The 42,491-nt window shown below is 72.5% G+C and carries 34 protein-coding genes and 1 pseudogene; 12 read left to right on the top strand and 23 right to left on the bottom strand.

Features of this window, described 5'->3' with window-relative positions; genetic code table 11:
• Nucleotides 1-4: 4 nt before the first annotated feature.
• The 7 genes from GUY61_RS03375 to GUY61_RS03345 form a co-directional block, all read right to left on the bottom strand.
• A complete protein-coding gene (locus GUY61_RS03375) occupies nt 5-2,188 on the bottom strand; it encodes a 3-hydroxyacyl-CoA dehydrogenase NAD-binding domain-containing protein (protein WP_166628516.1) in 2,184 nt (727 codons plus the stop codon).
• A 134-nt stretch (nt 2,189-2,322) separates the two neighbouring features.
• Nucleotides 2,323-3,537, bottom strand: coding sequence for an acetyl-CoA C-acetyltransferase (locus tag GUY61_RS03370; protein WP_166628515.1), 1,215 nt, complete (start codon nt 3,535-3,537; stop codon nt 2,323-2,325).
• A gap of 100 nt (nt 3,538-3,637) precedes the next feature.
• Complete coding sequence (locus tag GUY61_RS03365) at nt 3,638-4,780, bottom strand: acyl-CoA dehydrogenase family protein (protein WP_166628514.1); 1,143 nt, start codon at nt 4,778-4,780, stop codon at nt 3,638-3,640.
• Between the two features lie 49 nt (nt 4,781-4,829).
• Nucleotides 4,830-5,855, bottom strand: coding sequence for an LLM class F420-dependent oxidoreductase (locus GUY61_RS03360; RefSeq protein WP_166628513.1), 1,026 nt, complete (start codon nt 5,853-5,855; stop codon nt 4,830-4,832).
• Nucleotides 5,855-7,093, bottom strand: a complete 1,239-nt coding sequence (locus tag GUY61_RS03355; RefSeq protein WP_166628522.1) for a CaiB/BaiF CoA-transferase family protein — start codon at nt 7,091-7,093, stop codon at nt 5,855-5,857. Before GUY61_RS03355 ends, GUY61_RS03360 begins: the two co-directional genes overlap by 1 nt.
• A gap of 179 nt (nt 7,094-7,272) precedes the next feature.
• On the bottom strand, nt 7,273-8,385 hold the full coding sequence (locus GUY61_RS03350) for a phosphotransferase family protein (RefSeq protein WP_166628512.1): 1,113 nt from the start codon (nt 8,383-8,385) through the stop codon (nt 7,273-7,275).
• A complete protein-coding gene (locus GUY61_RS03345; RefSeq protein ID WP_166628511.1) occupies nt 8,382-9,647 on the bottom strand; it encodes an acyl-CoA dehydrogenase family protein in 1,266 nt (421 codons plus the stop codon). Before GUY61_RS03345 ends, GUY61_RS03350 begins: the two co-directional genes overlap by 4 nt.
• 297 nt (nt 9,648-9,944) lie before the next feature.
• Here GUY61_RS03345 and GUY61_RS03340 point away from each other — a divergent pair, with 297 nt between their 5' ends.
• A complete protein-coding gene (locus tag GUY61_RS03340; RefSeq protein WP_166628510.1) occupies nt 9,945-10,637 on the top strand; it encodes a TetR/AcrR family transcriptional regulator in 693 nt (230 codons plus the stop codon).
• A gap of 91 nt (nt 10,638-10,728) precedes the next feature.
• On the opposite strand, the gene GUY61_RS03335 is transcribed toward GUY61_RS03340, so the two are convergent.
• Together GUY61_RS03335 and GUY61_RS03330 are read right to left on the bottom strand one after the other, a co-directional pair.
• Complete coding sequence (locus GUY61_RS03335) at nt 10,729-11,076, bottom strand: MerR family transcriptional regulator (protein ID WP_166628509.1); 348 nt, start codon at nt 11,074-11,076, stop codon at nt 10,729-10,731.
• A 210-nt stretch (nt 11,077-11,286) separates the two neighbouring features.
• Nucleotides 11,287-11,466: a hypothetical protein gene (locus tag GUY61_RS03330; protein WP_166628508.1), complete on the bottom strand. Its 180-nt coding sequence runs from the start codon at nt 11,464-11,466 to the stop codon at nt 11,287-11,289.
• 213 nt (nt 11,467-11,679) lie between these two features.
• Between GUY61_RS03330 and GUY61_RS03325 the strand changes: the two genes are divergently transcribed.
• From GUY61_RS03325 to GUY61_RS03305, 5 genes and pseudogenes are all read left to right on the top strand, one after another.
• Complete coding sequence (locus tag GUY61_RS03325; RefSeq protein ID WP_166628507.1) at nt 11,680-12,057, top strand: hypothetical protein; 378 nt, start codon at nt 11,680-11,682, stop codon at nt 12,055-12,057.
• Between the two features lie 389 nt (nt 12,058-12,446).
• Complete coding sequence (locus GUY61_RS03320; RefSeq protein WP_166628506.1) at nt 12,447-14,351, top strand: glycoside hydrolase family 15 protein; 1,905 nt, start codon at nt 12,447-12,449, stop codon at nt 14,349-14,351.
• 172 nt (nt 14,352-14,523) lie between these two features.
• Complete coding sequence (locus GUY61_RS03315) at nt 14,524-15,048, top strand: hypothetical protein (protein WP_166628505.1); 525 nt, start codon at nt 14,524-14,526, stop codon at nt 15,046-15,048.
• A gap of 537 nt (nt 15,049-15,585) precedes the next feature.
• Nucleotides 15,586-16,191, top strand: a complete 606-nt coding sequence (locus GUY61_RS39050; RefSeq protein ID WP_208105507.1) for a DUF6300 family protein — start codon at nt 15,586-15,588, stop codon at nt 16,189-16,191.
• A gap of 93 nt (nt 16,192-16,284) precedes the next feature.
• A pseudogene (locus GUY61_RS03305) lies at nt 16,285-16,999 on the top strand (alpha/beta fold hydrolase).
• Nucleotides 17,000-17,152: 153 nt separating this feature from the next.
• On the opposite strand, the gene GUY61_RS03300 reads toward GUY61_RS03305, so the two are convergent.
• The 7 genes from GUY61_RS03300 to GUY61_RS03270 all read right to left on the bottom strand — a co-directional run bounded on the left by GUY61_RS03300 (nt 17,153) and on the right by GUY61_RS03270 (nt 28,078).
• Nucleotides 17,153-17,758: a hypothetical protein gene (locus GUY61_RS03300; protein WP_166628504.1), complete on the bottom strand. Its 606-nt coding sequence runs from the start codon at nt 17,756-17,758 to the stop codon at nt 17,153-17,155.
• A gap of 787 nt (nt 17,759-18,545) precedes the next feature.
• Nucleotides 18,546-19,394 (bottom strand): carbonic anhydrase, encoded by an 849-nt coding sequence (locus GUY61_RS03295; protein WP_313896486.1) that lies wholly within the window; start codon nt 19,392-19,394, stop codon nt 18,546-18,548.
• 364 nt (nt 19,395-19,758) lie between these two features.
• Complete coding sequence (locus tag GUY61_RS03290; protein WP_166628503.1) at nt 19,759-21,405, bottom strand: cation acetate symporter; 1,647 nt, start codon at nt 21,403-21,405, stop codon at nt 19,759-19,761.
• Nucleotides 21,402-21,590 carry a hypothetical protein gene (locus GUY61_RS03285; RefSeq protein WP_166628502.1) on the bottom strand — a complete coding sequence of 63 codons (189 nt, stop codon included), beginning with the start codon at nt 21,588-21,590 and terminating at the stop codon, nt 21,402-21,404. The genes GUY61_RS03290 and GUY61_RS03285 overlap by 4 nt, the downstream gene beginning before the upstream one ends.
• A gap of 292 nt (nt 21,591-21,882) precedes the next feature.
• Nucleotides 21,883-23,151, bottom strand: a complete 1,269-nt coding sequence (locus GUY61_RS03280) for a CdaR family transcriptional regulator (RefSeq protein ID WP_166628501.1) — start codon at nt 23,149-23,151, stop codon at nt 21,883-21,885.
• Nucleotides 23,152-23,266: 115 nt separating this feature from the next.
• Nucleotides 23,267-26,956 (bottom strand): LuxR C-terminal-related transcriptional regulator, encoded by a 3,690-nt coding sequence (locus GUY61_RS03275; protein ID WP_398954057.1) that lies wholly within the window; start codon nt 26,954-26,956, stop codon nt 23,267-23,269.
• Between the two features lie 264 nt (nt 26,957-27,220).
• Nucleotides 27,221-28,078 (bottom strand): dienelactone hydrolase family protein, encoded by an 858-nt coding sequence (locus GUY61_RS03270; protein ID WP_166628519.1) that lies wholly within the window; start codon nt 28,076-28,078, stop codon nt 27,221-27,223.
• A 624-nt stretch (nt 28,079-28,702) separates the two neighbouring features.
• Between GUY61_RS03270 and GUY61_RS03265 the strand changes: the two genes are divergently transcribed.
• Nucleotides 28,703-29,266, top strand: coding sequence for a YciI family protein (locus GUY61_RS03265; RefSeq protein ID WP_166628500.1), 564 nt, complete (start codon nt 28,703-28,705; stop codon nt 29,264-29,266).
• A 329-nt stretch (nt 29,267-29,595) separates the two neighbouring features.
• On the opposite strand, the gene GUY61_RS03260 is transcribed toward GUY61_RS03265, so the two are convergent.
• From GUY61_RS03260 to katG, 4 genes are all read right to left on the bottom strand, one after another.
• Complete coding sequence (locus GUY61_RS03260) at nt 29,596-30,777, bottom strand: YihY/virulence factor BrkB family protein (RefSeq protein ID WP_243766146.1); 1,182 nt, start codon at nt 30,775-30,777, stop codon at nt 29,596-29,598.
• 155 nt (nt 30,778-30,932) lie between these two features.
• Nucleotides 30,933-32,039, bottom strand: coding sequence for a multiple monosaccharide ABC transporter substrate-binding protein (gene chvE, locus GUY61_RS03255; RefSeq protein ID WP_166628499.1), 1,107 nt, complete (start codon nt 32,037-32,039; stop codon nt 30,933-30,935).
• A 930-nt stretch (nt 32,040-32,969) separates the two neighbouring features.
• The gene (locus tag GUY61_RS03250) at nt 32,970-33,413 is read right to left on the bottom strand and encodes a hypothetical protein (RefSeq protein ID WP_166628498.1); all 444 of its coding nucleotides are present in this window, start codon (nt 33,411-33,413) and stop codon (nt 32,970-32,972) included.
• A 353-nt stretch (nt 33,414-33,766) separates the two neighbouring features.
• Nucleotides 33,767-35,998 carry a catalase/peroxidase HPI gene (gene katG / locus GUY61_RS03245; protein ID WP_166628497.1) on the bottom strand — a complete coding sequence of 744 codons (2,232 nt, stop codon included), beginning with the start codon at nt 35,996-35,998 and terminating at the stop codon, nt 33,767-33,769.
• Nucleotides 35,999-36,538: 540 nt separating this feature from the next.
• Between katG and GUY61_RS03235 the strand changes: the two genes are divergently transcribed.
• Entirely contained in the window at nt 36,539-36,949 is a 411-nt protein-coding gene (locus tag GUY61_RS03235) for a Fur family transcriptional regulator (RefSeq protein ID WP_166628496.1), read from the top strand.
• Between the two features lie 184 nt (nt 36,950-37,133).
• The gene (locus tag GUY61_RS03230) at nt 37,134-37,778 is read left to right on the top strand and encodes a pentapeptide repeat-containing protein (RefSeq protein WP_166628495.1); all 645 of its coding nucleotides are present in this window, start codon (nt 37,134-37,136) and stop codon (nt 37,776-37,778) included.
• A 366-nt stretch (nt 37,779-38,144) separates the two neighbouring features.
• On the opposite strand, the gene GUY61_RS03225 is transcribed toward GUY61_RS03230, so the two are convergent.
• Nucleotides 38,145-38,897: a hypothetical protein gene (locus GUY61_RS03225; protein WP_166628494.1), complete on the bottom strand. Its 753-nt coding sequence runs from the start codon at nt 38,895-38,897 to the stop codon at nt 38,145-38,147.
• Between the two features lie 312 nt (nt 38,898-39,209).
• Between GUY61_RS03225 and GUY61_RS03220 the strand changes: the two genes are divergently transcribed.
• The 3 genes from GUY61_RS03220 to GUY61_RS03210 all read left to right on the top strand — a co-directional run bounded on the left by GUY61_RS03220 (nt 39,210) and on the right by GUY61_RS03210 (nt 41,600).
• Nucleotides 39,210-39,476, top strand: coding sequence for a hypothetical protein (locus GUY61_RS03220; protein ID WP_166628493.1), 267 nt, complete (start codon nt 39,210-39,212; stop codon nt 39,474-39,476).
• A 559-nt stretch (nt 39,477-40,035) separates the two neighbouring features.
• On the top strand, nt 40,036-40,569 hold the full coding sequence (locus tag GUY61_RS03215) for a sugar O-acetyltransferase (protein WP_166628517.1): 534 nt from the start codon (nt 40,036-40,038) through the stop codon (nt 40,567-40,569).
• Between the two features lie 149 nt (nt 40,570-40,718).
• Nucleotides 40,719-41,600, top strand: a complete 882-nt coding sequence (locus GUY61_RS03210) for a glycoside hydrolase family 19 protein (RefSeq protein ID WP_166628492.1) — start codon at nt 40,719-40,721, stop codon at nt 41,598-41,600.
• An 87-nt stretch (nt 41,601-41,687) separates the two neighbouring features.
• On the opposite strand, the gene GUY61_RS03205 is transcribed toward GUY61_RS03210, so the two are convergent.
• The gene (locus GUY61_RS03205; protein WP_166628491.1) at nt 41,688-41,849 is read right to left on the bottom strand and encodes a DUF5670 family protein; all 162 of its coding nucleotides are present in this window, start codon (nt 41,847-41,849) and stop codon (nt 41,688-41,690) included.
• A 333-nt stretch (nt 41,850-42,182) separates the two neighbouring features.
• Nucleotides 42,183-42,407: a hypothetical protein gene (locus GUY61_RS03200; protein WP_166628490.1), complete on the bottom strand. Its 225-nt coding sequence runs from the start codon at nt 42,405-42,407 to the stop codon at nt 42,183-42,185.
• Nucleotides 42,408-42,491: the final 84 nt, after the last annotated feature.

Here is a 42,491-nt window from a genome sequence, read left to right as displayed (position 1 = left end):
GGGCTCAGTCGTCGGTGAAGGTCTCGCCCAGCTCCGCCTTGCGCACCAGCAGTCCGGGCGGTGTGAAGCGTTCGCCGTGCAGGTCGCGCAGTTCGCGGGCCCGTGTCACGAACCCGGGCAGCCCGCCCTCGTACCCGTTGATGTACTGCAGGACGCCGCCCGTCCAGGCGGGGAAGCCGATGCCGAGCAGCGAGCCGATGTTGGCGTCCGCGACGGAGGTGAGCACGCCCTCCTCAAGGCAGCGCACCGCGTCCAGGGCCTCGACGAAGAGCATCCGCTCCTTGAGTTCCCCGAGATCGGTCATGCGCAGGGCGGGGTCGGTGAAGTGCTCGCGCAGCCCCGGCCAGAGCCCGGCCCGCCGCCCGTCCGCGTACTCGTAGAAGCCGGCGCCGCCGCTGCGTCCCGGACGGCCGAACTCGTCGATCATGCGGTCGACGACCGCGTCGGCCGGGTGGGGGCGCCAGTCGCCGCCCGCCGCCTCGGTCGCGCGCCGGGTCTCCTCGCGGATCCTGCGCGGCAGGGTGAGGGTGAGCTCGTCCATCAGGGACAGCACCTTCGCCGGGTAGCCAGCCTGGGCCGCCGCCTGCTCGACGGTCGAGGGGTCGATGCCCTCGCCGACCATGGCGACGCCCTCGTTGATGAAGTGGCCGATGACCCGGGAGGTGAAGAACCCGCGGCTGTCGTTGACGACGATCGGGGTCTTGCCGATCTGGCGTACCAGGTCGAAGGCCCGGGCCAGCGCCTCGTCGCCGGTCTCCCTGCCCTTGACGATCTCGACCAGCCGCATCTTGTCGACGGGCGAGAAGAAGTGCAGTCCGATGAAGTCCTTGGGCCGCTCCACGCCTTCGGCCAGCAGGGTGATGGGCAGGGTGGAGGTGTTGGAGCACAGCAGGGCGTCCGGGGCCACGGTCTTCTCGGCCTCCCGGAACACGCGGTGCTTGAGCCCGGGGTCCTCGAAGACGGCCTCGATCACCGCGTCGCAGCCGGCCAGGTCCTCGACTGCGGCGGTGGGTGTGATGCGGGCGAGGAACGCGTCACGTTCCGCCCCGGTCGTACGGCCCCGGGCGACGGCACGCTCCAGCAGGGCTTCCGAGTAGGCCTTTCCACGGGCGGCCGCTTCCACGGAGACGTCCTTGAGGGCGACCTCGATGCCCGCCTTCGCGCAGGCGTGGGCGATGCCCCCGCCCATCATGCCGCCGCCCAGGACGGCGACCTTGGCCACGGTGCGGGAGGGCATGCCCTGCGGGCGGTTGGCACCGGAGTCGACCGCCTGGAGATCGAAGAAGAACGCCTGGATCATGTTCTTCGCGGTCTGGCCGGTGACGAGGTCCGTCAGGTAGCGGGCCTCGACCACGAAGGCGGTGTCGATGTCCACCTGTGTGCTCTCCACGGCGGCGGCCAGGATGTTGCACGGCGCCGGATACGGTGCGCCGCCCAGCTTCTTGCGGAGGTTCGCGGGGAAAGCGGGCAGGTTCGCGGCGAACGCCGGGGTGCTCGGGGTGCCGCCGGGGATGCGGTAGCCCTTGGCGTCCCAGAGCTGGTGGCACTGCGGGTGCGCGTCGATGAACGCGCGTGCCCTGCCGAGCAGTTCCTGCGGGTCGGTGGCGATCTCGTCGACGAGACCCGCCTCGAGCGCGTCGGCCGGTGTGTACTGCCTGCCGTCGAGCAGCACCTTCCGCAGGGCGTCGGCGACACCGAACATCCGTACCGTGCGGACCACTCCGCCGCCACCGGGCAGCAGGCCGAGGGTGGCCTCCGGCAGACCGACCCGGGCGGCCGGGCGGTCCAGGACGACTCGGTGGTGGCAGGCGAGCGCGATCTCGTAACCGCCGCCCAGCGCGGCGCCGTTGATCGCCGCGACGACCGGCTTGCCCAGCGTCTCCAGCCTGCGCAGGGCCCGTTTGACGCGCATGCCGGCCTCGAAGGAGCGGTCGGCGGTCCCGGGTGTGACGGCGATCAGGTCGCGCAGGTCGCCGCCGGCGAAGAACGTCTTCTTGGCCGAGGTGAGGATGACGCCCTTGATGCCGTCGCGTCCGGCTTCCAGGCGGTCCACGGTGGCGTCCAGCGAATCGATGAATGCCGCGTTCATGGTGTTGGCGGACTGGTCGGGGTCGTCGAGGACGAGGGTGATGACGTTGTCGGTGTCCTCTTCCCAGCGGATGGTGCGGCTTTGGGCGGTGGTGGCCATGGGATGCGGTCTCCAGGGTTCGGGAGCGGCGCGGTGACGGCGCGGGCGACGGAGCGACGACAGCGCGGGCGATGGCACGGCGAATGGGAGGTGGCGGGGCTGAGGTGCTTCAGGGCGGCGCGGCGGGACGCGGGTCAGAGGCGTTCGACGACGGTGGCGATGCCCATGCCGCCGCCGACGCACAGGGTGGCGAGCCCGTACCGCAGGTCGCGGCGTTCCAGTTCGTCCACGAGGGTGCCGAGGATCATCGCGCCGGTCGCGCCCAGCGGATGGCCCATGGCGATGGCGCCTCCGTTGACGTTCACCTTGTCGAGTGGCAAGCCCATGTCCTTCACGAACCGCAGGACCACGGCCGCGAACGCCTCGTTGATCTCGACCAGGTCGAGGTCCCCGGCCGTCAGCCCCGCCTTGGCGAGGGCCTTGCGTGAGGCCGGCGCCGGCCCGGTCAGCATGATCGTCGGATCCGCTCCGGAAACCGCGGCGGAGACAATCCTGGCCCGCGGCCGCAGACCGTACCGCTTCCCCGCGGCGCCGGAACCGATGACGGTCAGGGCGGCGCCGTCCACGATGCCGGAGGAGTTGCCCGCATGGTGGACGTGCTCGATCCGCTCGACCCAGTGGTACTTCTGGAGCGCCACCGCGTCGAATCCGCCCGCCTCGCCGGCCAGGGCGAAGGACGGCTTCAGCCCGGCCAGGCTCTCGGCGGTGGTACCGGGCCTGAGGTGTTCGTCGCGGTCCAGGACCACCAGTCCGTTGCGGTCACGTACCGGTACGACGGAGCGGTCGAACCGGCCGTCCTTCCACGCCTCGGTGGCACGCGCCTGGGACTCGGCCGCATAGGAGTCGACATCGTGCCGGGTGAAGCCCTCGATGGTGGCGATCAGATCGGCGCCGATGCCCTGCGGGACGAAACCGGTCGTGTAGTTGGTCACCGGGTCCATCGCCCAGGCGCCGCCGTCGCTGCCCATCGGCGTACGGGACATGGACTCGACGCCGCCTGCGAGGACCAGGTCCTCCCAGCCGGAGCGGACCTTGGCGGCAGCCAGGTTGACGGCCTCGAGGCCCGAGGCGCAGAAGCGGTTCTCCTGGACCCCGGCCACGGTGTCGGGCAGGCCCGCGGCCATCGCCGCGGTCCTGGCGATGTCGGCTCCCTGGTCACCGACCGGGCTGACGACCCCGAGCACGATGTCGTCGATGCCGGCCGGGTCGAGGTCGGGGTACCGGCGGCGTACTTCACCGATCAGGCCGACGACGAGATCGACGGGCTTGGTGCCGTGCAGGGCGCCGTTTGCCCTGCCGCGTCCGCGCGGGGTGCGGATCGCGTCGTACACATACGCTTCGCTGGTCAACGTGGGTACCTTCCGGTCGTGCCGAGGCGGTCGGCAGTCGGGGGCGAGGGGTTCCGTGAGCGCGTGCGGCGCCGGGCTCCGAGGGGACGGGAGTGCGCGCTCAACCCAGCAGGGAGCGCCCGATGATCTCCTTCATGATCTCTGTGGTGCCGCCGTAGATCGTCTGGATGCGTCCGTCGACGAAGGCCTTGGCGACGCGGTACTCCGTCATGTAGCCGTAGCCGCCGTGTAGTTGGAGGCAGCGGTCGGCGACCCGCTTCTCCAGTTCGGTGGCCCACCACTTGGCCATCGAGGCATGCACGGCGTCGAGTCGTCCCTCGCTGTGCTCGGCGATGCAGCGGTCCATGAAGGTGCGTGTGACGGCCGCCTCGGTGGCCATCTCGGCGATCTCGAAGCGGATGTGCTGGAGGCGGGCGAGCGGGCGGCCGAACGCCTCGCGCTCCTTCACGTACTCCATGGTGACGTCCAGGATGTACTCGGCCGCGGCGGCAGCGGCGACCGCGATGGCCAGCCGTTCCTGGGCGAGGTTCGCCATGAGACAGGAGAACGCCTGGTTCTCCTCCCCCAGCAGGTTCGCCTTGGGCACCCGTACGTCGTTGAAGAAGAGTTCGGCGGTGTCCTGCGCCTTCTGGCCGATCTTGTCGAGGTTGCGGCCGCGCTCGAAGCCCTCCATGCCCCTCTCGACGACGAGCAGGCTCTGCCCGGCGCTGCCGCCCTCGGGGGTGGTGCGGGCCACCACGATGACCAGGTCGGCCAGGATGCCGTTGGAGATGAATGTCTTGGCGCCGTTGAGGAGGTAGTGGTCGCCCTGGTCGGTGGCGGTGGTGCGGATGCCCTGGAGGTCGGAGCCGGCGCCCGGTTCGGTCATGGCGATGGCCGTGATGGTCTCGCCGGAGGTGTATCCGGGCAGCCAGCGCTGCTTCTGCTCCTCGGTGGCCAGCCGGGTCAGGTACGGCCCGACGATGTCGTTGTGCAGGCTGAGCGCCACACCGGAGGCGCCGGCGCGGGCGAACTCCTCGATGAGCACGGCGCTGTAGCGGTAGTCGTCGGTGCCTCCGCCGCCGTACTCCTCGGGCACGGCGAGGCCCAGCAGGCCCCGGCGGCCGGCCGAGGTCCACACCTCTCGGTCCACGACGCCTTCCCGCTCCCAGCGTTCGTGGTGCGGGAGCACCTCCTTGGCGAGGAAGGTGCGCACGGTCTCGCGGAACGCCTCGTGTTCCGGGGTGAAGAGGTCTCGCTGCATGTCGTCGTCTCCGCGTCGGTGGATGGGTGTCGGCCGGCCGGTCTGCCGCTCAGAGCCAGCCCTTGACCTTCTCGATGAGCCGGGCGGGATCCGGCCCGGCGGGCGTGACGTTGAGCATCGTCACGCCGGCCTCGCGGAAGACCTCGATCCGGTCCCTCACGTAGCCCTCGGGGCCCGCGAGGCTGACGAGTTCGCACAGTTCGGCGGGGACGGCGGCCTCCGCCTCCTTCTTCCGCCCGGCGAGGTAGTGCTGCTGGACGACGGCCGCCTCCGCCTCGTAGCCGTAGGAACACACGAGGTCGTAGTAGAAGTTGCGGCCGGGGGCGCCCATGCCTCCGACGTACAGCGCGATCGTGGGCCGCATCAGGTCGCGTACCGCCTCGGCGCCGTCGCCGATCGCGAGCAGGCCGCCGGCGACGACCGACAGCGGCGGGAGAGCGGCGTCGCGCAGCGCGGCGCCCTCCGCGAGCGGACCGCCCCAGACCTTGCCGGCGTGCTCCGGGACGTAGAGGAACGGCAGCCAGCCGTCGGCGAGTTCGGCGGTCATACGGACGTTGGCGGGGCCGAGCGCGGCCACGTACACGGGGATCGCGGCCCTCACCGGGCGGGTGAGCAGCTTGAGCGGTTTGCCGAGGGTACCTCCCTTCTCCGGAGGCAGCGGCATGTCGGTGATGCCGTGGTGCTCGATCACCTCGCGTCGCCAGATGCGCCTGGCCAGACCGATGGTCTCGCGGGTGCGGCCGAGCGGCTTGTCGTAGCGGCGGCCGTGCCAGCCCTCGACGACCTGGGGTCCTGACGCGCCGATGCCGAGCATCGCCCGGCCGCCGGTCAGGGCGTCGAGTCCGGCCGCGGTCTGGGCGATGAGCGCGGAGGTGCGGGAATAGACGTTGAGGATCGCGGAACCGATCCTGACACGTTCCGTGCGGGCGGCGAGGTATCCCATGATCGTCGGGGAGTCGAAGCCGTACGCCTCGGCCACCCAGATGGCGTCGAGTCCGGCGGACTCGAGCGCGGCGGCCTCGTCGGCGGCGGTGCGCGGGTCTCCCGCGTACTGGAGAGGAGTGGAGAGTTCCATCAGCGCTCGGCCTCCTGGGCGGCTGGCGGCTCGTCGGGCGATTCGTCGGGCGGCGCGGCCGGGGACGTGGCGGGCGGCGCGGCCGGGGACGTGGACGTTTCCGGACGCGCGCCGAGCCGGGCCACGCCCCAGTCGCGTGCCACCTCGGGGGTGTGTGCGCCGGGGACGGCCGGCGGCAGCCGCAGGCCGCCGGGGGTGGCGGAGAAGCGGGGGGCCACGCCCGGCTGGACGAGGCCATGGGCCTCGGTGAAGGTGCCGCGGTCCGCCAGATGCGGATGGCGGGCGGCCTCGCGCAGCGAGAGCACCGGGGCGACGCAGGCGTCGGTGCCCTCGAAGACGGCGGCCCACTCGTCGCGGGCCGCGGTCTTGAACCGTGCGGCGAACCGGTCCCTGAGCTCGGGCCAGCGGCGCGGATCGTTGCGGTCCGGCAGGTCGTCGGCGGCGAGTCCGAGGAGACGTACGAACTCCCGGTAGAACTGGGGCTCCAAGGCGCCGACGGCCATCCAGCCGCCGTCGCCCGTCTCGTACACGGCGTAATAGGGGCAGCCGCCGTCGAGCAGGTTGCGGCCCCGGCCGTCCTGCCAGGTACCCGAGGCGAGCATGCCCCAGACGATCGAGGTGAGGTGCGCCGTGCCGTCCACGATGGCGGCGTCCACCACCTGGCCCTCGCCGGTGGCACGGGCGTTCAGCAGTGCGGCGAGCACACCGGTCACGAGGTAGAGGGAGCCGCCCGCGTAGTCGCCGAGCAGGTTGGCGGGGATCGCCGGCGGGCCAACGGGCGTGCCGATCATGCCGAGGGCGCCGGCGGTGGCGATGTAGCCGATGTCGTGTCCCGCCCGGGGCGCCAGTGGTCCTACCTGGCCCCATCCGGTCATCCGGCCGTACACCAGCGCCGGGTTGGCGGCCAGGCACTCCCCGGGGCCGACACCGAGGCGCTCGGCGACTCCCGGGCGGTAGCCCTCGATCAGGATGTCGGCGCGTTCCGCGAGCGCCATGACGGTGGCCGGCCCGTCGGCCGACTTGAGGTCGACGAGGACGGAACGCTTGTTGCGGTTGGTCAGGTCGTGTGCGGGGCTGATGCCGAGGGGTGACGGTTCCGGCCGGTCGACGCGTACGACGTCGGCGCCCATGTCGGCGAGGAGCATCGCGGCGAAGGGGCCGGGACCGATCCCGGCCAGTTCGACCACGCGGACACCGGTCAGCGGTCCGGCGCCGCGCGGTGCCGCGGCGTCCGCCATGTGTGTCCTGGTGGAGGGCGCGGCGTTCCCCGCGGAGGGCGTGGCGTTCGCCGCGGAGGGCGTGGCGTGGGCCGTGGTGTCACTCATCGGGACCCTTCTCCGTGTCGTGCCGGGCTCTTGGTCGCGGGTACGCCCGGTGGATTCGCTCTGCGCACCGTTGAGGGGGCGCGGTGCGCCGGTCACGTCGTGCTCACACCGAGGCCGAGCGTTTCCATCCCGGCACGTACGAGTTCGGGGACCGCGGAGGCCGCTCCGCCGGGCCGGCAGCCGGGCGGCGGCCCCTGACCGGCCTCGCGGACGGCGACACCCTGTGCGATGACCGCGATCTTGAAGTGGGCCAGGGCCAGGTGGAAGGACAGGTGTGTCAGGTCGCGGCCGCTGAGGAGGGCGTACTGCTCGGCCAGTTCCAGCGGGGCCGGGAACTTCGGGTCGGTCGCGGCCGGGTCGCCGAGCAGGGCGTCCACGACCGGTGAACGGTAGGCGAGGAACATCCCCAGATCCGCCAGCGGGTCGCCGAGCGTGGACAGTTCCCAGTCCACGACGGCCCGGACACGGCCCACGTCGTGCCGGTCGAGGATCGTGTTGTCGATCCTAAAGTCGCCGTGCACGAGGCTTGCTTCGTCGCTCTCCGGCGGTGCCGACTCCTCCAGCGCCTGGTGCAGGCGGTCCAGATCCGGCAGCGGACGGGTGGCGACCAGATCCCACTGGGAGCGCCACCTCCGGAGCTGGCGCAGCACATATCCGCGCGGCCGGCCGAGGTCGCCGAGACCGACGGACTCCGGTGGGACGGCGTGCAGCCGCGCCAGTTCCGCGACGAGTGCGTCCGCACACCGGCAGAGCTGGTGCGGCGTCATGCCCTCGGTGTCGGAGCGGTGGCGCAGGACGCGGCCCTCGACGTACGAAACCACCGTGAACGGGGCGCCGATCACCCGGTCGTCCTGGCACACGGCCACGGTCTGCGGGACGGCCACGCCGCTGTTCCACAGGGCACGCATCACCCGGTACTCGCGCATGACGTCGTGGGCCGAAGGTGTCAGGCCGCCCAGCGGTGGCCGTCGGACGATCCAGTCGTAGCGGCCGTCGGACACGCGGTAGGTCAGGTTGGAGCGCCCGCCCTGTACGAGTACGGCGGTCAGAGGGCCCGTGCAGTCCGGCACATGCTCCGTGAACCACGCGTCGAGGGCTCCCGGTTCGAGGCCCCGAAGTGCGGGCGCGAGTGCGGGCGCCCGGGTGCTCCGACCCCCGGCGCCGTCCACGCCCGAGGCCGCCGGGGACTCGTGGGCGGCACTCATGCCCGGCCTCCGGACGAGACCTGCCCGGCCCCGTCGGTGTCGGTCGTCGGGGCGGACTCCGCCGGGCGGCCGTCCGGCGCGCCGTGGCGGCGCACCGCTCGCCGGGCTATGGAGCGGCGGTGCACTTCGGACGGACCGTCGTAGACGCGGAAGGCCCTTACCTCGCGCAGGTAGGCGGCGAGGGGAAGCTCACCGGAGAGGCCCGACGCGCCGCACATCTGGACGGCCCGGTCGACCACTCTGCCGACCGCCTCCGCGACGAACGTCTTGGCGACCGAGGTCTCCTGCCGGCCCGGCAGACCGCTGTCGAGTACCTGGGCCGCCTCCCTGACCAGGGCCCGTCCTGCGGCGAGGTCGATCTCGTTGTCGGCGATCTGCTGCTGCACCATGCCGAGGTCGCCGAGGCGGCTGCCGAACGCGGTACGGCCGCAGGTGTAGCGCACCGCCGTCTCGTGGGCGCGTGCCGCGAGCCCGAGCCAGCGCATGCTGTGCGTCAACCGTGCGGGCTCCAGGCGGAGTTGTGCCTGGGCGAAGCCCTGGCCCACGGCGTGTCCCAGTACGGCGTCGTCCCCGACCGCGCAGTTCGTGAGTGCGATCTCGCAGTGGCCGCCGGTGAACCCCGAGTCCAGGGTCGGTATGTGCCGCACCACCTCGAAGCCGGGTGTGCCGGTCGGCACCAGGAAGACGGTCGCTTCCGGTTCGCCGCCGCCCCGGTCGGTACGCGCCATGACGAGGGCGAACGCGGCTCCGTCCGCGCCGGTGACAAACCACTTGCGGCCGTCGATCACCCAGCCGCCGCGGGCTCGGCGTGCCCTGGTGGCCAGTTGTGAGGGGTCGGAGCCCGCGCCGGGCGCCGGTTCGGTCATGGCGAAGCAGGAGCGGACGGCGCCCTCGACGAGCGGCTCTAGGTAGCGGCGGCGCTGGTCGGGGGTCGCCGTCCTCGCCAGGAGGTGCATGTTGCCCTCGTCGGGGGCGGCGCAGTTGAGGGCGAGTGGTCCGAGAAGGCTGCGTCCGGCGGTCTCGAGTACGACCGACTGCCCGCACAGGTCCAGGCCGAGACCGCCGAGGGCCCTGGGTGCGGTGGGGGCGAAGATTCCCGCCGCCCGCGCGCGCTGCTGCAGAGCTCGGCGCAACCGGTCGTCCGGCGCGCCGGTGCCGGACAGCATCGCCGCCTCGGCGGGCTCGGCCACATCGCGGACGAAGTCGGCGGTGCGGGCGCGTAGTTCTTGGATCACCGGCTCGGGTCCGGATCCGTTCGCCATGGGTTTCCTCTCAACCCGCCGGACAAGGAGGTTACTTAGCGCTCGCTAAGACAGTACGAGTGAGGGTGGAGGCGGTCAACTCCCCTGCCGCAACCGGCTTTGGGTGCTCCACATCGCGCTCCGCATCGCATTCCCGCCGAAAGTCACCCGGAGAGAGGGCAGAGACGCGCTGGATTTCCGGCCCATCCTGGATGCCGGACACGGAAACCACTGAGCGGGTGATAAGTGAACTGTGGGCCTCTCAACGGCCCGGCGGACGTACGATGTCCCCGTCGTCGACCCACCCGAGGAGCCCCGTTGAGCACCGAACCGAGCCAGGTCGCCCCTCCCCCGCAGCACTGGCGCACGTACGGGCCGCTCGAACTGCACCCGATCCTGCTGCACGCCATGGAGGCGTTCAACGAGCACGGCTACCACGGCACTTCGGTGCGGGACATCGCGGGCCGCGTGGGAGTCACCGTCCCTGCGCTCTACTACCACTACGAGAACAAGCAGGCCCTGCTCGCCACGCTGCTGGAGACATCGATGAAGGATGTCCTGGACCGCTGCCGGGCCGCGGCCGCCGAGGCCGGCGACGACCCGCTTCCCCGGTTCTGCGTCATGGTCGAGTCGATCGTGCTCTACATGGCCAACCGGAAGGGCCTCGCCTTCCTCGACACCGAGATCCGGAGCCTCGAGCCGCAGAACCGCGCCCGGTACGTGGCACTGCGCGACTATCTGGAGCACATGCTGCTCGACACCGTGAAGGCGGGCATCGCCCAGGGCAGCTTCACCACCCCGATACCCGTCGACGCGGTCCGTGCGGTCCTGATCATGTGCCAGGGAGTCGCCAACTGGTACCGGGCGGAGGGCACGCTCAGCGCCGAGGAGGTCGCGGAACGGCATGTGCTCCTGAGCCTCGGCACGGTGGGGCACCCGGGAGCGGTCTCCGGCGGCGGCTCGCTTCTCCTTCCGCACCGGGTGACGCACAAGCCCCGCGCCGTACGGTAGCGGCGGTCGGCTCCGGGGCCGTCGGCCCGGCCATGGCGATGGCGATGGCGGCCGGGGCTCGCACCCCGGCCCGTACGCCCGGCACTTGGTCTCAGGACGCGGCGCTCTCCTCCGTGACGCCGCCGGAGCGGCGCAGTTGCTCGTTGATGCGCAGGGCGTCTTCGAGCTGGTCCTCGAGAATGATGATGCGGCAGGCGGCCTCGATCGGCGTGCCCTGGTCGACGAGTTCGCGGGCGCGGGCGGCGATGCGCAGTTGGTAGCGGGAGTAGCGGCGGTGGCCGCCCTCGGAGCGCAGCGGGGTGATCAGGCGTGCTTCGCCGAGCGCCCGCAGGAAGCCGGGCGAGGCGCCGATCATCTCGGCGGCGCGGCCCATGGTGTAGGCCGGGTAGTCGTCATCGTCCAATCGGTCGGTGGTGGGCGGCCGGGTCTCTGGGGGCATTTGCACCTCTTTCGGAACGCGTCGAGGGGCCCCGATGCCGTTACGGCACCAGGGCCCCGAGGGGTTTCAACACCATCTCCCGGCGCTGTACGCCGGTTTCCTGTTTCCGCATGTCCGCTCACGAGGCCGGAGATGCGGGGATCGCGAATGCGTGACCGGGGACCACCTTCCAATCCGGGGTCTGCGGCACCCGAACGGCCTGCACGCCGCTCAGGCGATCCTGATGGCGTCCACTCCTCTCTTACTGATCTTCCTGCTGTTCTCTTGCGGGTACTGCTCGTGTCCGTACTGCTCGGCGGCCCTGCGGCCGCCCGGCCCGGCGATCAGTCCTGGGACCTTCGAACAACTCCTCGGCCCGAGGACTCCACCGCCGTGCCGCTCACTGTTCACGGCAGTTCGTCTCTGCCGTGCTGTGCTGACTTCGTCGGCTACAAAAAGAAGTCTAAGCAGAGCGAACGCAAATGTCTATCGTGGCGAGGATAGATTTTCCGGAGGCTCTGGAGGAGGTATGCGGAGCGCCGATCGCCGGGCGGATATCCGCCCGGCGGCCCCGCCGTTCCCTCCGCCACCGGGCGGGCCGACCGGCTAGTAGACTCGGCGGTCATGTCGAACCCTGATGGTCTGCTCGCCGACATCGCCGCCATGGTGGAGTCGGAGCAAAGCAATCAGATGTCCCTCACCGTGGTCGTATCCGGTGCCATCATCACCGGACGACTGGCCCCCGAGGCCATGTGGAGGCAGCGCGTCGCAGAAGTGCTGAAGGACTCCGATCGGCTGGGCTCCTTTTCCACCGTCTTCATGAACCCCGACGCGCACGTTCCCTCGCGGCAGCCCGGTGCATCGCCCACCCACCTGCACTTCCACCTCGCGCGCATCCTCCAGGGCACCCTCGGGATCCCCGAGACCGGCGGCATGTACCGCGTCGCCCTCCGTGACGTGAGCGCCTGGACAGTGGGGGACATCAGCTACTCCGAACACTGAGCAGCCCCACCCCGCCCACATCCCCTCACGGCTGCGCCGGCTCCTCCGGGAGCCCGCGCAGCCGTTCTCCTGCGTGGCGACGATGTGGGGCGCGGGGCTCCGCGGCCCCGGCGGCGCCCCCGGCGGTCGGGCCAGATCCGGGGCGGCCCGTCGTCCCCGTCGCTCCCGTCGTCCCCGTATCCCTGTCGCTCCCGGGCCGGCCCTCCGCCGGCACACAGCGACGGACCCGCTACGCACCGCGGGTGCGGGGCCGCCGGCTGGACTGGCCGGGGCCTCGGGCGTCGAATGGGACCGGTAACAGGCCGCGTCCCGGCACCGTGGCGGGCGCCGGGACGGCGTCCACGAGGCCCCGCCGTGCCGGGGACGCCGCCGCCGGAGGGAGTACGGCGATGAGTGATCGGCCCATTTCCGACTACGCACTGCTGGCCGACTGCCAGACCGCCGCACTGGCCGGCCGGGACGGCTCGGTGGACTGGCTGTGCCTGCCGCACTTCGACTCCCGTGCGGTCCTCGGCCGTCTGCTGGACAAGGACGCCGGTCACTGGTCGCTCCGCCCCTCCGCCCCCTTCACGGTGCGCCGCGCCTACCTCGCGGACACCATGGTGCTCCGCACCGAGTTCCGTACCGCCACCGGCACCGTCGCCCTCACCGAGGCGCTCGCCGCCGGCCCCAACGAACGCGGCCACGAACTGGGCACGCACGCCCCGCACGTCCTGCTGCGCGCCCTGGACTGCACGGACGGACGAGTCGAGATCGAGGCGGAGTTCGCACCACGGCCGGAGTACGGCCTGATCAGGCCGCTGCTCATCCCCGAGGACGGGCATGTGCGCTGCCACGGCGGCCCTGACACGCTGGATCTGTCCACCCCCGTCCCCTTCTCAGTCGCGGGCGGAGACATGGCGCGCGCACGGTTCCCCCTGTGCGCGGGGCAACGGGCCGCGTTCGCCCTCCAGCACGCGCCCGCGGGCCGGTCACCCTCGGCGTGGACGCAGGCCGAGATCATGGAGCAGCTGCACGGCACCATCGACAGCTGGCGGTCGTGGTCCGCGCTGCACCAGTCGTACGAGGGGCCGTGGCGCGAACTCGTCCATCTCAGCGGCCGTGTGCTGCAGGGGCTGACGTTCCAGCCCACCGGCGCCGTCGTGGCCGCGCCGACCACCTCGCTGCCCGAGGAGCCCGGCGGCGTCCGCAACTGGGACTACCGCTATGCCTGGGTGCGTGACGCCTCCTTCACTCTGGACGCGCTGTGGGTGGCCGCCTGCCCGGACGAGGCCGAGGCGTTCTTCCGCTGGATGGCGCACGCCGCCGCACAGGCACCGGACCGCCGGCTCGACCTGCAGATCATGTTCGGCATCCGCGGCGAGCGCGACCTCAGCGAACGCAGGCTCGCCCATCTGTCCGGCTGGCGGGGCAGCAGTCCCGTCAGGATCGGCAACGCCGCCTGGAGCCAGCGCCAGCTGGACGTCTACGGGGAACTGCTGTCGGCGGCGCACCGGCTGTGCGACTACCTCGGCGGACTGGACGGACCGGCCCGGGCGTTCCTGGCGGGACTGGCCGACGCGGCCGCCGAGCGCTGGCGCGAGCCCGACCAGGGGATCTGGGAGGTCCGCAGCGCGCCCCAGCACTTCGTATACAGCAAACTCATGTGCTGGGTCGCGCTGGACCGGGCCGTCGCCCTCGCCGGGGAACTCGACGCGGCCCACCGGGTACCGGACTGGGAACGGACCCGGGAGGAGATCCGCGCTGCCATCGAGGAACACGGCTGGAGCGAGGCCGCCGGCTCGTACACGCAGGCGTTCGGCTCGGACGTACTGGATGCCTCCGTCCTGATGATGCCGATCGTCGGCTTCACCGACGCCAACGCGCCCCGGATGACCGCCACCATCCGCGCGATACGGGAGCGGCTCATGGATCCGGCCGGACTCGTGCACCGCTACCAGGACGCCGAGGACGGACTGCCCGGCGGCGAGGGGGCGTTCCTGCTGTGCACCTTCTGGCTGGCACACGCGCTGGCGATGGCCGGTGAGCTCGCCCGGGCGCGCGAGGTCTTCGACCGGGCCGTCGGCTGCGCCAACGATGTGGGACTGCTCGCGGAGGAGTTCGACACGGCCGCCGGCGAGCCGATGGGCAACTTCCCCCAGGCGTTCAGCCACATCGGGCTGGTCAACGCCGCATGGGCCATCAGCCGGGCGGAGCAGGGCGACACGAGGACCTTCGCCGCCGGGCAGGCCCGGCCCCAGCCGGGCGGCTGCTTCCGCTTCGGCGAGGCGGCGGCTGTGCCGCGGAACCGCTGACGGCGGTGCCGCCCGGGGCCCGGGGTCGTGCCGGGTACAGGCCGGAAGAGGCGACGGCGTCCGGGGGGCCGAGCCGGGCCCCGGGGACATTGGCGGGCAGGGCGCCCGACGCCCGTCCTATCGTGTACCGCTGCCGTCCGCGCCGGGACGACCCGACGGGAGAGGCGGCGGAGTGCCGGACGCGTACAGGGTCGTGCTGGACGCCGAGTTGAGCAAGGCGTTCGACGTGTGGTCCGGCTGTCTGGACGCTCGGACGGGTGAAGACCCGCAGGCCCGCGCCCGACTGTGCTCCATGCTGGAGTCGGCCCGCGCATCCGCCGCCGAGGGTGATGCCGCCACCGCACGCGCGTGGGTGGCGGACATGTACGAGGACGCCAGGGAAGCCGGACTTCCCTGGGCTCCCTCGCCGCCGCGGCCCTGCGAGGCGGACCGGCAGGCGCGCGACTACGCCAAGGACGCCCTGCCGCAGGTGCTCCCCCTGGGACTGCGGGACCGTCTCGACCACATCGCGCTCTCCCTGCGCGTCACGGGCCGCCGCCTCCAGACCGCCCCCGGCCTCGACGAGGCCACCCGCCAGGACGTCCACTACATCACCGGCCGGGCTTGGATGGCCCTCGACCTCGCCCACCCGACCGCGGCACGACACGAACTGGAACGCCTCGAGGCGATCGCACGCCGCTGCGGCGCAGCGCCCTGACGCGGCCACAGCTGATCACCGTCCGGCGCCCCCCATCAGGGCCGTTTCGCGCATCACATCCGTCCCGAGTGACGTCCGGGCCGCCTGCTCCCGTCCGGTGGGCGTCGGCAAGCGAGCCGAGGAGCGCGAAACGATGAGCGCACGGAGCAGGGGACCGGCACTGCGACCGCGCACCGCGTGGTGATCACGGGGGCGGGATACGGGCATGGCCCCGGCCGTCCGGCTCGCGGCCCGGGTGAAGCGGCGCGAGCGAGTGCGGGTGACTGTGCTGGACGCGCGGGAGCGGTCCACCGAGAGCATGCGGCCCGGCGAGCCCGGCATACGGCTCAACCGTGTCACCGGCCACACGGTCGGTGACCGTGTCGCGGGATGCGCGGCCCTCGCATCAGGACATGTCCCGGGACCGGGACCCCGAGGGCTGCGGGGAGCGCTCCCGGGGGCCTCGGGGCGGTGGCGCGGGCGGCGTCCCGGAAACCCGGACGGCTGACTTTGGCGGGGATCGACTTTGAGGACCGCGCTCGGGGGCAGGAGCGATCCATGGTTCATGTCGAAGAAGCCGACCGGCTGCCTCCCTGTTCGAGGTGTGGAGGAGGCCTGCTCACCAGCGCCGTCATGCCGCAGGAGGACGAGTCCGGCAGACCGATCCACCTCGAGCTGTGTCCTGAGTGCGATGTCGGGGAGAGCGCCGCGGGCGCACTGCTCGAGTTCTTCGAGAGCGGTGCGGGACACGACATCGATCGTGCCGCCGAGGGTGCCGCCCTGCTCACGGCCTGGGCGCACGAGGGGATGGCCACGCACGGCTGGTTGTACGTGCCCAACGAAACCGACCTCAGGCGGCTCCAGCAGCAGCGTGATCTTCTCCGGGAACGCATCGGCGTCGCACCGCCGGGTGAACGCCGGCGGCTGCAGCGCGAGATGCGCGAGCTCTCCCGCACCCTGGCCGCGTCCACCGAGGCACTCGATGCGGAGGCGGCGATACTGCGCGACGAGGTGTGCGAGGGAGCGGAGGGCTCGGCGTATCCGGACGACCCCGACACGGCGCCGGACGACTTCGGGGATGACGGCGGGGGTGACGAAGGTGATCCCGGACGTCCGGGCCACGGGCCCGACACCCCCGGCGCCGGCCCCGGACCGGACCGCTGAGACGGGACGTTCCGGACGTCCCACCGCACGCGGCACCCGCTCCGTGCACACCACCGGCGGCCGGTGGTCGGACCGCCGCGCTACGTTGCCCGCGTGGCGGAGTTCGTACTGGTGGCAGGGGCATGGCTCGGAGCCTGGGCATGGGACGAGGTGGTGCCTGCCCTGCGCGAGGCCGGCCACGGCGTCCACCCCGTTGACGCTGTCGGGCCTCGCTGACAAGCGTGACGTGCCGGCAGGGCGGCAGACCCACGTCCGGTACATCGTCGATGAGGTGGAGCGGCACAACCTCCGTGAGGTCGTTCTGGTGGGTCACAGCTACTCCGGCATCCCGGTCGGTCAGGCCGCGGAGCGGATCGGGGACCGCCTGGCCCGGGTGGTCTTCGTCGACTCCGAGGTTCCGGTCGACGGCGAGTCGTTCGTCTCCGGCTGGTGGGCGGGTCCGGCGGCGCTGGAGACGGCGATCGCCGGGAACGACGGTTTCCGGGCCCCGCTGACGGCTGCCGAATTCGAGGGCCAGGGGCTCACCGACGAGCAGGTCACGCGGATCACGGGCGGTTCGACGCCGCATCCGGGCGCCACGCTCACCGAGCCTGCCGTACTGACACGTCCGCTCGGCGAGCTGCCGGCGACCTACATCAAGTGTCTGCTCGACGGCCCGGAGCCGAACGACGACGTGGCCCGCCTGCTGGCCGGAGAGCGCTGGCGGCTGGTCGAGACGGACACCGGCCACTGGCCGATGTTCTCCCGGCCGGAGGAGCCGGCCCGCGTCCTGCACCGGTCGGTCCCGGAGTCCGCCGGGGATTCCTGAGCCCCCTGGCCCGGTCGGGCCTCTCGGAGCGCCGCAGGCGGCCTTCCGAGAGGCCGCCGCACGCCGCCCCCGCTGGGCTCACGGGCCCCAGCGGCGCCCGGCCGGTCATGCCCGGCCGCGAGTGCCCCTCGCGGCCGGGGCGTCACCGGCGGCTCAGGAGCGTGGTGTGACACCGAACAGTGAGGCCGCGGCGATGGCGAGCTCCTCGGCGGCCCAGTCCGCCGTCTCCACTGGTACGGCCATGCGGCGCATCGCCGCGGACGTGATGTCCTGGATCAGCGTCAGCCGCATGACCAGCGCGCCCGGACCGCTCGCGCCTCCCCGCGCCGGCCCCATCAGGCTCGTCAGCACCTCCTGGGAGGTGTTCTGGAGCTCCTTGAGGGTTTCCCAGCTGCTCGGCGGGCGGCGCCGCGGAGGCGCCTGCCTGTTCCCGGGCTGCGGGACATCCAGGGCTTCCGCCAGCCGGTCCGGAAGAGTGGCGTACCACTGCGCCATCGCCCCGTTCATCTCGGCCTGGAGCCCTTCGAGCAGGATCACCAGCACCAGGGAACCGGTGGCGACACCCACCGCGGCGGGGCGGGCCGCGTACGCGTTCGCGTCGGCGGAGCGGGAGGAAACACCGAGGTAGGAGCGGAGGACGACGGGTATGTCTTCCTGTGACGCAGCGTTCGACTGCGCGGGAGCGATCGCGGCTCGCACGTGGGTCAGTGCCTGGGCCGCCCGCTCGGAAGCCGCCTGGCAGGCGTAATCAGTGGGCACGGGACGCACCGCTCCTCTCCGCCGGCCGATCGTGCTGTCGACAGCGGCATTCCTGTTGTGTGTGGTGTTGCACGGTAACGGAGGGCCAGCGGTTCAAAGCACCGCGTGAAGACCACCGAGGGCTGAGAGTGGCACCAGGTGTGGCGCGCCGTCCAGTGTTCCGGCTGTTCTTCGGGCAGCTCGGAGCCGGTTTCCTCGCCTCGGCCTTCCCGTTTGCCCCACTCTGGGGGCTCTGTCCGCCGGAGTCGCCCCCTATCCAGCCCGGACCTGGGGGGTCCTGCCTGACGTCGCCCGTTTTCACGGGTGAGCGTCGTACCGGCCCCGGAAGCGACACCCCTGGCAGGCAGCCGTACGGCGGGTCGCCGTGCAGCAGGTTGCCGTACAGCAGGTTGCCGTGCAGGATGCCCGTGCCCGGCACCATGCGTCCGGTCCGCATGCCCGGCACATGTTCCGGGGTCAGGCCCGGCCCGTGTCCGGCGGTCACCGGCGGGCCCCGCGCCCGGACACGGCGGCGAACGCCTGCGGCGGCAGCGCGACCGGGGTACGCCATGCGATCCGGCACACACCGTCGGGATCGGCGGCGCCGATGTGCCTCACATTTCCGACAACCTGTCACAGCACGTCTCCGGGCCTGCCGCCTGCCCGGATGCCGCACCCCATGCCTGTGGACCCAACGGCGCGCTGTGCGACGGCAGTTGAGCTTGAACGGAACATGTCGCGAACCGATCCCGGATCCGCCGGGGCGGACATCATCCCATGCGGCACCGGGCCGCGGCGGCCGTTCGCGTCAGCGGATCCGGCGGACTTGCTGGTTGCTCAGTTCGTAACGGGCGCCGACGACGGCCAGTTGTCCCGTACCGATCCTCGCGGCGAGGTCCGGTTCGGCGGCGAGCCGTGAACGGACGAGCCGGACGTTCCCGGTGATCGCCGCGTCGATGCGCGCCTCTCCGTCAAGACGGTGGTCTATGGCCGGCCGTATCTGTTCTGCGAGGTACTGGATGTGCGTCGGCAGTTGCTCACCGGTCTCGTCCGCGTGGACGGCGGCGGACACGGCGCCGCACGACTGGTGGCCGAGCACCATGATCAGCGGGATACCCAGTTCGAGAACGCCGTATGCGATGCTGCCGAGGACGGCCTCGTCCAGGACCTCCCCCGCGGAGCGCACCGTGAGCAGATCCCCCAGCCCTTGGTCGAAGACGAGTTCCGGGGGAACCCGCGAGTCGACACAGCCGAGGACGACGGCGAATGGATGCTGACCGGCGATCAGTTCCCTTCGTACGGCGTGGGTTTCGTGGGGGTGCCGCTCGTGGAAGGTGCGCCAGCGCCGGTTGCCCGCCTCGAGTTCCCGCAGAGCGGCTTCGGGTGTGGTGGGGCGGGGACGCGTGGTCCCGCCCGGTCCCGTCAGAGCGGCGGAACCGGGTGCCGTGGCTGAGACAGGGCCGGATGGACCCGACGCGGAACCGGAGGACACGAGGGCGGACGGGGCGGACGACGCCGACGAGGCACCGAGGGCCAGTCCGGTGCCGAGGGCGGCACCGCCCGTCAGGGCGGCCCGGAGAAGGGTCCGCCGACCGGGAGCCGGGGCGGCCGGGGCCGCGCCTTCGAGTTCCGTGGAGGATTCGGAGTTGGGGGTCACCGTGGCAACGTACGTTCACCCAGGCACACCACCGGTTCACGTTGGTGCATGCTTAGCCCGTAGTTGAAGGTCTCTTGGCGGACACGTTGCCGGATTCCGGCGGGAACCGAGAAGCCACACCGCTCGGTGCCGCTCGGCGCGACGCACGGCGTACCGACATGCTCAGTGACTCCGCGAGGGTGCGGCGGGTCCTCCCCGCAGAAGCGCGCCCTCTGCCCGCCGGCGCGACGCCGGCCGGGCACGCCGGAGGGGCCCGCCCGGCCGTCCCCTTCGCAGGACGGCCGGGCAGGCTTCCGCGTCGTGTCCGGCAGAGCCGGCCTGTCCCTGCCGGACGACGGCGGATCAGGGTCGCTCGCCGGCCGGATCAGCCGTGGCGGTGAGCCGCGCGGTCCGGACCGGGTCCGTTCCCGTGAGCGGGCCCGTGGACGTCTGCCGAGCCGGTCCCGACGGGCACCGGCACGGCGGCCTCCTGCGTGCCGGGGTCGGGGCGCAGCACCGAGCCCAGCCAGCACAGGGCGAATCCGGCGGGAATGGTGAGCAGCCCGGGGGCCTCCAGGGGGAACACATGGAAGTCCCGGTCGGGGAAGAGGGCGACGGGGGTGCCCGAGGCGGCCGGTGAGATCGCCACGAGGGCCGCGACGAGCAGGGGTGTGCCGCACAGCGTCAGAAGCACCCCGGTGGCGCTCGTCCTCCTCCAGAACAGGGTGCACAGCAGGACCGGTGCCAGCGTGGACGCGGCAGCCGTGAAGGTGAAGGAGAACAGGATCTGCGGGTTGCGGTGCTGGACCAGGACGGACAGCACCACGGCGACGGCTCCGACGGCCACCACGGCCTGCCGGGCCCTGGTGACCTCGCGGGCGGTGGCGTGCCGCCCGTGCCGGTCCGGCCGGAGGGCGAGGTCATGGGCGACGGACGCGGCGGCGGCGACGGCGATGCCGGCCACGGCAGCCAGCGTGGTGGCGAAGACGGCGCAGGCGACAAAGGCGAACAGGAAGCTGTGCCCGCTCGCGGCCCCCTCGTCGAGGGCTCCGGTCACCATGAGCAGCGCGGTGCCGCCCGCGGGGTCGGCGGCGCGGAGCCCTTCGGCGCCGACAAGGGCCGCGGCCCCCAGGCCGACGACCACGACCCCCGCGCAGACCAGCGCGACCGCGCCGACGGCCCAGGCCATGGTCGTCCGCACGTCCCGTGCGCGGCGCAGCGGGTGCAGCCGCATGGTCACGTGCGGCATGCAGGCGGCGCCGAGGGCAAGGGTGAGCTGGAACCCGAACAGGTTGAGCCTGCCGACCGCCGAGTCCCCGAATTGCAGGCCGGGGGTGCCGTAGCGAGCGCTGCGGCCGCTGCCCACCGCGGCCGCGTCGAAGAGCCGGGCGGGGTTCCAGCCGAAGCGCTGCAGTACGAGGCCCGCGAGCAGCAGGATCGCGGCGAGGACCACCACCGTCTTGAGGATCTGAATGTATCCGGTACCGCGCATCCCGCCGAAGGCGGAGTAGCAGACCATCAGCGCGCCCGTGGCGACGGTGCAGCCGGTGAGCGCGCCTTCGGGCAGCCGCAGCATCACGGTCATGATCTTGCCGGCGGCGGTGAGCTGGACGACGAGCAGCGGCATCAGGATCACCAGCGCGGCGATGCCCATGGCGATCCGCACGGACCGTCTCCTCAGCCGCTCGGCCAGTACGTCTCCGAGTGTGAACCGGCCCTTGCCGCGCAGCGGCTGGGCCAGCACGAGGGTCAGCAGGACCAGTGAGAGCACGGTGGCGAGGGCGAAGAGGATGCCGTCGTAGCCGACGAGGGCGACGGATCCGGTGGTGCTCAGCAGGGTGGCCACGGAGATGTAGTCGCCCGCGACCGCCAGACCGTTCTGTGCCGGTCCTGTGGACGCACTTCCCGTGTAGAACTGCTCGGGCTCGTCGGAGTCGGCGGCCGCCAGCCCGCACAGCAGCAGGGAGACGGTCACGAACGCGACGAAGAGCATCAGCGCGACGGCCCGCCCGTCGAGACTTCCGCCGCTCATCCGTCGTCCCCGGCCCGGTCGGCGGCGTGCGGGGCAGCGGCCCACAGGATCAGTGCGCAGTCGGCGAGGGTCAGTACGAGCAGCAGGGGGCCGAGCAGGCCGTGGGCCAGGGAGCCGGCCAGCACGACGGCCAGGTGGACGGCGAGCACCCGGACCGCGCGCCGTTGGGGGTAGGAAATGGACATGGCGGTCACGTCACCATGCGCCGCCCGCCCCGTACAGTCGCTCCGGCCGCTGTGGTGCGCTCGCACCGCCGGCCGTGGCGGACCTTGTGCGGACGCACAACTCCCCTGCCCAGCAGGGGACATGCGTGGGAGAGGCCGCACGGACCGAGCCGTACGGACCGACGGGTCGGGATGGGTCGGCCGCTCGGTCGGAACGGATCAGGCGGACGCGACGGCCCGGCCGGACGGAACGGATCAGGCGGACGCGACGGCCCGGCCGGACGGAACCGGTCGGGCCGGCGGACTGAGCGGGTCAGGCGGGCAGCAGCCGCCGTGCGGTCAGCGCGAGGCTGAACTCGACGACGTCCGCGGGACGGGTCAGAGATCTCCCGGTGAGCTGCTCGCAGCGGCGCAGCCGGTTGAGCACGGTGTTGCGGTGGCAGTACAGACGGGCGCTCGCCCGCTGTGCCGAGCCGTCGCAGTCCAGCCAGACGGAGAGCGTGTCGAGCAGCAGGTCCCGGTCGGAGGGGTCGAGGCGGAGCAGGGGCCCGAGCACGCGGTCGGCGAGCGCGGAGCCGAGGGCGGGGGCCGAGACGACCAGCGCGGTCGGCAGGTGCTCCTCCAGGAGTACGGTCCCGCCGCTGCGCGGGCAGGCGCGCAGAGCGGTCTCCGCCAGTCTGCGGGCGTCGCCGACGGCGGCAAGTCCTTCGACGACGGAGCTGACGCCGATCCTGGCGCCGGGTGGTCCCGTCATGGTCGCGGCCAGTTCGCCGAGGCTGCCCTCGCCGATCAGGACGATGCCGTACTCCATGTCCTCGCCGGCGTGCCACAGCACCCGTCCGCCGGTCCGGCCGCAGGCCGGGCGGGGGCCGGTGCGCGGGGCGCCACGGCCGCCGTCGACCGCGACGACGGCGTAGCGACCCTGTTCGGGCAGGTCCAGCGCGGCCGACACCTCGGGCAGATCGGCGATGCGCGAGGTGCCGTCCAGGAGCGCGGCCGCCATCACCCGCAGCCGGTTCTCGCGGCGCCAGGTGAGCCGGCGCTCCACCTGGCGGTAGGACTCGGCGACGAGGGAGCAGTGTTCGTCGACGAAGCTCCAGACGTCGGCGGCGACGTGTACGAGGAGGCGTACGTCCTCGGGGCGGGACTCGGCCGTCACCTCGACGAGGTTCTTCCAGACCATGCCGCCGCCGAGCCTGAAGGCGTGCAGCAGCGCGTCCAGTGGCATCCCCTGCTCGGCCCGGTCCGCGCCGATCTGCCGGGAGCAGTTCCGGGCGGCGTCCCTGGTCCGCCTCGGATCGATCAGCGAACCGACGCTGAAGCGCAGGGAGCGGTGGGCCTCCTGCCACACGTCGGCGGGATCGGACTCGATCGCCGCCCGGTACGCCGGTTCGTGTTCCCTCAGTGCCGCGACCAGCTGATCGGTCAGTTGCGGCAGGTCGTCGAGGAGCACGCGTGCCGAGCGGTGGAGCACGGCCAGCGCCTCCGTGTCGACGAGAGAGGGAACCCGCGCCCGGCCGTGCGTCGTGGTGGACGGGACTCCGGGCAGTGCCCGGATTCGGGTACGTACGGCGTTTTGCATCGCGGCCCTCCGCCGGGGTCGGCTACTTCCGGTGCGGTGTGCGCGCGGCCCGCCCGCGGGCTCACCGCACCGGATGTTCTCGAGTCCGAAGGATGGCATACCGTCCGGTCGGTCCCTAGGGGTTCGAAGGACTCTTTTCGGCGTCAACCACGAGTCGGGACAGTTGCACGCGAGAGCGCACCCCCAGGAGGGAGAAGACATTCCGCAGGTGGTGGTCGACCGTTCGAGGGCTGACGGAGAGCTGTTGAGCCACCTCACGGTTGGTCGCGCCCTCCGCCACGAGCCGGGCGATGCGCAGCTGCTGCGGCGTGAGACACGCCAGCGGACCTGAGGGCTCGCGCGCCGTCGCCCCGCCCGTCGCCCGCAGCTCGGCGCGGGTCTGCTCGGCCCACAGCCGGGCGTCGGAGCGCTCGAAGGCCACGAGCGCGTCCCTGAGCCGGCCCCGGGCCTCGCGCAGCCGCCGCCTGCGGCGCAGCCACTTCCCGTACAGCAGCAGGGTGCGGCCGCGCTCGAAGTCGCCGCCCGCCAGCTCGTGCCGGGTCAGCGCGTGGGCGTACAGCGCCTCGGTCTCCTCCTCGGGGGCGAGCAGGGCACGGCAGCGTGCGAGCAGGGCGGGTGCCTGCGGGTCCGCGTCCTGGGCCGCCCAGAGGGCGAACTCCTCGACGGCGGTGCCGGTGTCCGCCCGGTTCCCCGCCCCGGCGAGCACGGCGGCCTCGACGAAGCAGGGCATGGCCATCATCCGCACGGCGAAGTGCCCGCGGCGGTGGCCCGGCCGCACCAGGGGTCCCAGCCGCGCGGCGGCCTCGAAGGCCAGCCCCCGGCCCAGGTCGGCCCGACCGCGGGCCCACTCGGCCAGGGTCGCTGCCTGGGTGAGCCCGTGCGGGCCGGCGATCGCGAGGGCGGCGTCCGCGTGGGCGGCTACGGCCTCGGTGTCGCCCTCCACGGAGGCGGTGAGCGCGAGGACCGCGTGGTGGTGGGCGACCGTGTTGCGCTGTCCGGCGCGGTGCGCTGCCCGCAGGCCCTCCTCCGCGTGGGCCCTGGCCCGGGCGTGCCGTCCGGCCCGCAGTTCGGCGTAGGCGAGGTGCTCGAGTGCCTGCGGGACGAGCGCGGCCGAGTTCGCGGCCCGGGCCGCCGCCAGAGCCCGCGCGTTGAAGTGGCAGGCGGCGGCGATGTTGCCGAGGACGAGTGCGGCGGCTCCGGCGCGCAGCAGCCGTGCCGCGTCGTCGTCGGCCGCGGCCCGTTCCAGCACGCGCCGCAGCGGCTCGCGCGCCTCGTCGAGGCGGGCCCCGAGGGCGGCCGACATCCCGGTCCGGTAGTCGTGGAACAGCGCGGGGTCCCGGCTCGCCGCCGCGGCGGACAGCGGGGCGGACCGCGGAGGCGGGAACCCGGCGGCGCCGGTGCCGTGGCCACTGGGGCCGGGAGAGGCGGCACCGACCGGGAACGGCGCGGCCGTGAGCGCGGCGCCCCCCGGGTCCCCCGCCGTTCCCCGGGGCCTCGCGGCCCCGGACACCCCTCCCGGCGACGGGGCGGCGGGCAGGGGCCCCGCCGTACGTACGCCGGGGATTCCGTCCGCCGACGGTGACGGCGGCAGCCGGGACCCGGAGCCCTCGGGGAGTACGAGTCCTTCCGCGCGTGCCCCCGGCGATCCGTCCTCGTACAGGGACGACGCGGACAGTGCCGACAACGTGGGCACCGCGTCCCCCACCACCCGCACCGGACCACCGGGCGACACGTTCGCCGGTCCCCCGGCCGACGCCGAGGCACCGGGCACCGGCCCCGCGGTCCATGCACCCCGCGAACCGTCCCCGGACGAGGACACCGGAAATGGAGGCCCGGCGGCCTCGGCGGACCCGGCGGCCTCGGCGGACCCGGAGGACCCGGCGCCTGTCGGGCGCACGCCCGGCGAGCCGTCCCCGGAACCGGACGGCTCACGGCCACCCGCGGACGCACGCGAGGGCGCCCAGTCCGCGGGGTGGGCCGGTGCCCGCACGGCGCCGGGGACACGGTCCGGGTGTGCGGAGACCGGCCCGGAGTCCCCGGTGCCGCCGTCCGGCAGGAGGGGCCGGGCGGGCGGCGCCGTGCCGGCGGCGCGCCGGGCGGACGCCGGTGCGCGGGCGGCCTTCCGCTCGGTGGCCTGCGCGGGTACGAGACCGGGCCGCGCGCCCCGCGCCGTACCCGCCGCCACCGGCACCTGCCGGTGCCGGTCGTGGCCCGCGTCCGGGCGCGACCGCCCGGCTGCGGGCCCGTCGCCGAGGGCGACGAGGCAGGCCCGTACGTCACCAGCGGCCCACGCCGCCTCGGTCGCGCCCAGCCGCGCGGCCAGCGCCTGCTCCGGGGCGTAGGGGCCGAGCAGCGCGGCAGCCAGCAGCAGCGCCTCGTACGCGTCCCCGGCGGGTCCGTCGCGCAGGGCGAGGGTGCCTCGCACCAGTTCGGCGCAGCCCCGCACGGCGTCATGGGCCGGCTCCTCCAGGGCCGCCGCGAGCAGTTCCCTCGCCCTGCGCGGACGGCCCGCCAGGCCGGCGTGCTCCGCGGCCGCGGTGAGCCGCGCCGTGCGGGCGCTGCCGGTGACGGTGAGTTCGGCGGCGCGGGCGAAGGCCACGGCCCGTTCGAGATGGGCGGCCCGCACGTCCGGGTCGGCAGCGGCGGCGGCGAGATCGGCCGCGAGCCGGGGATCGGGACCGTCGGCGGCCAGCGCCAGGTGGAACAGCCGCGGCAGACGCTGCCGTTCACCGTGCAGGACCGCGGCGAGCAGGCTGTGGGCGGCGCGCCTGCGGGACAGCGGCGCGCCGCGGTGCACGGCCTTGCGCAGCAGCGGGTTGTCGAAGCGGATACGGCTGCCGGCGGCCCGGGCCACACCGGACGCCTCCGCCGGGTCCAGTGCCGCCGGGTCGATCCCGGCGGCTCCGGCGGCCCGCAGGACGAGGGCCCCGTCCGCCCCCGCGCCCTCCGGGTCCTGCTCCTGGGCGGCGGCGACCAGCAGCAGCAACCGCCTTGTGTCCTGGGGAAGTCCGTCCAGGGGTGCGCCCACCGTGCGCATCAGTACGGCACCGTCCGCAAGGGGTCGCGGCAGCGGGGCGCGCCCGGACAGCGCGGCTGCCGGCAGCCGCTCCACCAGGGCCGTCAGCAGGGACGGGTTGCCCCCGGCCTCCTCGAGCAACTCCTCCCGTGCAGCGGGATCGACGGCGCTTCCGGTGAGCTGGTCCAGCAGGGCTCCCGCCTCCCTGTCGCCAAGCGGGCCGAGGCGCACGGCCGGCAGTCCCGCGAAGTCGGCGTCGTCCGCCGCGTGCGAGGCCACGGTCAGCAGCAGGCCCACGGCGGGCAGCGAGTCGGCGCGCCGCGCGGCGAACCCGAGGGCGGCCCGTGACTCGGCGTCCCACAGGTGGGCGTCGTCGACGCAGACGAGCATGGGCTCGCGCGGGCTCCGGCGCCGCAGCAGTTCCAGCAGACCGCCCGGGGACGCGACGGCGTACTGGGGCTGCGCGGCGTACTCGGGCGGCAGGCCGTCCGGGGCCGGGTCGTGCGCGCCCGGCCCGGGGGCGGGGGCCGAACTCAGCAGTGCGTGCAGACCGCTGTGCGGCAGGCGGCGTTCGGCGGGGGCGGCCCGGGTGTGCAGGACCGTTCCGCCGTCGAAGTCGCGGACGGCACGCTCCGCCAGGGCGGTGCGCCCGAGGCCCTGTTCCGCGACGAGCACGAGGGCCCCGCCCCGCCCTGACCGCAGCCGGCCCGATAAGGCCTCCACCGCTTCCAGTCCGGTGCTCCGGCCGTGCAGCCGAAGAAGTCTTCCGTCGCTCAACTTTCCGGTCACACCCGCACGTTACTTCCGCGTAAACAACGGCGGAAGCCTTTCGTCCGTGAAGCTCGTCGGCCCGTCGTGAGCCGGTTGAGCTGGGCGAACGTTTCTTGCCCCGGGCCGCGGCTGGAGAAGTTCCCAATGCCGGCCGGTCAAGTCTGTGCGGGCGCACAGCGGGGAAGCGGGGGAGGTACGGAGCCGGGGCGGCGCCGGACACGCCGGTGGCGGCCGGGGGAGGAACCCGGCCGCCACGGTGGTGCGGGAAGGACTGACGGTGTGTCAGGAGGCGTGCGGGCAGTTGCCGCGGTACTCGTCGATGGTCAGGCTGGGCCGCGGGATCGGGCACAGGAACTGCTCATAGCGGGTGTCGTTGTCGATGAACCGCTTGAGCCAGGAGATGCTGTACTTCGCGATGGTCGTGTCCGAGGTGTTCGGCGTGAAGTGCGTCGCGTTGTTCAGTTCCAGGTACGCCTTGTCGAGCGAGGACGGCAGCGACTCGTAGAACGGTTCCGAGTGCGTGGCGACCGGGGCGATCGTGTCGCCGTCCGCCCCGATGACCAGGGTGGGTGTCCTGAGTTCGGGCCACGTCTTGTCCGTGTTCCAGCCCGTGAGCGGGATCGCGGCCTGGAGCGACGGCCGGCTCTTGGCGGCCTCCAGCGTGCCGCCGCCGCCCATGGAGTGCCCCATGACGCCCAGCCGGGAGCTGTCGATCCGCCCACGCACGGAGCTGCGCTCCGTCAGGTAGTCCAGTGCGGCCAGCAGTTGGCGGCCGCGGCTGTCGGGCTGGTCGAGGGTGGTGTTGGTGTCGATGGTGAAGACGACGAAGCCCTGGGAGGCCAGGCGCGGGCCCAGCCAGGCGATCGACGACTGGTAGGCGGTGAAGCCCGGTGAGATCGCCACGGCGCCGAAGGTGCCGTCGCTGGTCGTGGTCGGGTAGTAGATCGTGCCGCCGCCGAAGCCGGTGACACTGAGCGAGGAGACGGAGGTCTCCGACACCGCGTACGGACCGCGCAGCGCCTCGATGCTGGAGTTGGTCGGGGCCGGGCCGCGCTCATAGGGGTTGTCGGCGGCCTGGGCGCCCGAACTGAAGGCGGTGGTCGTGCCGCCGACGGCCAGGAGCGCCGCGAGGCCCGCCATGAGCGGCCGGTAGCGGCGTCCACGGCCCCGGCGGTGGGTTCCGGAGGCGGCACGGGTGGTCTCGGCGTTGCCGTCGGTGGTGCTTTCAGCGGTGCTTTCGGTGGTGTGCTGCTGCACGACGGAGTCGTCCTCTCGGTCGTGGCGGTCCGCAGGGGTGGGGGTCCCGGTGGCCCGCCTTCTTGGCTGGCGGTGCCACTGTCGGGGCGGCCCCGGCAGTGCGGCATCGGCGCAATCACCGGTGTCGTCGACGGACCGTGCGGACGAACACGGCGGCCGGAGGACGGGCCGGCACCACAGGACGGCAGGCGGCAGGCGGCAGGGCGGCAGGCAGCAGGGCGGCACGGCGAAGCCCCGCCGGAAGGCCGCGAAGACCTCGGCGGGGCCGGAGTGTTGCCGTACCGACGTGCGAACCGGTCGGACGGGGAGGACGGGGTCGGACGGTGACGACCGGTCGGACGGTGACGACAATGCGGCCGGGGAGTGTGGTGGCTCCGCCCGGGCGGCACGCTGCCGCGGCGTCGGCGGCGGGCAACTCGTGGTTCACCGGCTGCCTCGGCCCCGCCGTCCCACCGGTGGCCGGCAAATCGCTCGACCGGGTCACCTGCTCGAAGAGACCCTGGGCGCATGGAGTTCTTCTGCTACCACCGCGACCGGCCCGGCTCCGTACCGCTGCGCAACGAACTGCTGGAACAGCACTGGTCCTACATGGACCGGTACGCGAAGGAGCTGATCGCCCGCGGCCCGACTCTCACCGGCGACGGCGAGGACGACGCTCCCACCGGCAGCGTGCACATCGTCGACCTGCCCGATCCCGTCGCCGCCCGGGCGTTCGCCTTCGAGGAGCCGGGCTACCAGGCCGGGGTCTACCGCGACGTGCTGCTGCGGCGCTGGAGCAACACGCTCGGACGCACCATGTGGGACTTCCCCGGCGGCCGGACCGGTGGCAACCGGTACCTCGTGCTCGGCCTCGGCACGGGACGGGCCGCCGACATCGACACCACCGCGCCGACCGGCTGGAACGAGCTGATCGCCTACGGGCCCCTGCTGTGCGACGACGGCACCACCTGGCTGGGCACGGCGGCGCTGCTCCGGGCGCCGGACCCGGACGCGGCACGCGCCGTCCTGGCCCCGGACCGTTACGCCGCCGTCGAGGTGCACAACTGGCGGTTCGGCGGGCGTCCGTCATGACCGGAGGAGGTGCTGGGCCACGGTCCGGGGCCGGCCGTGGAACTCCCGGCGCGGGCCGGGGCAGGCCGGGCAGGCGCACGCGAGGATCGTGCGCACCGCGCGCGGCCGAATTCTTCAGGGTGGGACCGACGTGAACCGGCCGGGGCATGCGTGCCCCGGCCGGTTCACGTCGGTCGATGTCGGTACCCGGTCCCAGGGCCGTGCGCCGGGAGTGGGCGGTGTTCGCGGCCGGCACCGGCCGGGATGCTCACGCCCGGTGCCGGCCCACCCTGGCACGGATGCCCACCCTCCCCGGCCGCCGACAGGCCCGCGTGCGGCCCCGTCGGCGGTCAGCGGTTACGTCGCCAGTCGTCCTCGTCCCATGTGCGGGTGTCGCGCGGCTCGACGTACGGCTCCTCACGCGGCGGGTGTCCGCCGGCGATGGCGCGGCCCCGGGCCGCCTCGGCGTCGAATTCGAGACCGAGCAGGATCGCCAGGTTGGTGATCCACAGCCAGATCAGGAAGATGATGACACCGGCCAGCGTCCCGTACGTCTTGTTGTAGGAGCCGAAGTTCGCGACGTAGAAGGCGAACCCTGCCGAGGCGATCATCCAGATCAGCAGCGCGAGGAAGCTGCCGGGAGTGATCCATTTGAAGCCGCGCACCTTGGCGTTGGGAGTCGCCCAGTAAAGGATCGCGATCATGACGGTCACAAGGATCACGAGCACGGGCCACTTGGCGATGGACCAGACCGTGAGCGCCGTGTCACCAACGCCCAGTGCGGTGCCGACCTGCCTGGCGATACCGCCGGTGAAGACGACGATGAGGGCGCTGGCGCAGGCCAGGATCATCAGCACGACGGTCACACCCAGCCGGACGGGAAGCACCTTCCACACCGGTCGGCCCTCGGGAATGTCGTACACCGCGTTCGAGGTCCTGATGAATGCCGCCACATAGCCGGAGGCCGACCACAGCGCGATCAGCAGACCCACGATCGCCAGGACGGAACCGGTTCCGCCGCTCGACTGCAGCTGTCCCACCGCATCGGTTACCACATCACGGGCCGCGCCCGGCGTCAGCTTGGTGATGTTGTCGAGGACGGTCCGCGTCGCCGACTCCCCCGCGACGCCGAGCATGGAGACCAGCACCAGCAGGGCGGGGAAGAGGGAGAGGATCCCGTAGTAGGTCAGGGCCGCCGCGCGGTCAGCCAGCTCGTCGTCCTTGAACTCGCCGACCGTCCTGCGCAGCACCGCCCACCAGGATCTCTTCGGCATGTCCGCCGGGCTGTCGGGGGCGTTGCGCTCCACCTCGCGGGAAGGACCGGCTTCCGGGCCGCGGTCCGTGGCCGCCGTGGCCTCGCGGGCCTCCGTGGCCCGCACGGAGTTCGTCGCGGCCGTGTCACCCCGCCGTTCCCCGGACTGGCCCGGGGCCCCGGTGTGGTCGGCGGGGGCGGGGCGGTCCCCGGATCGGGCCCGCTCGTCCACGTCGTCCTGCTGTTCACTCTTGTGTCCGAGTCGCATTATCCGTGCCATGCCATGCGGGTAACCCGTAAACCCGGAATCAACGCATTCCGCCCATCGGCCCTGATCCCCCGCTCAGAGGGGTGCCGACATCATTCGCCCGCCGTGCGGACCGCCGCACGGACCGGAGGCCCCGGGGTCCGTGCGGCGCCGCGGGCCGGCAGCGGTCAGCCGAGGTCCTTCTCCTCGATGTAACCCGAGTCCACGAGCTCGTTCTCGTAGTTCTCCTTGTCGACGCCGACGGGTTCGAGCAGGTACGCGGGGACGACCTTCTTCCCGTTGTCGTACGTCTTGGTGTCATTGACCACGGGGTCCGATCCGTTGAGGACCGAGTCGACCATGGTGGCGGTGACCAGGGCCAGTTTGCGGGTGTCCTTGTAGACGGTCATCGTCTGCTCGTCACGGATGATCGACTTGATCGAGGGCACCTCGGCGTCCTGGCCGGTGACGATCGGCAGTTGCTTGCCCTCGGCGCCGTAGCCGTTCGACTTCAGGGCGGCCAGGATGCCCAGCGACATGCCGTCGTACGGGGACAGGACGGCGTCCACCGTCTCGGCGCCGTAGCTGGAGGCGAGGATCCGGTTCATGCGCTTCTGGGCGGTACCACCGTCCCAGCGCAACGTTGTCACCTGATTCATCTTCGTCTGGCCGGACTTGACGACCAGTTGCTTCATGCCAACGTACGGCTTCAGGACGTTCAGGGCACCCTGCCAGAAATAGCGGGTGTTGTTGTCGTCCGGCGAGCCGGCGAACAACTCGATGCTGAAGGGCCCCTTCTCGCTGCCGTTCACCAACCCGAGGTTCTCGACGATGTACGTGGCCTGGAGCTCGCCGACCTTCTCGTTGTCGAAGGAGGCGTAGTAGTCGACATCGGGGGTGTCGAGGATCAGCCGGTCGTACGCGAAGACGGCGATGTCGGCCTCGGCGGCCTTCTTGAGGACGTCTCCGAGCGCGCGGCCGTCGATCGAGGCGATCACCAGGGCGTCCACACCCTTGGAGATCATGCTCTCGATCTGCGAGAGCTGGATCTTCGGGTCGTCCTCGCCGTACTGCAGCGTCGTCCTGTAACCGAGGTCCTCGAGCTGGTCGACCATGTTCTTGCCGTCCGCGAGCCAGCGCTCCGACGCCTTGGTCGGCATGGCTATACCGACCATGGCGTCTTCGGAGGGTCTACCGCCCGCGCTGCCCCCGCTGTCCTCACCACAGGCGGTGAGTGTGAAGGTGAGGACGACGGACACGGATACGGCCGCAGCGGCGGTGGTGCGGATGTGCATGTTCTTCAATCCTTAATCAGGGACGGCGGAGAGGTGACGTGCGCGGGAGACGGAGGGGCAACCGGGCACCGGACGGTGGCCCGTAGGCCACGGCCCCGCCGGAGGGCGGGAACAGCCGCCGGGCGCGGCGCGCCGGGCCCGGTGGGTGTGACGCCCCGCATGCGGATGCCGCCGGGATACCGGAAAGCCCTGGTGGGGCCTCTCCTCCCGGCACTGCGGGGAGCTCTACCTGATCGGCTCGGCCGCCCTCCTGCCTCCGGGCACGGTCACGGTCATGGGCACCGGGACGTGCCGACGCCTCGGTGTGACCTGAAATGGTCGGGACCGGCGGGCCGCGGCCCGCCGGGTCTCGCTGAGGTGCCGCAGAGTCGGATCGGTCGATATATCGAACAACCGACGAGCGGTCGATCCCACGTCACGAACGGGCCGGGGTGACCAGCCACGATCGCGGAGACCTTGTGGTTCGGCGGCAGCGTACCCCAGGTGCGCACTGCGCGCAGCGGCCTCGGCACACACGGCGAGGAACCCCGTGACGGCGGGTGCGGCGACCCGTCACGGCTTCCGGTGGATCTTCCGGTTTTCGCCGGTGCACAGGGTCCGGAAGGCCGGTGCACAGGGTCCGGAAGGCCGGTACGCAGGGCCCCGGAAGGAGGGCACGGCGGGTCGGTGAGGGCACGGCGGGAAGCGACGCGGGCTCTCCGACCGGCCGACTACGCCGACAGCGGGGCCCGCCGCCCCCGGAGCCGTGACCGGCCGGTCCGAAGTGCGCGGCCCGGCGGGAGCGGCAGGTGTGAACGCGGGAGGAACCGCGGAGGAGTTCGGTGGCGCACCGGGCCGGGAAGCCGGTCGGCCCCCGCGCACGCGCAGGCTACGGTCCTTGGGTCCGCACGTCGGCCCTGGAGGCCTGCGTGCCGCCCGGTCAACTTCCGTTCACCGGTCGTCGGCGCATCTCAACTCCGGGACCCGCTCCCGGAGATATTCGACGAATCCGGGGGTGAAGTCGTCGCATACGAAGGCGCCCGACGTCAGATAGGGCCGGTGCCGGCGGATGATGGCGTTGATCGCCCGCTGCCAGTCGGGGTGTTCCCCGACGAGCCGCTGCAGGGTCTGCGCCGTGTTGAGCGCGTGTGCGGCGAACCAGGCGTACCGGGCGTCGGCCGGCCGCTCGTCGCCGGGGCTCGCCAGATCGGTGCGTTCGACCGCGAGATCGAGGTAGTGCTGCAGGATGCCGAGGGCGGACAGCTGGAGCTGAGCCTGCGCGGCACTCACTTGGGCCTGCGCGCTGCGGCGGTAGGTCCAGACCGCGATGATCACCGAGGCCACCGTTGCCGCGGCCAGGACGATGAACGCGATCTGCGTGACGACAACGGCCATCAGCGTCCTTTCGTCCGCAGTGCCCGATCACCCCGACGGGACGGGCCCGGTCCGTCCTCACGGACGGGGCCGACCGCGCCCCGGCCGACCCTTCGGCCAGGGGCAGTTGACGGCATGCGCGCCGCCGGATCGCCTTTCCCTCAACGTACGTCCGGGCGCCGACTGCCGCGAGTCGGGGCTCCGCCCGCTTCCGCTCCTCCACTCCGCTGCCGGTCCGTCCGGTCGGCCGGTTGCCGTGGCCCCGCCACGGCCACGGCAACCGGCCCCGAGGACAACGCGAGGACAACGCGAGGACAACGCGAGGACGTCCGGGCCGGCCGGCCCGGACGTCCTGATCAGACGAGTCGGAGGACTCAGACGAGGTCGAACCGGTCCAGGTTCATGACCTTGTCCCACGCCGCGACGAAGTCCTTCACGAACTTCTCCTTCGCGTCGTCGCTCGCGTACACCTCCGCCAGCGCGCGCAGCTCGGAGTTCGACCCGAAGACGAGGTCGGCGCGGCTGCCGGTCCACTTGACCTCGCCCGTGGCCGCGTCACGGCCCTCGAACGTGTTCGCGTCCTCGGACGTCGACTTCCACGCCGTGCCCAGGTCGAGCAGGTTGACGAAGAAGTCGTTCGTCAGGGTCCCGGGGGCCGTGGTGAAGACGCCGAGCGACGACTGCTGGTGGTTCGCGCCCAGGACGCGCAGGCCACCGACGAGGACAGTCATCTCGGGCGCGCTCAGGTTCAGCAGGTTCGCCCGGTCGATCAGCAGGTACTCGGCCGGCAGGCGGTTGCTCTTCCCGAGGTAGTTGCGGAACCCGTCGGCGGTCGGCTCGAGCGCCGCGAACGACTCCACGTCGGTCTGCTCCTGCGAGGCGTCGACGCGGCCCGGCGTGAAGGGGACCTCGATGTCGAAGCCGGCGTCCTTGGCAGCCTTCTCGACGGCCGCACAGCCGGCGAGCACGATCAGGTCGGCGAGCGAGACCTGCTTGCCGCCGGCCTGGGCGGCGTTGAAGGACTCCTGGATGCCTTCCAGGGTGCGCAGCACCGTCGCCAGCTGGTCGGGCTGGTTGACCTCCCACCCGCTCTGCGGCTCGAGGCGGATGCGCGCGCCGTTGGCGCCGCCGCGCTTGTCGCTGCCGCGGAAGGACGACGCCGACGCCCACGCGGTGGAGACGAGTTCGGACACCGGCAGGCCCGAGGCCAGGATCCGGTCCTTGAGGGTCGCGACGTCCTCGGAGTCGATGAGCTCGTACGTCCGCGCGGGCAGGGGGTCCTGCCACAGCAGCGTCTCGGACGGGACCTCCGGGCCGAGGTAGCGCGCGACCGGGCCCATGTCGCGGTGGGTGAGCTTGAACCACGCCCGGGCGAAGGCGTCGGCGAACTGGTCGGGGTTCTCCAGGAAGCGCCGCGAGATCGGCTCGTAGACCGGGTCGAACCGCAGCGCGAGGTCGGTCGTCAGCATAGCCGGGGCCTGGCTCTTCGACGGGTCGTGGGCGTCGGGAACGGTGCCCTCCCCGGCGCCGTCCTTCGGCTTCCACTGGTGGGCGCCCGCGGGGCTCTTGGTCAGCTCCCACTCGTACCCGAACAGGATCTCGAAGAAGCTGTTGTCCCAGGTCGTCGGGGTGTTCGTCCACGTGACCTCGAGACCGCTGGTGATCGTGTCGCCACCCTTGCCGGTCCCGAAGGAGTTCTTCCAGCCGAGGCCCTGCTCCTCGAGCGGCGCGGCCTCGGGGTCGGGGCCGACGTTGTCCGCCGGGCCCGCGCCGTGGGTCTTGCCGAAGGTGTGGCCGCCCGCGATCAGGGCGACCGTCTCCTCGTCGTTCATCGCCATCCGGCGGAAGGTCTCACGGATGTCGCGGGCCGCGGCGATCGGGTCCGGGTTGCCGTTGGGGCCCTCCGGGTTGACGTAGATGAGGCCCATCTGGACCGCGGCCAGGGGGTTCTCGAGCTCGCGGTCGCCGGAGTAGCGCTCGTCGCCGAGCCAGGTGGACTCGGGACCCCAGTAGACGTCCTCGTCGGGCTCCCAGACGTCCTCACGGCCACCGGCGAAGCCGAAGGTCTCGAAGCCCATCGACTCGAGGGCGACGTTGCCGGCGAGGATCATGAGGTCGGCCCACGAGATGTTCCGGCCGTACTTCTTCTTGACCGGCCACAGCAGGCGGCGTGCCTTGTCGAGGTTGGCGTTGTCGGGCCAGCTGTTGAGGGGGGCGAAGCGCTGCTGACCGGCGCCGGCGCCACCGCGGCCGTCGCTGATCCGGTAGGTGCCCGCGCTGTGCCAGGCCATGCGGATGATGAGCGGGCCGTAGTGGCCGAAGTCGGCGGGCCACCAGTCCTGCGAGGTCGTCAGTACCCCGGCGATGTCCTGTTTGACGGCCGCGAGATCGAGGCTCTTGAACGCCTCGGCGTAGTCGAACTCCTCGCCGAGGGGGTTGGCCACGGCGGGGTTCTTGGCGAGGGCCTTCACGTTGAGCCGCTCCGGCCACCACTGGCGGTTTCCGCCGCCCTGAGTCGGGTGCGGGGCGCGCCCGTGCGCGACGGGGCAGCCACCTCCGCCCTCCGTTTTCGGGTCGACGACGATGGCGTCATGGTTCTCAGTCATGGGAATCCTTCCGGACCAGGCGGATCACGGTGCTCTGGAACTGCGGGTGGCGGAACAGCCGGGGCGCGGGCCCCGGAGGACGGTCTCGGCCTCGCCTCGCGGGATGCCGTGGTCGTCGGACGCGGTCGGGCAGGGGGTCTCGCCGGCCGGACGGCCGCGGCCGGACCGGCGACGGCACCGCTGACCGGCACATGACGTGGTGGTGGTCGTCCCCGAGGTGAAGGGCGACCTCCACGCGATCGCGTTCGCCGGGGGCGATCGCCTCGGCACCGTGGTGGTCGCCGTCCCGTACGGGCTCGAGCGGCGCGACGCGGGTGGCCCTCACCCGCACGCCGGCACCGCGCGGCTCGTCGGCGGTGGTCCCGTCACGTCTCTGTGTCATGCCGTACTGAAGTCTTCCTGTCCCTTGGCTATCGCCAGAACCGATCCTACGATAGACAGAGTCCAAGTCAAGAAGCGCGCCAAACCCGTATCCCATCGGAACCCGAACATCCACGGATAAACTGCTGGTGTCCAACCGAACGTGATAGGTGAACCGATATGAGTGACCTGCTGGAGCGACTGCGAGGGCGTGGCTGGCGCATGACCTCCCAGCGACGTGTCGTTGCGGAGGTCCTCGACGGCGAGCACGTGCATCTCACCGCCGACGAGGTGCACGCCCGCGCGGCTCGGCGGCTGCCCGAGATCTCCCGGGCGACCGTCTACAACACCCTGGGCGAGCTGGTCTCCCTCGGTGAGGTCACGGAGGTCGCCACCGACGGGCGCGCCAAGCGTTACGACCCCAACGCGCACCGCCCGCACCAGCACCTGGTGTGCTCCGGGTGCGGCACCATACGCGACGTCCACCCGACGGGGGATCCGCTGGCCGACCTCCCAGCGGAGGAACGATTCGGCTTCACGGTCTCCGAGGCCGAGGTCACCTACCGGGGGCTGTGCCCGTCCTGCTCCTGAGCACCCGGCCGGCAGTCCGGTGCGGTACCTGCGGGGGTGCGGGGACCTGCGGGGACTGTGGTCCATGCGGATGCGGGCGAGTCCCTGCGGTCGCCCTGCACGGGCCTGCGCGCGTCCTTCGGGGCACCGCGGCGGGACGGCCGGACCCGTGGCACTGTCAGTGGCACGGTGTTGGATGAGCCGTATGGCCATCAGACGCGAACGCGCCAACATCGACCCCGTGTCGCCCGAGGTCGCCGTTCCGGACCCGGACCGTGTGGTGCGCGACGAGGACTGGTACGGGCGGGATCTGTCGGGCAGTACCTGGTCCGGCTACACGTTCTTCGACACGGACATGACCGAGACAGCGGGTGAGGCCGTGGTCTTCGACTCGTGCGTGTTCGCCGGGGTGAAGTTCAACGCGGCCCGCTTCTCCTCGTCGGCCTTCACCAACTGCACCTTCAGACGGTGCACGTTCTTCGACACGAAGTTCGAGCAGTGCAAGGCGGTCGGCGCTCTGTTCCAGCAGTGCACCTTCACGCTCTTCTCCGTGAGCGGCGGTGACTGGTCGTTCACCGCGCTGCCGGGGGCGCAGCTGCGCAAGGCGAGCTTCGAGGGGGTGCGCATGCGGGAGACGGATCTGACGGCCGCCCGGCTGGAGGAGGCCACTCTCACCGGCGTCGACCTGTCCGGCGCCCTGCTGCACGGCGCCGATCTCACGGGCGCCGATCTGCGCGGCAGCGACCTGTCCGCCCTCGATCCGCTGACGGTGAAGGTGGCAAGGGCGCGTATCGACACCGACCAGGCCGCGGTGATCGCGACCGCGCTGGGCTTCGACGTCGGCTGGTGAGGACGAGGGGCCCGTGGCCGGCGGGCACGCGGACGGTTCCGCCGTGGGCGCGGCTCTGCTGTACCGGCTGGCGGGACTCTCTCCGCCGGCCCCCAAGGGCCACCCGGCGCGGACGGTGCCGTCGTGGCGGGACCGGCGGGACCAGCAGGCCCGGCGGGCGCTGGCACGCCGCCCGCTCCGCGCACCGCGCCGTCGCCCGGCGGATGGGCCTGATGCGCAGGAGTGAGCCCGGCCCGCGCTCCGGCCCGCCGGGGGCGCGGAACTCCCGGCCCCCGGCCATCGCTCCCTGCCCGCCGGCGCGGCACCGCCCCGGGCCCTGTCCCCGGCGTCTTCCCCTTCCCCGGCTGCCCGAGGGGCGTTCCCCGGCTATCCGGGGGGCGGCGCGCCGGTGCCGCCCCCCGCGGTGTCCGTCTCCACGCTGTCCGCGCCGTCCCGCGCGGAGGAGGAAGGCGTGGAGGAGGAAGGCGTGGAGCCGGTGCCCGGTTCCGGTGTGTCCTGCGGGGGAACGGCGGTCCCGGTGGAGGGGTCCCCGGCCGGTGCCGAACCGGTGTCGTCCGGTGCCTGGGAGGGCAGGGGCGGCGCGGGTCCCCCGGGGTCCTCGCCCGCGGCCGTGCCCGTCGCCGTGGCGGACGGCTCCCGGTCCCCGGTGGCGGGGTCCGGGGCGCCGGCGGCGGAGGTCTCCGCCGTGGTCTCTCCCGGCACGGTCGACGCGCCGGCGCCGGCACCGGGGAACGCGGGGACCCGCACGGCCCGGTCCGGCCGCCATCCGGTCCCGTCCGCCGGTGGCACGGACGGCGACACGGACGGCGCCGGGGCCGTGGAGGTCGCACCGTCGGCCGGTGGTGCAGACCCCTCGCCCCGCTCGGAGGGTGTCGCCCCCGGGGCCGCCTGCGCCTGGCCCGCCCCGGGTATCGGCAGCCAGGGCGCGGCCGAGTCGCCTCCGGCGATCACGGCGGCCAGTGTCACGGCGTAGCTCGCACAGCCCAGCGAGAGGGCCCAGCCCAGCCGTCGCAGCCGGGCGCCCCTGCGCCCGGTGGCATCGACGAAGACGGCCTGCTCCGTCGCCGCCTTCCTGCGGCCCTTCCGGGGGCGTGTGTTTGTCCTCGCGGTCGTGCCCATGTTCCTCACTGCTCTCTCGTCCCACGTGCTCGGGCCGAGGCGCGCCGACGCGGTGCCCGACCCGCACCGCGCGCCCCCGATGCCCACGTGGGGAAGTACGCACGCCGGCGGTGATCGACTCATCCGCTGTCACGGGGGGTGGGGCACCTCGGCGGCACCGGGTGCCGCGGTGGTGCGGGACGCCCCGACGGGCGGGACCGGCGGTGGTACGGGGGTGCCGCGGCGCAACCCGCCCTCCGGGCCGGTCCGGAGGCATCCCGGCACCGGAACACATGCAGTCGGCATTCATCCTGGAGGACCTCCTCGTGAGCCGTGCACATCGGTCGGAACCCGTCCGCGGAACCGGATCTCGAGGAGCTGACGGCATCCGTCGCCCGCGGTGATCCGCCGGCCTCTTCCCGCTTCTACGACGTGGTGGCGGGTTCCGTGCTGGGCATCGCGCGGAGCGTGCTGCGCGACCGGGTCCACCCGGCAGAGGCATCCGCCGTACGCGACCACAGGGCGGCCCCGCTGGACCGGACGCCGGCCTACGACGAGGCCTGGCGCCGGCGGCGACCGTCCCGCCCCGGCAGGAGCTGAAGGACCGGGTCATGGGCCGCGTCGCCACGGTCCGTCAGGAAGCGCCGCACACCGCCGCGCAGGCGGGGTCGCGCCGGCGCCGTGACCGGAGGCGGTCGCCCTCCCGGTGGGTCCTGGCGGTGTGCCTGGCCCACGGCCGCCGCGCTCGGAGGCACGGCCGTGTGGCAGTACGGTCGGGCGCAGGACGCCCGCACGGAGGCCGGTCGAGCCGAGCAGCGCGGAGGAACTCGCCGCGGTGCTGACCGCGCCCGGCGCGAGGACGCGTACGGCCGCTCTGGCAGGCGGGGCCCGGGCCACCGTCGTGCTCTCCGAGAGCCGGGACAGGGCGGTGTTCGTGGCCTCGGGCCTGCCCCGGCCGCCCGGCCCTCTGCCCCCGGCACGCTGCTCGCCGGCGCGCCGCTCGCCGGCCCCGGCTCCCGCCGGGGGACAGAGGGCCGGGGCCGCCCCGGTCTTCCGGTCTGCCGCCGTTCCGTCGGGCCGGGACGGCGGCAGACTGGAGGGCCGGCCCGTCGTGAGCGGAAGCGGAAGAGGGAGCCCTGTGCCCAGTCAGAAGGAACGCATGCTCGCCGGTCTGCCGTACATCGCCGACGACCCCGAGCTCGCGGCCGATCTCGCCCGGGCGGCCCGGCTGAGCGAGCGGTTCAACGCCTCCTCCGTCGACGGCCCCGGGGCACGCCGGGCGATCCTCGCCGAACTGCTGGGGGACCTGGGCGAGGGCGTGGAGATCCGGCCGCCCCTGCACGTCGACTACGGCTACCACATCAGCGTCGGGCGGGGTTCGTTCCTCAACTTCGGCGCCGTCCTGCTCGACGTCGCGAGGATCACCATCGGCGCCGACGCCCTGTTCGGCCCCGGTGTGCAGCTCCTGACGCCCACTCATCCGCTCGACCCGGAGAGGCGGCGCGCCAAGTGGGAGAGCGCCAAGCCCATCTCCGTAGGCGACAACGTCTGGCTCGGTGGCGGCGTGATCGTCTGCCCGGGGGTGACGATCGGGGAGAACACGGTGGTCGGCGCGGGTGCGGTGGTGACCAAGGACCTGCCGGCCGGTGTGGTCGCCCTGGGCAACCCGGCCCGCGTCGTCCGCACACTCTGACGCCACTGACATTCACGCGCAGCATCTGACGGTCCACCAACAGCCCGTCGGCACCGGGAGAAGGACACAGAGACGATACAGGTCTAGACCTTGACAGGTACAGACCATTAACGCTTCCGTATGGAGTATCCCCACGGAAGGAACCCCCCATGTTCAGACGCGCGTCGGCGCTCTTCGCGGCGTTCTGCACGGCCTTCGCCCTGGCCGTACTCCTCCCCGCGACCACGGCTTCGGCCGCCGAGTGCGCCGCACCGTGGAGTTCCTCCACGGTCTACACCGGCGGCAAGACCGCCTCGCACAACGGCCGCAACTGGCTGGCGAGGTGGTGGACGCAGAACGAGACGCCCGGCACCGCCGAGGTCTGGGCCGACCAGGGCAGCTGCGGCGGGGGCGGCGGTGACCCCGTGCCGTCCGGGTTCGTGGTCTCCGAGGCCCAGTTCAACCAGATGTTCCCTTCCCGGAACTCGTTCTACACGTACAGCGGCCTCACCGCCGCGCTCGGCGCCTACCCCGGCTTCGCGACCACCGGCAGCGACACCGTGAAGAAGCAGGAGGCCGCCGCCTTCCTCGCGAACGTCTCGCACGAGACCGGCGGACTGGTCCACATCGTGGAGCAGAACACCGCCAACTACCCGCACTACTGCGACTGGAGTCAGCGGTACGGCTGCCCCGCCGGCCAGGCGGCGTACTACGGCCGCGGACCGATCCAGCTCAGCTGGAACTTCAACTACAAGGCCGCCGGCGACGCGCTCGGCATCGACCTGCTGAACAACCCCTACCTCGTCCAGAACGACGCGTCGGTCGCCTGGAAGACCGGCCTCTGGTACTGGAACACGCAGAGCGGACCGGGCACCATGACCGGTCACAGCGCGATGGTGACGGGCGCGGGCTTCGGCCAGACGATCCGCAGCATCAACGGCGCACTCGAATGCGACGGCAAGAATCCCGCGCAGGTGCAGAGCCGGATCGACAATTACCAGCGCTTCACGCAGATCCTCGGTGTGTCACCCGGAGGAAATCTCAGCTGCTGAGGAACACCGCCCGGCGGCTAAGAGGAGGCGGTGGCCCCAACCCTTCCGGGCTGGGACCACCGCCCTTCGGTGCGGACGCGGCCCGCGCTACCAGCGGTACCAGCGACCACTGCTGCCGCTCGGGCGCATCACGAAGCCCAGCAGCCACAGCACCAGCACGATGACGGCGATCCACCACAGCGCCTTCACCGCGAAGCCCGCACCGAAAAGGAGCAGAGCAAGCAGAAGAACGAGAAGAAGGGGAACCATGTTTATCAACCTCCGACCGCCGTCTGCCCCGGATTCAAGCCCGCACACGTTCACATCCCTCGCTCCGCCCTTCGTGTGCGAGGGAATCCGCGGCGCATCCGGCAGGAATGTTCAAAGCCCCCTCTCCGCGCTCCGGCGAACACCGCCGTTGCCGTTCTCGCTCCCGCGGAACGAGTGCCCACCGGGGAGTGCCCACCGGGAGGGTGACCGCGGTGGCGCCGGGCGGACACACTCCCGCGCGTACGGCTCACACATGCCGGGCGGGCGCGTCCGCGTCGAACACCAGGTCCGTTCCGCGGTGGCGCCGGGCGGACACACTCCCGCGCGTACGGCTCACACATGCCGGGCGGGCGCGTCCGCGTCGAACACCAGGTCCGTTCCCTCCGTCCCCCGGTAGGGAAAGTGCTCCCAGCCCTCGGCCGCGCCGCCCCCGACCAGTGCGGGCTTGATCTCGTGCGGTGGCTGGGGGTTGCGCTGGACCCCGACCGTGTAGACCGTGACGCCGAAGTCGACCGGACGCCGGTCCACCTCGGCACCACCCCGTCGCAGAATGCACATGTGTACAGACATGACCTTGATGCCTGCCACCGGACCATGATCACTTATCGCCCGGGGTGCCCGTTCCGGTCCGTCCCCCCGCCC

The sequence above is a fragment of the Streptomyces sp. GC420 genome, from assembly GCF_009916105.1.
Lineage (GTDB): Bacteria > Actinomycetota > Actinomycetes > Streptomycetales > Streptomycetaceae > Streptomyces.
This window is presented reverse-complemented; position numbering and strand designations above follow the sequence as displayed.

Bases quoted from the DNA above. Each gene is read 5' to 3' on its own strand.
- GUY61_RS03205 (WP_166628491.1), bottom strand. From the start codon at position 41,849: ATGGTTCCCCTTCTTCTCGTTCTTCTGCTTGCTCTGCTCCTTTTCGGT.
- GUY61_RS03345 (WP_166628511.1), bottom strand. From the start codon at position 9,647: ATGGCGAACGGATCCGGACCCGAGCCGGTGATCCAAGAACTACGCGCC.
- GUY61_RS03290 (WP_166628503.1), bottom strand. From the start codon at position 21,405: ATGAGCGGCGGAAGTCTCGACGGGCGGGCCGTCGCGCTGATGCTCTTC.
- GUY61_RS03320 (WP_166628506.1), top strand. From the start codon at position 12,447: ATGAGTGATCGGCCCATTTCCGACTACGCACTGCTGGCCGACTGCCAG.
- GUY61_RS03250 (WP_166628498.1), bottom strand. From the start codon at position 33,413: ATGGCCGTTGTCGTCACGCAGATCGCGTTCATCGTCCTGGCCGCGGCA.
- GUY61_RS03285 (WP_166628502.1), bottom strand. From the start codon at position 21,590: ATGTCCATTTCCTACCCCCAACGGCGCGCGGTCCGGGTGCTCGCCGTC.
- GUY61_RS03270 (WP_166628519.1), bottom strand. From the start codon at position 28,078: ATGGCGGGCCTCGCGGCGCTCCTGGCCGTCGGCGGCACGACCACCGCC.
- katG (WP_166628497.1), bottom strand. From the start codon at position 35,998: ATGACTGAGAACCATGACGCCATCGTCGTCGACCCGAAAACGGAGGGC.
- GUY61_RS03355 (WP_166628522.1), bottom strand. From the start codon at position 7,093: ATGGCGGACGCCGCGGCACCGCGCGGCGCCGGACCGCTGACCGGTGTC.
- GUY61_RS03375 (WP_166628516.1), bottom strand. From the start codon at position 2,188: ATGGCCACCACCGCCCAAAGCCGCACCATCCGCTGGGAAGAGGACACC.
- GUY61_RS03360 (WP_166628513.1), bottom strand. From the start codon at position 5,855: ATGGAACTCTCCACTCCTCTCCAGTACGCGGGAGACCCGCGCACCGCC.
- chvE (WP_166628499.1), bottom strand. From the start codon at position 32,039: ATGCACATCCGCACCACCGCCGCTGCGGCCGTATCCGTGTCCGTCGTC.
- GUY61_RS03200 (WP_166628490.1), bottom strand. From the start codon at position 42,407: ATGTGCATTCTGCGACGGGGTGGTGCCGAGGTGGACCGGCGTCCGGTC.
- GUY61_RS03235 (WP_166628496.1), top strand. From the start codon at position 36,539: ATGAGTGACCTGCTGGAGCGACTGCGAGGGCGTGGCTGGCGCATGACC.
- GUY61_RS03265 (WP_166628500.1), top strand. From the start codon at position 28,703: ATGGAGTTCTTCTGCTACCACCGCGACCGGCCCGGCTCCGTACCGCTG.
- GUY61_RS03215 (WP_166628517.1), top strand. From the start codon at position 40,036: ATGCTCGCCGGTCTGCCGTACATCGCCGACGACCCCGAGCTCGCGGCC.
- GUY61_RS03230 (WP_166628495.1), top strand. From the start codon at position 37,134: ATGGCCATCAGACGCGAACGCGCCAACATCGACCCCGTGTCGCCCGAG.
- GUY61_RS03365 (WP_166628514.1), bottom strand. From the start codon at position 4,780: ATGCAGCGAGACCTCTTCACCCCGGAACACGAGGCGTTCCGCGAGACC.
- GUY61_RS03280 (WP_166628501.1), bottom strand. From the start codon at position 23,151: ATGCAAAACGCCGTACGTACCCGAATCCGGGCACTGCCCGGAGTCCCG.
- GUY61_RS03335 (WP_166628509.1), bottom strand. From the start codon at position 11,076: ATGCCCCCAGAGACCCGGCCGCCCACCACCGACCGATTGGACGATGAC.
- GUY61_RS03225 (WP_166628494.1), bottom strand. From the start codon at position 38,897: ATGGGCACGACCGCGAGGACAAACACACGCCCCCGGAAGGGCCGCAGG.
- GUY61_RS39050 (WP_208105507.1), top strand. From the start codon at position 15,586: ATGGTTCATGTCGAAGAAGCCGACCGGCTGCCTCCCTGTTCGAGGTGT.
- GUY61_RS03325 (WP_166628507.1), top strand. From the start codon at position 11,680: ATGTCGAACCCTGATGGTCTGCTCGCCGACATCGCCGCCATGGTGGAG.
- GUY61_RS03260 (WP_243766146.1), bottom strand. From the start codon at position 30,777: ATGGCACGGATAATGCGACTCGGACACAAGAGTGAACAGCAGGACGAC.
- GUY61_RS03210 (WP_166628492.1), top strand. From the start codon at position 40,719: ATGTTCAGACGCGCGTCGGCGCTCTTCGCGGCGTTCTGCACGGCCTTC.
- GUY61_RS03350 (WP_166628512.1), bottom strand. From the start codon at position 8,385: ATGAGTGCCGCCCACGAGTCCCCGGCGGCCTCGGGCGTGGACGGCGCC.